Below are 55,350 nucleotides of genomic sequence, written 5' to 3' on the forward strand. Positions count from 1 at the left end.
ATTTGCGACTGATGCGCAGGCTGGCTTCGGCGCAAACCCGCCTGACCCGCTGATCGTCCTGTTCAGGCCGATCGGCGACTATCGGCCAGCGTCACGACGCCCGGCGCGGATTCCCGACGCCCCTGCATCATAGTGAGCAGCGCGTCCGCGGGCATGGGCCGCGCGAGTACGAAACCCTGCACATTGGTGAAGCCGGTTTCGCGGGCGTAGCGAAGCTGCTCCTCATTCTCGATCCCCTCGGCGACGGTTTCTACGTCCAGCGAACGGGCAAGATAGGCAACGGACTGGGCGATGGCGCGATCACGCGGATTTTCTCCGACGCCGCGCATGAAGCTCTGGTCGACCTTGATGGTGTCGAACTTGTAATGGCGCAGATAGCCGAGCGAGGAATAGCCGGTGCCAAAATCATCGAGCGCCAGTCGCAGGCCGATACGCTGCAATTCGCTCAGGATCATGTTGGTGCGGCCGCTGTCTTCCAGGAAGATCGATTCTGTCACTTCCAGCTCCAGCCGCCGAGCGGCAAGGCCAGACGCCAGAAGCGCGCCAATCACGGCGCGCGGAAGTCCATCGGTTTTCAGCAACACCGGCGATATGTTCACCGCGACGCGCACATGGTCGTCCCACGACATCGCGTCGCGGCAAGCCTGTTCGATCGCCCACGCCGTCATCGGTTCGATCAGCGAACAGCTCTCGGCGATCGGAATGAATTCGGCTGGAGAGATTTTCCCCAGCGTCGGATGCTCCCAGCGCATCAGCGCCTCGCAGATCGCGATCCTGCCCGTCGTCGTTTCAAAGATCGGCTGATAGTGCATGACCAGTTCGCCATTGGCCAATGCGCCGCGCAGCGCCATTTCCAGCTCATAGGTGCGGCTCTGCTTTTCCTTCATGCCCCAGTCGAACCGGCTGAAGCGATTGCGGCCGGCATGTTTGGACTGATAGAGCGCCATATCGGCATGTTGCAGCAGTTCGTCGCTGTCGCGTCCGTCCTGCGGCGCGACGGCGATGCCCATGGAGGCCGTGACCGCCAGATGATAGCTGCCGATGTCGAACCCATGGCCAAATTCCGCCATGATGTCGCGGGCGATCACCTCGGCCGCGTCGCGATCCACATCGGGGCAGATCAGGATGAACTCATCGCCGCCGAAACGCGCCACCTGCCCCCGGCCGTCCAGCGCGCGCGACAGGCGTTCGGCGACCATGCACAAGAGCTGGTCGCCGACGATATGGCCCAGCGAATCGTTGATTTCCTTGAACCTGTCCAGATCCATCCAGAACAGCGCCACGACATCCTGTTCGCTGGTTCTGCGCTCGAACAGATCGCGCAGCCGCATCTGCATCGCCATGCGGTTTTCGACCCCGGTCAGATTGTCGTACCGGGCCAGCCTCTCGAATTTTTTGGCAAGTTGCGACTTTTCAAATTTGCCCTCCAGCGCCTCGACCACGATCCGGTGGGTGGTCTTGGTGATTTCCGCCATGGCGAAGATCATCAGAAACAGCATCGTCGCCAGCACCGAATAGCCAACACCGCCTGACAGGAACAATCCCAGCGATGTGGGGAGCAGGGCAAAGCAGGTCTGGCCGATGGCGATCTGAACACGCCCGGCATTGCGCCCCGAAATGCCGCCGGAATAGGCCGCAACCAGGCAAACCGAGAGGATGTGCAGCGACGCATCGCGCGTGAGCATCAGCGTGGCAAGCGCCAGCAACCCCAGCAGCGCCGCATAGGCCCAGGCGCCCAGTTCATAGGCAAGGCCCCATATCGGCCGGGCCGGACCATCCTGATGCGCCAGTTGCCGCTGAAAATAGATCGCCGAAACCGCACGGCTCAACGCAACGATGCAGATGAGCACGGCAATCGTCGTTATTGCCGTGATTTGCGCATGATGCGCGACTACCAGACCGAGCGAACCGCCAGCCACCGCCCCGATCATCAGCGAGGCGGGAGAGGCATAAAGCGATTTGACGAGACTATCCTCCACTTCGGCGTTGAGCCGAGTGTGGGGCGCGGATCGCGCGCGCAGGAGAGCGCTCAAATGGCTTGTGAGGCGTGACACGTCGCACATATCCTGCGTCAACATGATTGCCATTTGGTAAACCGTGCCGAATGAACATGCTTCCCAAGCAATGGGCTTGAGCGGCGTCGCGAGCCTTCGCCGCTTAATCGGCGGCCGGGTCCAGCAGCGCACGGACCTGCGCCAGCGCCGCGACCAATACCGCCCGGTTGCCCGGCGACAAATGGGCGATGCGCGCAGCGGTGTCGGCCCGCGTGCGCTGATCCAGCCTGACGAGGAACGCTTCCCCCGCCGGCGTCAACCGGATCGGTCGCTGGCGCGCATCCCGCCCCCTGTCCCGCGCAATCCAGCCGGACTTCTCGAAACGGCTGAGGACGCGGCTGACATAGCCCGGATCGAGCGCGAGGTCGGCGCAAAGGTCGCTGGCCAACAGGCCCCCGGTCGGCGCCCGCCCGATTTCGTAAAGCAGCCGCGCGGCCGTGACGCCCAGCCCGCTGTCCATGTAGCTGGGCCGCAACAACCCCGCCCACTGGCTGTGGAAACGGTTGAAAGCGCGCAGGGCATCGACGGCATTGGTCATCGCGCCGGGACCAGAGCATTAATAGTTGATATAGTCAACCAACTGCGCCATGCGTTGCGGCCATGTCGCCGCACCCCCTGGATCGCCCGGTCTGGAACGCCCTGAACAGCCATTGGTCGCCCCTTGCGGAGGGGGACGGGACGGCGCTGCGCCTGAACCCGGATCATGGCCCCTTCGCTGCCGCCGCCGATAACGGCGCCGCGGCCCGCGCGGCGCTGGCCGCGCTGACGCCCGCGACAGACGAATTATGGACCGTCGAGCGGGAACAGGACCCGCCCCTGCCTGGCGTGCATGTCGTTCGGCAAGCGGCGCTGGCGCAGATGGTGGCGACCGACCTTCCCACGCCGACCGGATTGATCCAGCCCATCGAACTGACCGAGGAGGATGCCCCGGCCATGCGCGAACTGGCGCTGATGACGAAGCCCGGCCCTTTCCGCCCCTTCACCCACAGGCTGGGCCGGTTCATCGGCATCCGGCAGGACGGCAGGCTGGTCGCCATGGCGGGAGAAAGACTGCGCCTGCCCGGCTTTGCCGAGGTCAGCGGCGTTTGCACCCACCCTGACTATCGCGGCAGGGGCCATGCCAGCGCGCTGATGCTGATCGTCGCCCACGCCATGCGGCAGCGCGGCGAAACGCCCTTCCTCCACGCCTATGCCGCGCATGAGGGGACGATCGCGCTATACGAGAAGCTCGGCTTTCGCCGGCGGGCGACCATGCACATGATGGTTTTTGCGCGTTGAAGCACGAAAAAGGCCGCCCGGACCGAAATCCGGGCGGGGCCCAGTTTTTCCGGTTCGTCCGCCTCGCGGACCTAGCCCCGGTTTGATGTTATCGTCCGACATGCCGGGCGAAACACATATATATTCAATGGGTTGACGGACAGGAACCGGCCCTTCGGCCGGCCCGGCCCGCGCCCGGCATTGTCGGCCCTTATGGGTCGGGACGCGCACCTTCATTGCCGATGCCCCGCATCGCGCAGCCGATCCGTTCCGGCGATCAACCCGGCGGTGTCGGATAGATGGCGGCTATCATCGACAAAGGGGTGTAGGACAGCCGGCCGTGCGCAAAATGTGCCAAATAGGATCGTTTCGGTGAAACTGTGGCGGATTTGTCGCGGCCATTGGAAGCGGGCGTTGCTGGCGTTTTTCGACAGGGAGCAGCCAACCGATCCCGGCTTGCGCGGGGATCACGGTGCCGAAATCAGGATCGGGGTCCGACATGCGCGACAGGCGGGGCTTTCGGGTGGTCGCCATGTCACCCCACGAAAAAGGCCGGTGGATCGCTCCACCGGCCTCGTTCATTCAGACGATTGGCGTCGGACTTAGAAGTCCATGCCGCCCATGCCGCCCATGCCGCCGGGCATGCCGCCCATCGGCGCCTTGTCGTCGGCCGGCAGTTCGGCGACGGTGGCTTCCGTGGTGATCAGCAGGCCGGCCACCGAAGCGGCGTTCTGCAGCGCGGTGCGAACGACCTTGGTCGGGTCGATAACGCCGGCGGCGACCAGGTTTTCATAGGTGTCGGTCGCGGCGTTGAAACCGAACGAGGTGTCGTCCTGATCCAGCAGCTTGCCCGAAACCACGGCGCCGTCATGGCCCGCATTGCTGGCGATCTGGCGAACCAGAGCGGTCAGCGACTTGCGGACGATGTCCACGCCACGGGTCTGGTCGTCATTGGCGCCCTTCAGGCCGTCGAGAGCCTTCGACGCGTAGAGCAGCGCGGTGCCGCCGCCGGGGACGATGCCTTCTTCAACGGCCGCACGGGTGGCGTGCAGGGCGTCGTCGACGCGGTCCTTGCGTTCCTTGACTTCCACTTCGGTCGCGCCGCCGACCTTGATGACGGCCACGCCGCCAGCCAGCTTGGCCAGACGTTCCTGGAGCTTTTCGCGGTCATAGTCCGACGTCGTGACTTCGATCTGCGCGCGGATCTGTTCGGTGCGGGCCTTGATCGATTCGGCTTCACCGGCGCCATCGACGATGGTGGTGTTGTCCTTGTCGATGGTGACGCGCTTGGCGGTGCCGAGCATGCTGAGCGTGACGTTTTCGAGCTTGATGCCCAGGTCTTCGCTGATGACTTCGCCCTTGGTCAGGACGGCGATGTCTTCCAGCATCGCCTTGCGGCGATCGCCGAAGCCCGGCGCCTTGACCGCCGCGACCTTCAGGCCGCCGCGCAGCTTGTTGACGACCAGGGTCGCCAGCGCTTCGCCTTCGATGTCTTCCGCGATGATGAGCAGCGGACGACCCGACTGCACGACCGCTTCGAGGATCGGCAGGATCGACTGGAGGTTCGACAGCTTCTTTTCATGGATCAGGATGTATGGGTCGGCCAGTTCGACCTGCATCTTTTCCGGGTTGGTGATGAAATAGGGCGACAGGTAGCCGCGGTCGAACTGCATGCCTTCGACAACGTCCAGCTCGAAGTCGAGACCCTTGGCCTCTTCCACGGTGATGACGCCTTCCTTGCCGACCTTTTCCATGGCTTCGGCGATCTTTTCGCCGACTTCACGGTCGCCATTGGCGGAGATGATGCCGACCTGGGCGATTTCGGCGGTGCCTGCGACGGGCTTCGAACGCGCCTTGATGTCGTCGACAACCTTGTGGACGGCGAGGTCGATGCCGCGCTTCAGATCCATCGGGTTCATGCCGGCGGCGACCGACTTCATGCCTTCGCGAACGATCGCCTGGGCGAGGACGGTGGCGGTGGTGGTGCCGTCACCGGCGATGTCGTTGGTCTTCGAAGCGACTTCGCGGACCATCTGGGCGCCCATATTCTCGAACTTGTCCTTCAGTTCGATTTCCTTGGCGACGGAAACGCCGTCCTTGGTGATGCGGGGGGCGCCGAAGCTCTTGTCGATGACGACGTTGCGGCCCTTGGGGCCCAGGGTCACCTTGACCGCGTCGGCCAGGATGTCGACGCCGCGGGTGATGCGTTCACGCGCGTCGCGGGAGAATTTTACGTCTTTTGCAGCCATGTTTCTTTTCCTCTGTCCGTCATCCCAGCGAAGGCCGGGATATGGTGCGGCCTGACGCCGCGCTAAAAGGCCTGCGATCCCGGCCTAAGCCGGGATGACAGCAACATTTCAGGCAACAACGCCCAGAATGTCCGATTCCTTCATGATGAGCAGGTCTTCACCGTCGACCTTGACTTCGGTGCCCGACCACTTGCCGAACAGGACGCGGTCGCCAGCCTTGACGTCGAGCGGGGTCACCTTGCCGTCTTCGGCCTTGGAGCCGGTGCCGACCGAGACGATTTCGCCTTCCTGCGGCTTTTCCTTGGCGGTGTCGGGGATGATGATGCCACCGGCGGTCTTCGCCTCCGCTTCAATGCGGCGAACGAGAACGCGGTCGTGCAACGGACGAAATGCCATGTTGATTGCCTTTCCCTTCAGCAGTTGGGATCAGTCCGGCCGACGGAAGGGCATATGCCCGGCAAACCGCCCGCCTTGTCCTGCTCCCGATAAACTTTGTCGTTGTTAGCACTCTTTGGGATCGAGTGCCAGCAGCGCGAATATGGTCGGCGCTGTGGCCGCGTCAAGGGGTATGAATGGAATTTATCGCATCGGCATGACCGTTGCGGCCAGTCGCCCTTCGGCGCTGCCGGATTGTTGCCGCGTCGCTTTTTTTGATGGCCGGGCGCACGCCGCCCTTTTCCTGACCGCCGTCCATGCCGATGCTGGCATCACGGAAAAACAGAAGGAGTGGAAGGATGCGCTTTTCCAACATCATCGTCGCCGTTGACGTGCATGATGCGAACAATGGCCAGGCGGCGCTGGCCCGCGCGGCCGCCATCGCCGGGGACGATGGCCAATTGCACCTGATATATGTCCGCTATTATCTGCCCACCCGCTATTCGGCGCTGATCGTCGAGAATTTCGACCAGCAGGAACGCGACGAGGCCATGGCGACGATGAAAACATGGTGTGCGCGATTGGGCATCGACCCGAAGAGCGTCGATATCGAGACTCGCCGGGGCCGGGTGCGCGATGAAGTCCTGTCGGCGGCGCAGCGGCATGGGGCCGACCTGATCGTCATCGGATCGCACCAGCCCAGCCTGTCGTCCAAGCTGTTGGGCTCCAATGCGTCGGCCATCGTCCAGCAATCGCCGGTCAGCGTCCTGGTGGTTCGCGCGTCCGCCGGTTAGCGCAAGCGCAAAAGGGCGGCGGCGGCATTGCCGATGGGCATGCGGCTTCCTACCTGCGCTGCGCAAGCCAGGGAGCCCGTACCGATGACCGACAGTTACACGCCGCCCGCAAAATGGACCTGGGACGCCGCCAGTGGCGGCCGGTTCGCCCATATCAACCGGCCTATTTCCGGATCGACCCATGACAAGGATCTGCCGGTCGGCGAACATCCCCTGCAACTCTATTCGCTCGCCACGCCCAATGGGCAGAAGGTGACGATCATGCTGGAGGAATTGCTGGCGGCGGGCCATGGCGGCGCGGAATATGACGCCTGGCTGATCCGCATTCACGAAGGCGACCAGTTTTCCAGCGGGTTTGTGGCGGTAAACCCCAACAGCAAGATCCCCGCGATGATGGACCACAGCGTATCGCCGCCGCAGCGCGTGTTCGAATCCGGCGCGATCCTGCTTTATCTGGCGGAAAAATTCGGCGCTTTCCTGCCGGCCGATCCGGCCGCGCGCGCCGCCGCCCTGTCCTGGCTGTTCTGGCAGATGGGCAGCGCGCCGCTGCTGGGCGGGGGCTTTGGCCATTTCTACGCCTATGCGCCGGAAAAATATGAATATCCGATCAACCGCTACGCCATGGAGGTGAAGCGGCAACTGGATGTGCTCGACCGGCATCTGGCCGAGAATGACTATATGGCGGGGGCGGAATACAGCATTGCCGACATGGCGATCTGGCCCTGGTATGGCGGGCTGGTGCTGGGCCGCCTTTATGAAGCGGCGGAATTTCTGGATGTCGAGCGCTATGCCCATGTCCTGCGCTGGGCGCGACAGATCGACGCACGCCCGGCGGTGCGGCGCGGGCGCATGGTCAACATGACCAGCGGGCCGCTTGAACTGCAACTGCATGAACGGCACGACGCCAGCGATTTCGAGACCCGGACGCAGGACAAGCTGCAAAACGCCGACTGAACCCCCTTGATCGCCCGCCCCGCTTGCGCCACAACCAACGCAATCGGGGCAAGGCGACCCCCCGATCAGGCGTTCCCCGCCCAAGCGTCGCGGCTTGAATGACGGGGCGGCGCGGCTGTCCTGTGTCGGGGACGTGCATGATAAAACCTTCCTTTGCAGAACTGGTTCGCGTGTTCGGGCGGATCGGCCTTGTCAGTTTCGGCGGGCCGGCGGGGCAGATCGCGCTGATGCACCGGGAACTGGTGGATGAGCGCAAATGGGTGGAGGACGACGCCTTCCTCCATGCGCTCAACATCTGCCACCTCTTGCCGGGGCCGGAAGCGCAGCAACTGGCGACCTGGATCGGCTGGCGGCTGCACGGTGTGAAGGGCGGGCTCGCCGCCGGGCTGCTGTTCGTGCTGCCGGGCGCGGCGATCATGCTGGGGCTTTCGGTCCTATATGCGTTCGCAGCGGACCTGCATGTCGTCGCCGCGCTGTTTCTGGGCATCAAGGCGGCAGTGCTGGCCATCGTCGTGCAGGCGTTGCTGCGCATCGGCGGGCGGGCGCTGACCACCGGGTTCAAGCGCGGGCTGGCGGTGGCGGCATTTCTGGCGCTGTTCCTGTTCAACCTGCCCTTCCCGCTGGTGGTGCTGGGCGCGGGCCTGATCGGCTTTGTGGTGGCGCGCGCCCGGCCCGAATGGCTGAAGGCGCATGGAGGCTCCGCGCCCGCGCCGGTCGGACCGATGCCATGGGGCGCGACATTGCGCAGCGTCGCGATCTGGCTGGCCATCTGGGCCGCGCCGATGGCGGTGATCCTCGCCACGCTGGGGCCGGACCATGTGTTGTGGAAGATCGGCGCCTTCTTCTCGCAACTCGCCGTGGTGACGTTCGGCGGCGCCTATGCGGTGCTTGCCTATATGGCGCAGCAGGCGGTGCAGCAGATGCACTGGCTGTCGCCCGGCGAAATGACCGATGGCCTGGGCCTTGCGGAAACCACGCCGGGGCCGCTGATCCTGGTGACCCAGTTCGTCGGCTTTCTGGGCGCATTTCGCGCGCCCGCGCCCTTCACGCCGCTGGTCGCCGGGATATTGGGCGCGGCGGTGACTTTGTGGGTCACCTTCACCCCCTGTTTCCTGTGGATTTTCAGCGTCGCGCCATGGATGGAGCGGCTGGAGCGCGCGCCCCGGCTGCGCGGCGCGCTGGCGGCGCTGACCGCCGCCATCGTCGGCGTCATCGCCAACCTGACGCTGTGGTTCGCGCTGCATGTGCTGTTCGCGCGGGTGAGCGAGCAAAGGATGGGGCCGGTGCGATGGAGCATCCCCGACTGGAGCAGCATCGACTGGCGCATCGCCCTGATCGCGGCGATGGCGGCGGTGCTGATCTTTGCCCTGAAACGCGGGGTGCTGACCACGCTGACGCTCTGCGCGCTGGCGGGCCTCGCGCTTAGCAGCGTCTGACGCGCGGGATCAGCCGGCCGCCTTCACGATTTCCGCCCAGGCCGCCTCGTCGATCACTTCGATGCCGAGCGCGGCGGCCTGCTTCAATTTGCTGCCCGCGCCCGGCCCGGCGACGACCAGGTCGGTCTTTGCGCTGACCGATCCGGCCGCCTTGGCGCCCAGCCGTTCGGCCTGCGCCTTCGCCTCGTCGCGGCTCATGGTTTCGAGCTTGCCGGTGAACACGACGGTCTTGCCGGTGACGGCGCTGGCGGTGGTTTCTACGACATAGGGGGGCGGCGAGACCTGCGACAACAGGTCGTCCCACACCGCCTGATTATGGGGTTCGTGGAAAAAGTCGGCCAGCGCATGGCCGACCGCCGCGCCGACATTCTCCACGCCGATAATTTCGGCGATGGCCTTGTCGCGCTTCGCCTGTGTTTCCGCCGGATCGGCGGCGGCGCGCAGGGCGATGATCCCCTCCGCCAGCGTGCGGATGGCGGGCAAGCTGGCGTAGCGTTTAAGCAGGTCGCGCGCCGTCACCGCGCCGACATGGCGGATGCCGAGGCCAAAGAGCAGGCGGGCGGCGTCGGGCTGGCGCTTCGCCTCGATGGCGGCGAGGAGATTGTCGACCGACTTTTCCTTCCACCCTTCCCGGCCGATAAGTTCGTCCCGATGGGCCTTCAGCCGGAAAATGTCGGCCGGTTCGGCGATCCAGCCAAGGTCGAGAAACTCCTGGATGCTCTTTTCGCCCAGCCCCTCAATATCGAGCGCGGCGCGGCTGACGAAATGGCGCAGCCGCTCGAAACGCTGGGCGGGACAGATGAGGCCGCCGGTGCAGCGTATGTCGACTTCCCCCTCCTCGCGCACCGCTTCGGAGCCGCAGACCGGGCAATGGGCGGGGAAGAGGAAAGGTTCGCGCGCTTCGTCGCGGGTCAGATTGTCGACCACCTGCGGGATGACGTCGCCCGCGCGCTGCACGACGATGCGGTCGCCGGGGCGCACGCCGAGGCGGGCAATCTCGTCGGCATTGTGCAGCGTGACGTTGGACACGACCACGCCGCCGACGGTGACCGGGGTCAGGCGGCCGACCGGGGTCAGCTTGCCGGTGCGGCCGACCTGTATGTCGATGGCCTCCAGCGTGGTCTGTGCGCGTTCGGCGGGGAATTTATGGGCGATGGCCCAGCGCGGCGCCTTCGCCACGAAACCCAAGCGCTGCTGCCAGTCCAGCCGGTCGACCTTGTAGACGACGCCGTCAATATCGAAGGGGAGTTCGGCGCGCTTCGCCTCTATCATGCGATAATGGGCGAGCAGGCCATCGAGCGTTTCGACCCGCACCAGCATGTCGGACAGGGGCAGACCCCATGACGCGATGGCCCGCATCACGCCCAGTTGCGTGTCGGCGGGCAGGGCCGATGCCTCGCCCCAGCCATGGGCCAGGAAGCGCAGCGGGCGGCTGGCGGTGACGGCGGCGTCCTTCTGGCGCAGGGAGCCAGCGGCGGCGTTGCGGGGGTTGGCGAACTGCCGCGCCTTTTCCGGGTCTTCGGCTTCGGCCAGCAGGCGGGCGTTGAGGGCGGTGAAATCCGCCTTCGCCATATAGACCTCGCCCCGGATCTCGAAAATGTCGGGGATGGCCTCGCCGGTCAACTGGTCGGGGATGTCGGCGATGGTGCGGACATTGGCGGTCACATCCTCCCCCGTGGCGCCATCGCCGCGCGTGGCTGCGAGGACGAGCGCGCCCCTCTCATAGCGCAGCGAACAGGACAGGCCGTCAATCTTCGGCTCGGCGGTCATGGCGACGGGCGCATCCTCCGGCAGCGCGAGGAAGCGGCGGACGCGGGCCAGAAACTCGGCAATGTCCTCATCGGCAAAGCCGTTGTCGAGGCTCATCATGCGGACGGCATGGGGCACTTTTTTCAGGCCCGACGTCGGCGCGGCCCCGACCAGAGCATTGGGCGAATCGGCGCGGACCAGATGCGGGAAAGCCGCCTCCAGCGCGTTGTTCTCCCGCATCAGCGCGTCATAGGCGGCGTCGGTAATCTCCGGCGCGTCCTGATCGTGATAAAGCCGGTTATGCCGCGCAATCTCCTTCGCCAGCCGCATCAGGCGGTTGGCGGCGTCGGCTTCGGTAAGGGTGGTGGGGTCGGTCATCGGGATGCTTAAGAATCTTTTAGAGGACGTATATCGTCACTTGAGGACAGCGAGTGGCTGATCATCAGGCAAGCTCTATATCCAAACCCCTTCCGGGTCAGTGCCTTCTTTAAAGCAGTGAGGTCTTTGCGCACATCTACTTCCGCATACACCACTTGGACAGGATCAAGCGGCTTGGTCCACCTGATCTCCTCAGATTCCTGAAGGACAAAAACCGCCAGGCTACTCGCTTCATCCATCTTAATTTTCCATGGCCTAAGCCATGGCCGATAGCCCCATCCGATGCCAAAGAAATCCATATCCAACTGACGGCTGCTAAGATTTGTCAGGTAGAGAGTCACAGCCCCCTCAGGCAAGCTCCATTCATCCGATTGCCGAATACCGATCACTTCTTTCGCAGATCGATGGTCGCGAAACTGTAAAATGGCGACTATTGAGGATACAATAGCGGCATACCCTGCGATAAAATCGCCTATTTGAATCATATGTTTGCAACCGGCACCGTTTCGACATGCATCGGCATGGCCGCGATGATCGGGCGGGCCTTGGCGATGGCGGCGCGGACGGCGGGGATTTTGAGCGATGCCTGATGGCTTTCGCGGCTGTCCCAAATTTCAGTGATCCAGATGGCGTCCGCATTCCCGGCGTCGAGCGCGATCTGATAGGAGAGGCAGCCGGGCATCGCGCCCGTCGCTTCGCGCAGATAGCCGACCAGTTCGTCGCGCTTGCCCGGTTGGGCCACCATCTGGCCGATCAGGCCATAGCGCGGCGCTCCATCGGCCGCTATGGCCGAGGCGGGCAGCGTGGAAAGCGCCGCGCCCATGGCTGCGAAGGTCAATATCTCCCGTCGATCATGGCTCATCGCCCTGCCCTCTTCCTCACTTCTTGCGATGCTTGCCGCGCGCGCCGCCGATGTGGCGGATGTTCGCAGGGCGGCCCCGGCGGGCGGTTGTCGGGCGGGTGCGGTCGCGGCGCGGCTGTCCGGGGCGGCCGCCGCCGGACGGGCCATCGGGCAGTTCGAAACGCAGCGCGCCGTTGATCGGATCGGCCTCCGCCAGCCGCAACGGCATCCGCTGCCCGACCGTATAGCGATCGCCGCTGTCGACGCCGACCAGCGCGCGGGCGGCCTCGTCATAATAGAAATGTTCCGCGCCCAGCGTGGAAACGGGCACCAGCCCGTCGCCGCCCAGCCCCTCCACCGTGGCGAAGAAGCCGAAATTCTGGACCCCGGTGATCCGCGCCTCCACCAGTTCGCCGACATGGGCGGCGAGGAAAGCCGCGACATAGCGGTCTATGGTCTCCCGCTCCGCCTCCATCGCGCGGCGCTCATGCTGGCTGATCATTTCGCCGACGCGGCCCATATTCTCGAAATCATCCTGGCTGAGCCCGGTGCGATCGGGCAGCGACGTTCCCTTGGGCGCGGGCATTTCGAGGCCATAGGCGCGCACCAGCGAACGATGCACCAGCAGGTCGGCATAGCGGCGGATGGGCGAGGTGAAATGGCCGTAACTGCCCAGCGCCAGCCCGAAATGGCCCATATTCTGGGGGCTGTAATAGGCCTGGGTCTGGGTGCGGAGAATCTGTTCCATGATGAGCGGCTTTTCCTCCGCCTCACCGATCTTTGCGATCAGGCGGTTGAAGGTCGCGGGTTTGATGACCTGCCCCAGCGCGAAATCCATGTCGAACGTGGCGAGATAATCCTTCAGCGCCACCAGCTTGTCGCGACTGGGCGGTTCGTGCACGCGGTACATGACCGGCGCCTTCTTCGCCTCCAAAGCCTTGGCCGCCGCGACATTGGCGGCGATCATATAATCCTCGATCAGCATATGGGCGTCGAGCCGTTCGCGCACCGCCACGCTGACGATCTTGCCCCATTCGTCGAGCACCACCCGCCTTTCGGGCAGGTCCAGCGCCAGCGGCTCGCGCTGCTCGCGCGCCTTGCGGAGCAACGCCCAGCAGGCCCAGAGGGGCCTTAGCGCCGGTTCCAGCAGCTCATGCGGCTTTGTGCCGTCAATCGCGGCCTGCGCGTCCTCATAGGCGAGGACGGCGGCGACGCGGATGACGGCGCGGGTGAAGCGCCAGGCGGTCACCTTGCCCTGCGCATTGACGGTCAGGTGACAGGCCATGGCCGCCCGGTCCTGCCCCGCGCGCAGCGAGCACATGTCGGACGAAAGCTGATGCGGCAGCATCGGCACGACCAGATCGGGGAAATAGACGCTGTTGCCGCGCTTGCGCGCTTCCTTGTCCAGCGCGCCGCCGGGCCGGACATAATAGCTGACGTCGGCGATGGCGACGATGGCCCTGAACCCGCCGGGATTGGCGGGGTCTTCGTCGGGAGCGGCCCACACCGCATCGTCATGGTCGCGCGCGTCGACCGGGTCGATGGCGACGATGGGCAAATGGCGCAGATCCTCCCGCGCATCCTCATGCAGCGGCAGGGCGGAGGCGGCCACCGCTTCCTCCTCCACCCGGTCGGGGAAGACATGGGGGATGCCGTGCTTGTGGATGGCGATCAGGCTGAAGCTGCGCGGGGCGAAGGGATCGCCCAATATGTCGGTGACGCGGGCGGAAATGCGCGGCGGGCGGCCGACCGGCTCGGCCAGCACCAGGTCGCCGCGCTTGGCCTCGCCTGCGTCGCTGATCGGCGTGTCGCGGCGGATGCGCTTGTCGACCGGGCGCAGCCACAGCTTGCCGCCTTCCGCTTCCTCCACCACGCCCAGCAGTTCCTCGCTCGCCTTGGCCAGCTTCTTCATCGGGTGGGCGACCCAGCCCTTGCCCGCTTCCTCCGTGCGCGCGAGGATGCGGTCGCCGATGGTGAGCGCGGACTGCCGGGTTTTGGGTTTCCCCCGCTCGATCACGCGCAGGCGCGGCGCGGGCTGCCCTTCGGCTTCCCACCGTTCGGGCGTGGCGATCAGCGTGGTGTCGTCGACGTCGACAATGCGCAGCACCGTCACCTTGGGCACGCCGCCCATCTTGTGGAAGGCGCGGGCCGGGCCGATGTCAATCAGCCCCTCGTCCGCCATGTCCTTCAGCAGCGCCTTGAGCGCGATCTTTTCCTGCCCTTTCAGACCAAAGGCCTTGGCGATCTCGCGCTTGCCCGCCGGCTGATCGGAACCGGCGATGAAGTCCATCACCTGGTCGCGGGTGGGAAATCCGGCGGGGCGGACCTTGGCGGGCTTGTGCTTCTGGGTGGATGCCATGGACCAGCTATAGGAGGGAGCGAGGGCCGCCGCCAGCATTGTTGGTCATGGCGGGGTTGCGGCATGGGGGCGCAACGAGAGCGGCACGCCGACTGACATGCTGGTCATTTCCAGCCCGAACAGCCATGGCGACCAGCCTGCGACACCCCGTTCGCGAACCAACTACCCCGCCTCAAGCTTGAACTCGCGGGTGAACTTCCTTCGTTGCATCATGGATCTCCGATAGGTGGCAACATCCTATCTCGGCGCGCGGCTTCCGCGCCCAGCAATAATGGCGCGACCACAGCTTCGCTTTGCAGAAGGTCGGACCGATCGTGTAGAGGCTACCAACCACAATTATGAGTTACAATGAATTACCGCCATTCCTTCCATGCTGGCAACAGCGCCGACGTCGTGAAGCACAGCCTCCTGATCGCCCTGGTCCGGGCCTTGCAGCAAAAGGAGGGCGCGTTGACTCTGATCGATACCCATGCCGGCTGCGGGCTGTACGACCTTGGCAGCGACGAAGCACAACGCACCGGCGAGGCCGCCTGGGGTGTGCTGCGGGCCTTTGCCAGCACCCATCCCTTGCTGGACGACTACCGCGCCGCCGTGAAGGCGGTGAATGCCAGCGGCGGACCGCGCCTCTACCCCGGTTCGCCGAAGATTCTGGCGCAGCTTTTGCGCCCACAGGATTTCCTGATCCTCAATGAAAAGCACCCGAAGGACGTTTACGCCCTGCGCGGCGTGATGCGGGGCGCCAGCGCGGCCGTGCATCAACGCGACGCCTACGAGCTTTGGCTGGCTCTGCTGCCGCCGCGCACCGGGCGCGGCGTCGTGATAGTCGACCCGCCCTACGAACAGCCGGACGAACGGGCCCGCATTACCGGCACGCTCGCCGCCGCTCACCGCAAATGGGCGCATGGTGTGACGGTGGTCTGGTTTCCGCTGAAAGACCGCGCGACGCATTGGCGGTGGAAGGAGCAGCTGCGCAGGCTCGGCATCCCGAAACTGCTCCGGGTGGAGCATTGGCTCTACGACAGCGAGCAACCCGGCATCTATAATGGCGCCGGCCTCTTCATCGTCAATCCGCCCTACGCCTTTACGCAGGCATTGCCGCCTTTATTGGAGGCATTGCGCCAGGCCTTGGCGCCCGAAGGACATAAGGGCGAGATCATATCAGATTGGTTGGGCGCTTGAGACGAACCCTTGTCCCCGAAACGGAATTGCTTCGCTGCGCTCTTTGGCAACTGGGGCGTCGAGAGCATCCTGCGACAGCATGGATGAAGTAGCGCGGCCGACATGCTAGGAGAGTGACATGGTTCAAGCATCCGACCGCAGCGGCACTGTCGAGATCGACGGTCTGAAATATGATTGGGAGCTCCTGAGCGAGCCTCAACTATCCTCTTCCGATGGCTGGAAGGGCATGACGATCTCCCTGCGCGAGAGAGACATGCCGCGCGCAGCCATACTGGAATTTCCACCGCCCAAGCGCCTGATGAGAGGACTGCCCAAAGGGCGTTTGCACATCAACAATGCCATTGCGTCGCGTGGGATACGGGCAGCATTATCGGCCGGATGGGAGCCTTCGTCGCGAGGCAAACCTACGGTTTTCATGGTTGATGCCAACGGCGACTAAGGGACGTCGATCGTGCCATCATCATCCAAGATCATAATGGAAGCGGTCGGAAGGCGCCGTTTGTCTTTACCTGCATCCGGGAAGCGGTCGTTCCGCACCTGAGAAACTGGATTTTCGTGCCGGACGTCTCCAAGGGGTCGACATATAGGTCGGTGACACCGCTTTTTTGAAGGCTCCTTTGATTACCTTGGCGCCACCGCGGACGAAGTCGATGTGGTCCGACCAGTGTTCCCGGCCAGAGGCCAAAGGCCAGCGTCTATTGCTTGCCCAGATAACGATGGTTCATCCGCCAGCAGCCCCCAAATGTGGGCCTGACCAATAGAAGCAGGCCATCGCTGTTGGTGAGCTTATACGCGCTGTCGCGAGCCTTGCTCGCCTTGATGGCAAGGGCAGGGAGGGCCATGATGGTATCTCCCATGAGGGGAGCGCTCGCCTACCATCGGACATACCATCGATTTGGTGGTATCGGGTGGTGCTCAGCTGCTCCACATAGGAGCATTATATCACAGAAAAATCGCAGAAAACAGCCATTCCTGGCATGTTTTGGCACCGTTTGGGAAGCGAAGGTGGTGACCCCTACGGGAATCGAACCCGTGTTTCAGCCGTGAGAGGGCCGCGTCCTGACCGCTAGACGAAGGGGCCTTTGCACCGCGCATCGCGCGGGCCATGGGCAGGAGCGCGCACCTACGCCCGGAAAGGCGGCCCGTCAAGCCTGACAAAAAACCACCCCATGCGATTCGCATGGGGTGGCCAGGGTTCAGGGAGGAGACGCCTCCACAAGGGAGGCATCCATATGGCTCACCCGAAAGGGGGACAGGTGCGCCATATATGCTCAAGATAGGGCGAGAGACATTCCGTTGCAAGAGGGAACGGAAAATCTCTCCCCCAGACTTGATCGATGATGGACCAATCGGCCGCAGATCAGGCTTCGGCCGGCGCAGGCTCAGTCGACACGATGGGGGCAATGGGGCCCTTGCCGAGTTGAACCTGACGCTCGAAAATCTCGCGAATCAGCTGGAGCGAAAACAGGTGGGCGAACAGCAGCGGCAGCATGCCGTTCTGGTTGATCTTGCGCAGCTGGTCGCCACGAAGGTCGCGCAGCTTTTCTTCGTTGACCATGCGAAAACCGCGATAGGTGAAGGGCTGTTCCAGACCGGGAGCCTGAATGGCGACTTCCCCGTCCATCAACAGATCCAGTTCCTTCAGATCCTTCATGAACTGGCCGGTGCGGGCCGCCGCCTGTTCAAAATCCTCACAGAATTTCAGGATGTTGGCGGTCACTTCAGTCGGCTTGCCATCATCGAACAGCTTGTTGCCCTCATCGAACACGCCGACGCTGGGCGTCGTCGGGTCGAAGCACAGCGACAATTCCTCGCCATCGGGGCGAAGCTTGGCCAGCATCCAGGGATAACGGCGGACATAGGCGGGGATATAAGTCGGCCCGGTCAGCCCGCCATTTTCATCCAGAAACACGTTGACGCCCTCATTAAGGCCCATCAGCGCCAGCGGCACCGGATCATTGCCAGCCGAAAAGATGATCGGCAGCATCCGCTGGGCCGCAGCAAATTCGTCGATCGTCAGCGGCACGGCGTGCTGCGTCGCCAGGTGCGGCGCGGCTTCGACTGAACGCACGCTGTAATCGGCGTGATCGATGGTGCTGAGCGGCAACAGGTCATTGTAGAAGATGGGAAGCGATTGAGCGGGCGCGCTGGCCATGATGTGTTTCCGTTCTGTCATGTTGGGGCGATGCGCCAGGGCCCACCACCGTTCCATTACTGCCCCAGCGACCTAATGACGTTGACCGGTGGAGGCAATGGTTTTGCGCCCTGCGATGGTCATCCTTCGCCCGGCAGCGGGATCAGCTTTTCGGGGTTCATCAGCCCCAGGGGATCGAAGGCCGCCTTGATCGCGCGCAACGCCGACAGCCGCGCCGGCCCGGCCAGCCGCCCCAACTCCGCCCGCTTCATTTGACCGATGCCATGTTCAGCCGAAATCGAGCCGCCAGCCGCGACCACCGCGTCATGCACGAAGGCGCTGATTTCCTTGCCCTGCGCGGCAATCCACGCCGGGCCATCGCCGGTCCCGGCCGGGGCGCGGACATGAAAATGGACGTTGCCATCACCCAGATGGCCAAAGGATGAGGCGGTCGTGCCGGGGAAACGGGCCATAGCCGCCGCCGCTTCCTCCACCATGAAGGCGGGCATCCGCGCGACCGGCACGCTGATGTCGAACTGCAGGGCGGGGCCCTGCGCCTTTTCCGCGGGCGAAAGCGATTCGCGCAGCCGCCAGAAGGCGTCCGCCTGCGACTCGTTGACGGCGATCGCGGCATCAATGGCGATCCCCGCCTCCATAGCCTTGCCCAATGCCGCTTCCAGCCGTTCGCCCGGCGTCGGATCGCCGGATGTCGCGTGATCGACTTCGATCAGCACATGCCATGGCGTGCGCGTTTCAATGGGACAGCGCGCATCGGGCAGATAGTCGAGCACATGGCCCAGGCCATCGTCGGCCACGACTTCAAAACCTTCGACGCTGTCGCCCAGCTCGCCTTCGATCAGGCGCAGCAGATCGAGCGCGGCGGCGGGGCTTTCCACCCCCACCCATCCTACGGCCCGCGCGGCGATGGCGGGCACGAGGCGCAGCGAGGCCGCCGTCACGATCCCCAAAGTCCCTTCCGCCCCGATCAGCAATTGCTTGATGTCATAACCGCGATTGTCCTTCTTGAGCGGATCGAGCCCAGAGAAGATGCTGCCATCGGGCAGAACCGCCTCGATGCCGTCGACCAGCGCCCGCATCGTGCCATGGCGCAGAACCTGCGTGCCGCCCGCATTGGTCGAAATCAGGCCGCCAATGGTGGCTGATCCCTTGGCGCCCAGGCTGAGGGGAAAGCGCCGCCCTACCCCATCGGCCGCGTCGTGCAGGGTCGAGAGGATGACGCCGGCCTCACAGACGGCGATATTGTCGGCGGCGGAAATCGAACGGATATGGTTCAACCGGCGCAGCGACAGGATCAGAGCCCTGCCATCGGCGGGCGGCGTCGCGCCGCCGACCATCGACGTATTGCCGCCCTGTGGCGTGAGCGGAATGCGCAGTTCAGTGGCCAGCCCCACCACCGCCGAAACCTCCGCCGTGTCGGCCGGGGACAGGATCGCCGCCGCCTTGCCATGGAAACGCCCGCGCCAGTCGCTGGTCCAGGGCGCAATGGCGTCGGGATCGTCGGTGAAGCCCTTCGGACCGAGCAGGTCAGCAAAGCGGGCAAGCGTTTCGGGCGCAATGGAGAGGTTTTCTTTGGTCATACGGCCATTCTATGCCCCGCAATTCATGCAATGTTCAACCGTCAGCGCCTAACCCGACCGCCGTTAAAGGGGTTCGCTTTGTTTCATTCCGTCCTGTTGCTGCTGCTCGCGCCGGATGCCGATCCGACCCAGTGGGCGCAATTGACCATCGAACAGCGCGTCATCATTCGCGTGCCGATGGCCCGCGCGCGGGGACTCGAGCGCAAGGTGGAAAAACCGACGGAGTGGAAGGAAAGGAAAGGGCCCAAATGCATCGCCATCCGGTCCATCCGTGGCGCATCGATCACATCCCCACGCGGCGTTGACCTGATATTGGCGGATGGCCATCGCTATCGGGCGCATCTGGAGCGCGGATGCCGATCGGTCGGCTTCTACGCGGGCTTCTATGTCGAACCGTCCCGCGACGGCTCTTTATGTTCGCGACGGGATGAATTGCAGTCGCGCAACGGCATGGCCTGCGTGGTCGACAGTTTCAAGCGTCTGGTGGAGGATGATTGACCCCGACCGCTAACGCAATTTCTTGGGATTTCCTTGACAAATCGGGTGGTTTTCCCCAAGGGCGCAGGGTTACCGCCCGTCCTTCGGCGTGGCGGCGTTATTCCTTGTCCCGGACATTTGCATGACTTTTGCCGATCTCGGCCTTTCCGATGAATTATTGAGGGCCGTCACCGAATCCGGTTACGACACGCCCACGCCCATTCAGGCGCAGGCCATCCCTTCCGTGCTGATGATGCGCGACATCATCGGCATCGCCCAGACCGGCACGGGCAAGACAGCCAGCTTCGTGCTGCCGATGATCGACATATTGGCCCATGGCCGCGCCCGCGCGCTGATGCCGCGCAGCCTGATCCTGGAGCCGACGCGCGAACTGGCCGCGCAGGTGGCCGAGAACTTCGAGAAATACGGCAAATATCACAAGCTATCCATGGCGTTGCTGATCGGCGGCGTGCAGATGGGCGATCAGATCAAGGCGCTGGAAAAGGGCGTTGACGTGCTTATCGCCACGCCCGGTCGCCTGATGGACCTGTTCGGCCGGGGCAAGATCATGCTTAACGGTTGCAACCTGCTGGTGATCGACGAAGCCGACCGGATGCTCGACATGGGCTTCATCCCCGACATCGAGGAAATCTGTTCCAAGCTGCCCGCCCAGCGGCAAACGCTGCTGTTTTCGGCGACCATGCCGCCGGTCATCAAGAAACTGGCCGACAAATTCCTGTCCAACCCCAAATCGATTGAGGTGGCGCGGCCCGCCACCGCCTCCACCAACATCACCCAGAGGCTGGTGAAGGTCGATTCGCGCAAGAAGCGCGAAACGCTGTGCGCCATGCTGGAAGCGGAAGCGGTGAGCAGTTCGGTCATCTTCTGCAACCGCAAGACGACTGTGCGGGAACTCAACAAGAGCCTCCAGCGCATGGGTTTCCGTTCAGGCGAAATCCATGGCGACATCGATCAGGCGTCGCGCATCGCCGAACTGGAGCGGTTCCGCGACGGCACCGTCAACATATTGGTTGCTTCCGACGTGGCGGCGCGCGGGCTGGACATCAAGGGCGTATCCCACGTGTTCAACTATGACGCGCCCTGGCACCCGGACGATTATGTCCATCGCATCGGCCGCACCGGCCGCGCCGGGGCGTCCGGCGTCGCCTATACCTTCGTCACCGAAGCCGACGCCGAGGCGATCGACAATATCCAGAAGCTGATCGGCACGAAGATCGACTATGTCGAGGGCGCAAAGCCCCGTCCGGCCGAAAAGGCGCCGGAGGACAAGGCGCCTGTCGACCGGAAGCGCTCGAACAAGGACGGCGAGGAAAGCCGGAGCAAGAGGGAACCTCGCCGCGAAAAGCCGGACCGGAGCGCGGAAAAGCCCCGCGAGGAACGCGCAGAACGCCCGGCGCGCGCCGCCGATCAGGCCCCCGCCCGCCCCCGCCGCGATGGCCGCCATGACGATGGCCCGGATGAAGGCTGGAACGGTCCGGTCCCCGAATTCCTGAACTTCGGTTTCAGCAACTGACCCTGCACGGGCGTTGTTTCGCCCGCGTCAGTCAGCTTCGCAATTCCACCCATGTCGGCGCATGATCGCTGGCCTTTTCGCGTCCACGGAAGGCGCAATCGACCTGTGCGTCGATCAGGCGGTCGGCCGCCGCCGGGCTGAGCAGCAGATGGTCGATGCGGAAACCGGCGTCGCGCGGCCAGGCGCCGGCCTGATAATCCCAATAGGTCCACACCCCACCGGCCGGATGGCGGCTGAGGATCGCGTCGGTCCACCCGTCGTTGAGCAGACGGCGATAGGCGGCCCGGCTTTCGGGCTGCATCAGCGCATCATCGGCCATGGCCTTGACCGAAAAGACATCGGCGTCGCGCGGGATGACATTATAATCGCCAGCCAGGATGGCGGGTGCTTCCTCCGCCCAGATTTGCGCCGCGCGGGCGCGCAGCCGCTCCATCCAGCGCAGCTTATAGTCGAATTTGGGGCCAGGCTGCGGATTGCCGTTGGGCAGATAAATGGAGGCGACCCGCACCCCCTTCACATCCGCCTCCAGATATCGGCTCTGCTCGTCCTCAGGCTCTCCATCAAGGCCCCGCCGCACTTCGACGGGCGTTTCGCCGCGCGCCAGGATGGCGACGCCGTTGAAACCCTTCTGCCCGAGCCAGATGGCGCCATAACCGGCCTGCTCAATATCCTTCGCCGGGAAAGTCTCGTCGGAAGTTTTGAGTTCCTGCAGACAGGCGATGTCGGGCCGCGTTTCTTCCAGCCATTCGATCAGGCGCGGCAGGCGCGCCTTGATGCCGTTGATGTTGAAAGTGGCGATGCGCATGGAACGGGTCTCCTCGCCAGCCTCCCTAATGGCAAGATCGGCCCTTGGCCACTATGCCGGTCAGACCGAGAAGCTGGACCCGCAACCGCAACCAGCGGTGGCGTTGGGGTTCGTCACCTTGAACGCCGCGCCGCCCAGATCGGACACGAAATCGACCGCCGACCCGCGAACCAGATCGAGGCTTACATCGTCGACGACCAGCGTCACGCCGTCGGTTTCGACCGACACATCGTCAGCCTCCACGGCATCGGCCAGGCCAAAACGATATTGGAAGCCCGAACAGCCGCCCCCTTCAACCGCCAGACGCAAGATGGCGGGCTTGCCCTGCTTGGCGGCGATGGTCGCAACACGGGCAGCGGCGGACGGGGTCAGTTGAATGTCGCTCATGCCGCCAAGATAGGGACAAGCAAAAGGCCCGGCAAGCTATGTGCTGCCGGGCCTTTGCTTTTAACCGAAACAGGGATCAGTCGGCCGCCTTTTCCTGCGCGCGGGTCGGGCCGCCCATGGCGACCGGCGGCTTGGCGTTCATCGCCACCAGATAATCGGGACCGGCGACGAAGGGCAGCGGGTTGACGGCGGCGCCTTCCACCCGGACTTCGTAATGAAGATGGCTGCCGGTCGAACGGCCGGTCGAGCCCATAAGACCGATGATCTGGCCGCGTTTCACGAAGCTGTTGGCCGCCACCAGCAGCTTCGACATGTGCCCATAACGGGTTTCCATGCCATTGCCGTGCGAAATCTGGACGAGGTTGCCATAACCGCTAGCCCAGCCGGAGCGGCTGACGATGCCATCGGCGGTGGCGCGGATCGGCGTACCGATCGGGCCGGGAATGTCGATGCCCTTGTGCATCCGCGCGCCGCCGTTGAACGGGTCGGAACGCACGCCGAAATTGGATGTGAGGCTCAGCTTTTCGACCGGGCGGCCCGAGGGGATATAGGCGGCCGACTTGGTCGAACCGTCCAGACGCTCCATCGAGGAGAAGAGGCTGGCGAAAGCGGCGTCGCCCTGACCCAGCGGGCTGGCTTCGCTGACGTCGCCATAGGGATCGTCATCATCCGTCGCATGGGCCGGCGCGGCGGCGGCCATCAGACCGGCTGCACCCGCAAGGGCGGCGATCCGAGCCTTTTTTGCGATGATGTGGAACCAGAGTGACGTGCGACCGTTATTGGTAGGAAGGTTATTCATGCAGACCCCGACTAACCCGCCCGGATCTTTTTCGATCCGTGGCGTATTCCCCGTTCAACAAAGCAGCTTGGCTGCCCCCGACGAGTTGGAGACTGCCCATCCCCGCTCAGCTTGCAAGCGGCGAGTAGAAATCGCGCGTTAAACCGGCCTCGTGACGCGCCGAGTCGTTGAATGGAGGCTTAATGCCTCCCCGAAAATGGCGCTGAACCAACAATTGATAATGGGCCGCCGCATCCAGCGACAAATGGTTCGTCGCGCTGCGGAACCATTTCGTCCCGGCCGAAACATGGCGAATCTCGTCGCGCATAATGCGCCGCAGCATCTTCGCCGACACCATGTCGCCCGCCGCTTCGAACCGCGCGATGGTGGCGGGCGTGATGTCGAGCGCCCGCGCCTCCAGCACCATCGGCACGATGGCGAGCCGCGCCAGCGGATCATGCGCCGTCTCCTGCGCTGCCTGCCACAGCCCGTCATGCGCAGGCAGAGCGCCATAATGGCTGCCCAGCGATCGCAACCGCCGGTCGAGCAGGGCAAAGTGCATCGCCTCATCCGCGCCGACCCGCAGCCAGTCGGTCAGGAAGGCGCGCGGAAAGCCCGCCCCGAACCGCCCGGCCATGTCGAAGGCAAGGTCAATGGCGACAAATTCGATATGGGCGAGCGCATGAAGCATGGCGATCCGCGCGCGCAGCGATCCGCCCTTGCCCCGCCGCGGCATTTGCGTCGGCGGCAGCAATTCGGGCCGATCGGGCCGAGCCGGGCGCTCGGGCATGGCCACGTCACACGCCTCGCCGATCCGCCCCAGCCGCCATCCCCGCGCGACGGACCGCGCCAGCATCACCTTGGCATGGGGGTCGGCGGTCAGCAGGACATCACGGCACGCCCGACCGATTGTCGTCAAAGCGCCTTTACCGCGTCCAGCACCTCGGCGGCATGGCCCTTCACTTTCACCTTGGGCCAGACGCGCAAGACAGCGCCATCGGCCCCGATCAGGAAGGTCGCGCGCGCAATGCCCATATAGGTGCGGCCATACATGGATTTTTCCACCCATGTGCCGAACGCTTCGCAAAAACCATCATCCTCGTCCGACGCCAGCGTGACGCGCAGGCCGTATTTTTCCGCGAATTTGGCGAGCTTTGCGGGCTTGTCCTTCGACACGCCGACCACCGGCACGCCGGCCGCCGCGAAATCATCCGCCAGCGCGGTGAAATCCTTCGCCTCACTGGTGCAGCCGGGGGTGTCCGCCTTGGGATAGAAATAGACCACCAGCGGCTTGCCCAGATAGCGGTCCAGCGTGAAGGACGCGCCGTCGCTATCCTTCACCGGGACGCCGGGAACCTTGTCGCCTTCGCTCAACATCATGTCGTCTCCCCATGGGCGGCGGCCACCGCCTGCCATGCCTGGCCGATGCTTTGCCGTGCCCGGCCATAGCTTTCAAGCAAAGCTGTCCAATGGGGCAGGCCACAGGCGCGGGCCACCAGTTCGCGCGACGCTTCGGGCGGCTCGGTCGATTTGGGCGACACCAGCCGCGACACGATCAGATAGCGGGTGACGAGATCATGCGCCGGGATGAGGTCCGCCGGCAAATGCCCGGCCGCGACCAGTTGCTCCAGCGCCGCCTTGAGGTCGGGCGTGAACGCCATGCCGTGGCGGAACTGGCTGACATGGATCAGGAATTCCAGGTCGACGAGGCCGCCCGGCGCCAGCTTGACATCCCATTCCCCCGCAGGCGGCTTGTGCTTGGCGATTTCGCCGCGCATAGACACCGCCTGCGCCGCCAGCGCATCGACATCACGCGGCGCGTGCAGCGTTTCATCGACTATCGCCTGCAACGCTGCGCGCGCATCAGGCGAACCGAAAATCGGTCGGGCGCGGGTCAGCGCCAAATGCTCCCATGTCCACGCCCCTTCGCGCTGGTATCGGGCGAAACTGTCGAAGCTGACGGCCAGCAAGCCCTGCGCCCCCGACGGCCGCAACCGCGTGTCGACCTCGTAAAGCGGCCCCGACGCCGTATGCACCGACAGCGCATTGGTGATGCGCTGCGCCAGCCGGTTGAAATAGCGGGTTGCGCCCAAAGGCGAAGCGCCATCGGATTCAGCCGCGAAATCGCCGGTGAACAGGAACACGACATCCAGGTCCGACGCATGGGTCAATACTCCGCCGCCCAGCCGCCCCAACGCCAATATCGCCAGTTCGCCGCCGGGCACCCGGCCATGGGTGGCCTCAAATTCGGAAATTGTCGCGCGCGCCAGCGTCTCCACCGCCGCCTCCGCCACCCGGCAATAGCCCCTGCCCGCTTCCAGCGGATCGCCGCCGCGCACGATCTGCGCACCCAGGGCAAAGCGCCGGTCGCCGACCTTTTGCCGCACGCGATCCAGCAGGGTCTGGTAATCGTCGCCCTGCTCCAGCATGGAAAACTGGTCGGCCAGTTCCGCGACCGGCGGCGGCGGGTCGAACGCCGATGCGTCGATCAATCCGTCGATCAGCTCAGCCCGACGCCCCAGCGCCTCGGCCAGGGTCGGCGCATGGCTCAATATCTCGCCCAGCAACGACACCAGCGCAGGCCGGGCGGCGAGCAGCTTGAAGAAATTGATGGCGCTCGGCAGGCGACCGATCATGTCGTCCAGCCGGTTGATCGCGCGGTCCGGGTCGGGGGAACGCGCCAGTTCGCGCATGAGGCCGGGCAGCAAATCTTCCAGCGCCTCGCGCGCCGGGGCGTTGCGCAGCGCCCGCATCTTGCCCGCTCGCCACCCGGCGATGCGCGCGAGCGGCGCAGCCGGATCATCAAAGCCCATGGCCAGCAACTGGTCGCGCAGCTTGTCCTCGTCATGCGACAGCGCATCGCGGTCCTGTTCGGGCGTCAGCCGGTCATAATTGCGCCCCACCCATTCGACATGCGGCCGCAACAGGTCGAGCAGCGCGTCGCCATCGGCCAGGCCATGCAGGCCCGCCACATTGTCAAGCGCGGGCTGCTGCGCGGGCAAGCTGTGGGTCTGCAAATCCTCGACCATCTGGAGCCGATGCTCAATGGTGCGGAACAGGACATAGGCGGCGTCCAGCCTATCGGCCACTTCCCCCTGGATCAGCCCCGCAGCCGCCAGCGCGCCCAGCGCCTCGCGCGTGGCGCCCGATCGCAGCGCCGGATCGCGGCCGCCATGGATCAACTGATGCACCTGCGCGAAAAATTCGACCTCGCGAATGCCGCCCCGGCCGCGCTTCAGGTCATAACTGGGGCCGAACGCCTGCCCCTGGGCATAATGGTCGCGGATGCGGCGCGATATGTCGGTGATCGCGTCGATCGCCCCGAAGTCCAGATTGCGCCGCCACACAAAGGGGCGGATGGCGCGCAGGAAATAATCGCCCAGTTCGCGGTCCCCCGCCGCCGCGCGGGCGCGGATGAAGGCGGCCTGTTCCCACCCCAGCGCGCTCGATTCATAATAGCCGATGGCCGCCTCCACCGGCAGGGCGATGGGCGTCGCTTCGGGCGACGGGCGCAGGCGCAGGTCGACGCGGAACACATAGCCGTCGCCATCGGGCGCGGTCAGCAACTCGCTCATCCGCCGCCCGATGCGGACGGCCGCCTCGGCCGGTTCCTCCCGGCTGTTGTGCGGCAGCACGCGCGGGTCATAGAGCAATATGGGGTCGATGTCGGACGAGTAATTCAGCTCGCGACTGCCATGTTTGCCCAGCGCAAGCACGGCGAAGCCGCGATGCTCGGCATCGGGATATCGTTCGGCCATGGCGGCGGCCAGCGCCTCGTCCAGCGCCTGATCGGCAAAATCCGACAGGGTGCGCGTGACCCGATCGAGATCCCATGCCCCCGCCAAATCGGCAAAGCCGGTAACCAGAGCCAGCGCAAACCGGCGGCGGCGCAGCGACTGGGCGACGCTGTCCGCCGCTTCTCCCGCACGGTGCGCAGCCTTCAGCGCGGCCTCCAAATCGCCCGCGCGCAACAGCCCGGCAATGGCGCCAAAACGGTCCATCTGACGCGAAAGAAAGGGGGAATGGCGGCGGATGCGCGCCTCTGCGCCCACGGGGTCGATCATCTGTTCTCCGGTCCTCTGCCTGACCGCCCTATTGCGCGCCCATGCGACGAACGCCAGAAACTTTTGCGCGCGACGGCCGTTCATAGAGGCATGAGCACGCTGCGCAAATCCGATGCCACGACGCGGGATAACCGGGCCTCCACGACGGCTTCGACCCTGATGTCCATCGAGGCGCCGCCCCGTCATCAGGGGGTAGGCAATGCCTTGCGCGCGACATTTCGCCCGGCGCGCGACGACATGCCCGAAGACATGATGGCGTTGCTGAAACAGCTTGACCGGCATTGACGGCCGCCGACCGCCGCGAGGATGGGGCGACAGCTTTTTGTTCAGCTTTTCAGGCTATCCCACTGGCCACGAATATTGATCGGGACTCGCTCGCACCACCATGTACAAGCGCTTTGCCATTGCCGTTTTGATCGCCGCGCCTCTGGCGGTCATGGGGCTCGACGATTTTCATCCCCGTAAAAAGGGAGAGGAAGCCAGGGACGGGCAGCCAACCCCGACCGAAGTTGCGGTTCCAGCCCCCTCGCCGCCGCCCGCAAATAATTACAATGGTCCGCTCGTGCCGCTTGCTGCACTGCCGCCGAGCAAGGTTGACCCCGCGCCAGCCACCGCATCGGGCGCCGGCATCGCCCCGCCGTCGCCCGTCGTGGCGGACCTGATCGAACCGGCGCCGACGGGCGGGCAGACAATCTACGAAGACTGACGTTCGATCCACTGCGGCGCCAGCCGTTCAGACGGCGGCCTTTTCCCGTCGATCAGCGCGAACAGACTTTCGGTCAGCATTTCGGCGATCCTTGCGCAATCCTGTCGCACCGTGGTCAATGGGGGCCAGGCGGCCTGCGCCAGCGCTATGTCGTCAAAGCCGACGATGGAAAGGTCGCGTGGAATCGCCATCCCCGCCTCCCGCGCGGCGCGCATAACGCTCAGGGCGATAACATCGGTCGCGCAGAATATGCCGTCAGGATGATCGTGGCTCGCAAAATAATCACGCGCGGCGCGATAGGCGCCGTCCGGCGTCGCGGGCGCGGGCACATGCTGGTGCATCGCCCATAGATGATCGGGCAGCGCGCGCGCAAAGCCGGAATAGCGTCCCGCAAATTCCGGCACAGTCACGCTGCCGAAAAAGGCAAGATGGCGGCGTCCCTTGGCGATCAGGTGGCGGGCGGCCATTCCGCCGCCAGCGATATTGTCGACCCCGATGGCGATATGTCGCCCCTCCGCATCTGGTTCGCCCCAGACGACCAGCGGCGCGGCGCGGCCATCCTGGTTGCGGAACAGGGCGACATGGTCCGACTGGCCGATGACAATGATGCCGTCGACCCGCCCTGATTTCGCCCATTGCGCCAGCCAGTCGCCGCCAGTGGCCGACGCGCCCGACAGCAGCAGTCCGCACCCGCGCCGGGCAAAGGCGTCGACCAGCAAGTCCAGCATGGTCGATACCAGCGGATCGGACAGCGACCGTCCGCGATCATGGTCGGGCAGCAGAACCGCGATGGTTCCGGTGCGCCCCATGCGCAGATTGCGGGCGGACTGGTTGAGGTGAAATCCTTGTTCCGCCGCGACCGCCCGCACCTTGTCCCGCGTTGCGCGGGTCAGCGTCCCCTTGCCCGACAGGGCGCGCGACACGGTCGAAACCGATACGCCGGCCAGCCGGGCAATGTCGATGATGCTGCGGACGGGCGGACCGCCCTTTGCGCTCATAACCGCCGGTCAGCGGGTCGGAACCGGCTCCGGCCCCGAATAATCATAAAAGCCGCGGCCGGTCTTGCGACCATACCAGCCCGCCTCGACATATTTCACCAGCAACGGCGCCGGGCGATATTTCGGATCGCCGGTGGTGCTGAGGAAGATGTTGAGGATTTCGAGCGCCGTATCAAGGCCCACGAAATCGAGCAGGGTCAGCGGCCCCATCGGATGGTTGAGCCCCAGCTTGCAGCCATTGTCGATGTCGACGATGCTGCCCACGCCTTCACCCAGCACGAACACCGCCTCGTTCAGCATGGGCAGCAGGATGCGGTTCACCACGAAGCCGGGGGCGTCAAACGCCTGCACCACCGTCTTGCCGATGCGGTCGGCATAGGCGGAGATGGCGGCGACAGTCTCGTCAGTCGTGGCAAGACCGCGAATGACCTCGACCAGTTTCATCACGGGCACCGGGTTGAAAAAATGCACGCCGATGAAACGACCGGCATCCGGCGACGATTGGGCCAGGCGCGTGATCGGGATGGAGGATGTATTGGTGGCCAGGATCGCGTCGGACGCCAGCAACGCGCCGACATTGGCGAAAATGGCGCGCTTGACTTCCTCGCGCTCGGTCGCCGCCTCGATCACCAGTTGCGCGCCGGCCAGCGGCGCGATTTCGCCCGCCGGCGTGATGCGCGCCAGGACAGCATCGGCCTCGGCCTGTTCCATCTTGCCTTTTTCGACGGCGCGCGACAGCAGCTTGGCGATGCCCGCCTTGCCCTGTTCCGCGCGCGGCAGGTCGATGTCCGACAGGATCACATCATAACCCGCCTGCGCCGACACCTGCGCAATGCCAATGCCCATCTGGCCAGCGCCGATCACGCCGACGGTCTTGATCTCCACCATGTTCACTGCCTCCATGTTCTTGCCACCGTCCCTAACGCCCGCTGATCTTCGCGCAAGGGCGAAAGATGCTTGGATTTTCGCCGATCTGCGGCCAACTGGCACTTATAGGGGGACGGATGATGGAGGCCCGCCGATATTCCGGCTTTGCGCTCGCCGCGCACCATGGTTAAAGACCGTGCCATGCCCGTTATCGACATGCCCGCGCCGGCGACTGGCCGCTTCATCGCCGCCGTGCATTATTTCCCGCTGCGCGTCTATTTCGAAGATACGGATCTCTCCGGCCTTGTCTATCACGCCAATTATCTGCGCTTCATGGAACGGGCGCGGTCCGACATGCTGCGCGTCGCGGGCATTGATCAGCGCGGGAACCATGATGGCGGGATTGGCGTCTATGCCGTCGCGGATGTGACTATCGCCTATCGCCGCCCGGCGCGGCTGGACGACGATCTTCTGGTCCGCAGCCATGTGACCGCCGTGGGCGCCGCGACGTGCGCCATTCATCAGACGGTCATGCGCGGGGACGAGATATTGACCGATGCCGATGTCACCGCCGCCTGGCTGACGCCGCAGGGGCGGCCACAGCGGCAACCCAAAGCCTGGATCGACCTGTTCACACGCCTTGCCCAAGGGGAAAGCCTCCACCCATGAACTTCGCCATTCCCGCGATCGGCGCCGCTGACGCCGCATCCCTCTCGCCACTGGCCCTGTTCCTTCAGGCCGACATCGTCGTGAAGATCGTGATGCTGGGCCTGCTACTGGCCAGCATCTGGACCTGGGCGATCATCATCGGATTCAGCATCACGCTGCGCCGCGCCAGCAAGCAGAGCCGCGCCTTCGAAACCGACTTCTGGAAGGCGGAGGACATCGACCGTTTCTATGAAGCGCGCGGCAAGGGCGAAGTGCCCGCCGCCAGGGTGATGGCGGCGGGCGTCACCGAATGGCGACGCTCCACCGCGCAGCGCAGCGTCGACCGCGAAGGAACGCGCGGCCGCCTGTCCACCGCCATGGCCAGCGCCATCTCGCTGGAGATCGACCGCCTGTCGGACCGGCTGAACATCCTTGCCACCATCGGGTCGGTCGCACCCTTTGTCGGCCTCTTCGGCACGGTATGGGGCATCATGCGCGCCTTCACCGCCATCGCCGATCAGCAGAACAGCAGCCTGGCCGTCGTTGCGCCCGGCATCGCCGAAGCGCTGTTCGCCACCGCCATCGGCCTGTTCGCGGCGATCCCGGCGGTCATCGCCTACAACCGTTTCAGCCATGGCATCAACCGGCTGGAATCGCGGCTGTCGCACTTTGCCGACGGCTTTTATGCGACACTGAGCCGCGAACTGGAGACGCAGCGGTGACGGTGCGCGCGACAATTGCGAAGGACGCCGGCTGATGGCCATGTCCGGTCCCCCATCCGGTCGGCGCGGGCGCAAGAATGCGCCGATGGCCGACATCAACGTCACGCCGCTGGTCGACGTCATGCTGGTGCTGCTCATCATCTTCATGGTGACGGCGCCGCTGCTGGTCACCGGCGTTCCGGTCAACCTGCCCGAAACGCGGGCCAAGGGGCTGGACCAGGACGCCAAGCCGACCATTGTGTCCATCGACCGCGACGGCGCGATCTTCGTTGACGAGGCGGAGATCAGCCAGAGCGACCTGCCCGACCGGCTGGCCGAGATCGTGTCCGCCAATGCGGGCAAGCCCGAAGCGCCGCAGATTTTCCTGCGCGCCGACACCGCGCTCGATTATGGCCGGGTGATGCGGGTGATGGGCGAACTCAACCGCGCGGGCCTGAACAAGGTGGCGCTGGTGAGCAGCGCCGCCGAGGATGGCGCCGTCAGCGACGGTTCAGAATAGCGTTCATAGGGTCTGACCATAGATGGAACGCTCGGAAAAAATCGGTCTGGGAATCGCCACGGCGGGGCATGTCCTGCTGTTCGGCGCGCTTTCGGCCGGTTTTCTGTCGACGCCCAACCCGCTGAAGCTCAAATCGCCACCGATGGATGTGAGCATCGTCGACGAAGTGGCGCTCAAATCCATGGCGCCACAGATTTCGACCGAGCCGCCGCCGCCCAGCGTCGCGCCCGAAAGAGGCCCGACCGAAGACGCAGCCCCGGCGCCGGAGCCGGAACCCGCGCCTCTGCCCGAACCTGCGCCAAAGCCCGCGCCAGCGCCGCCCCAGCCGAAAGCGGCGCCCGCCAAGGCCGCGCCCAAGCCCGAACCGGTTGTTAAGCCCAAGCCAACGCCGGCAAAGCCAGCGGTCAAGCCCAAGCCAGCGCCCGCAAAGCCTGCGGCGAAGGCAAAGCCCACACCGGCCAAAACCCAGGCCACACCTGCGACCACGCCGGCCAAATCCGCCGCCAAGCCGAACAAGGCGCAAGCGCCGGCCAAGGCATCGGGCAGCGGCAAGGCGGACAAGCCCAAGGGATCGCTGCTCGGCAATGATTTCCTCAAAGGCATCCAGACAGAGGCCGACGCCCCGCGCAAGGCCCCCGCGCCGCCCGCCGCCGCGTCGATGGGACCGCAGCAAAAGGCCGCGCTCGACCGGGTCATCAGCGAACAAATTTATCGCCACCTGCGCCTGCCGTCGGGCGCGGATGTCGAACTGCTGGTCGCCTTTCTGGATGTGAAGCTCGACAAATCGGGCAACGTCATCGGCACGCCCCAGGTCACCGACGTGCAGGGCATTACCGCGAGCAACCGGCCGCAGGTCGCAATCTACCGCGAACGCGCCGTCCAGGCTGTCATGCAGGCTTCTCCCTTCAGGGGATTGCCGCCGGAATATCATAATGAGTGGAAATGGCTCAGCCCCTTAAGAATCTATGCAAGGAAAGCGCGATGAAAGGCTTTGTAATTCGGGCGTTGCTGGTCGCCAGCGCGATGGTCGCCCTTCCGGCGCAGGCCCAGTTGTCGGTCGACGTCACCGGCGACATCGACAGCAATCTGACCATCGCGGTCCCCGCCCTGCCCGCGCAGCAGGATGTGGCGACGCCGGCGGGCACGGCCAGCGAACTGGGCCGCAAGATCGCCGAGGTGATCGCGTCGGACCTTAAAGGCTCCGGCCTGTTCGACCCGTCCGGCCCCGGCGGCCTGCCCGCCGTCGCCCTGCCCGAAGTCACCTTCCCCCAGTTCGAAAAATGGGCGTCGTTCCAGGCGCTGGTCCACGGCTTTGTCCGCACCACCGGCGGGGAAGCCGACATCACCGTGGGCTGCTACCTCTATGACGTGGCGCTCAAGCAGGAAATGACGCGCCAGGGCTATGTCGTGGCTCCCCGCGACTGGCGCCGCGCCGCGCATAAATGCGCCGACGCCATCTATGCCCGCCTGTCGGGCGAAAGCCCCTTCTTCGACAGCCGCATCGCCTATATCGCCGAAAGCGGGCCGAAGGGTAACCGCGTCAAGCGGCTCGCCATCATGGATTCGGACGGCGCCAACCACCGTTTCATCACCAATGGCCAATCGATCGCGCTGACCCCGCGCTTCTCGCCCGATTACAAGTCGATCGTCTATGTGAGCTATCTCAACAACCGGGTGCGCATCTTCGTCTATGACATCGGCACCGGCACCCAAAGGCTGGTGACCGAAAGCAACAACCCGACCTTCGCCCCGCGCTGGTCGCCCGATGGCCGCTATGTCCTGTTTTCCATGGCGGTCGCGGGCAACACCGACATTTATCGCGTCTCGTCGCAGGGCGGCGCGCCCCAGCGCCTGACCAATTCGCCCGCCATTGACGTCGGCGGCAGCTATTCGCCCGATGGCACGCAGATCGTCTTTGAAAGCGACCGTTCGGGCGGCCAGCAAATCTATGTGATGAATGCGGACGGCTCCAACCAGCGTCGCATCAGCCATGGCGGCGGCCGTTATGCGACGCCCGAATGGAGCCCGCGCGGCGACCTGATCGCCTTCACCAAAATTGCTGGCGAGTTCAAGATCGCGGTGATGACGCCGGGCGGCGAGAATGAGCGCATCCTGACCAATGGCTGGCAGGACGAGCAGCCCAGTTGGTCGCCCAATGGCCGCGTGCTGCAGTTTTTCCGCACTACGCCAGGCCGACAGGGCAACAGCCAAGTGTGGCAGGTCGACCTGACCGGGGTGAACGAACGGCGCATCCCGACGCCGCTCAGCGGCTCCGACCCAGCCTGGGGTCCGCTGCTGCCGTGATTTTGCGCGGTTCCAGGGAACCTTATCGTCTTGACAGCGTAACGAACTTACCCAAGCATGATCGCGTTTCGCGGGCGCACAAATTCTCGTTCAAGGAGATTTTCATGATCCGGACCCGTCCTTTCCTGATGGCCGCTGCCGTCCTCGCCCTTGCCGCCTGCTCGAAAAAGCCGCCGGAAGAACTGCCCCCCGCCCCCGGCCCGGCGCCGACCACCGGTTCGACCGGTTCCTACACGCCGACCGGCCCGGTGAAGGGCAGCCAGGAAGATTTCATCGCATCGGTCTCTTCCGACCGCATCTTCTTCGACACCGACAAATATGATGTCGATGCGCAGGATCAGGCGACGTTACAGAGCCAGGCCGCCTGGCTGCAACAGAACCCGACCGTGCGCGTGACCATCGAAGGCCATGCCGACGAACGCGGCACCCGCGATTATAATATCGCGCTGGGCGAACGCCGCGCCAATTCGGCGAAAAACTATCTCGCCTCCATCGGCATCGACCCCAGTCGCATCACCACGGTCAGCTATGGCAAGGAACGTCCGGCCGCGCTGGGCTCGGACGAAGCCGCCTGGGCGCAGAACCGCCGCGCGGTGACGGTGACCGTCCAATATTGATGACATCGGGTGGCGGGCCGCCGCGCCCTCCACCAAAAGGGGAAATGCCCCGCTGGTCACGCGACCGGCGGGGCTTTTCCGTTCCGTTCAACCCGGTGTTCAGGCCCTGCGCGTGCCCGAGAATGCCGCCGCGCCGAACGCGCCCAGTTGCAGCGTGCCGGTGATGGCGTCGCCGTTCACTTCCGCATCGCAATCCAGCGTCATCGGCATGGGCATGGTCATCGTCATCTTCCAGGTCAGCCTGGCGCCGTCGACCTGACCGTCCTTGACGTCGAGCGACCCCATCATCCCCGCAAAGGTGCCGTTGAAATGGTCGCCGCTGCTGATCACCGTCAGCACGCCATTCTGGTCACCCATGGGCGTCTTGGCGACGCAATCATAAACGCCATCGACTCCAGCCATTATCCTGTCTCCTTCCGCTTAGCCGAAAATCAGTCAGCCAGCGTGCCCGTTTCCACCGGCAAGCCGACCGCGTCAAGTTGCGGCCGCACCAGCTTGGCGTCGCCCACCACGACCCAGATCAGTTGATCGGCATTGATCGCCTCGCGCGCGGCCTTGTCCAGATCGGCGGCGGTCATCGCGCGATAGGTGGCGGGCAGCGTCGCATAATAATTGTCGGGGCGGCCCAGCATCGCGTTGCGCATCATCGCGCCCAGCAATTCCGACGATGTTTCGAAACTGCCGGGCAGCGACAATATCTGGCTGTTGATCGTCTGGTTGCGCTCGGCTTCTGTCACGCCCTTGGTCGACAGGAAATCCCTGATGTCCTGCCGCGCGGCGAGAATCGATTCGCCGGTCTTGTCGGTCTGCACCGGGGCATAGACGAGCAGCGGGATCGTATCCTGAACGCTGGGCAGGCCGGTGCCCGCGAAATAGGCCCAGCCCTTCGTCTCGCGAAGGTCCATGATGAGGCGCGACGTCGTGCTGCCGCCCATCACTTCATTGGCGGTCTGGAGCGTGACCGGATTGTCCGTCCCTTTCTTCGCCGTCAGCACGCCCGCCAGGATCATCGACTGCGGGCTTTGCGGCTTGTCGATCAGGACGATGCGCGGCGGCCGGGCCATGCGATCCATGCGGAACAGCTTGACGCCCTTTTGACCCTTGGGCGCCTTCCAGTCGCCGAACCGCTTTTCGAGCTGCGGCAACAGGTCGGCCAGCGTGGTGTCGCCGGTGGCGAAGATGGTCGCATTGTCGGGGCGCATCCACTTCTGATGGAAAGCCACCAGATCGCCGCGCGTCACCGCCTTCACGCCGGTTTCGGTGCCCGATCCGGTAAAGGGAATGCCATAGGGATGTGCGCCGCCATAAAGCAGCGGCGGCAGCATGCGCTGCGCGATCGCCATGGGCTGCGTCTTTTCGGACGCGATCCTGGTGAGCAACTGGCCGCGAATACGCTCCACTTCCTCCGGCGCAAAGGCGGGGTTGCGAACGATGTCAGACAACAGGTCGAGCGAACCGCCCAGATTGGGCTTCAGCGCGAACAGGCCGACATTGGTGCGGTCCATGCTGCTGCCCGCGCTGATCGACGCGCCCAGACGTTCCTGCTCCTGCGCGATCTGAACCGATGTACGGCTCTTCGTGCCTTCGTCGAGCAAGGCGGTGGCGAGCGCGGTTGTGCCCAGCTTCGCCTTGTCATCCGCGGCGTTGCCCGCGTCGAACGACACCGACACGCGCACCGTGGGCACCGCCGTGCGACGGGCGAACAGCACCGGGATGCCGTTCTTCAGCTTGGCATGTTCGACCGTGGGAAATTCAAGGTCTGCGACCGGCTCGATGGCGGGCTCGGCGATCTTCGTCGGCGCTGGCGGTGTGGCGGCCACGGGCGCAGGCGCGTCGGGATCGCGGAAATGGGCGGGGCGATGCGTGGCGTTGCCCGCCAGCGCATTGTCCGCCGCCGACCGTTCGCCCGGCTCCACCGTCAGGCGGAACACGGGGCGACCCAGCCATTTGCGCGCGGCGTCGCCCACGCTTTGCGGGGTCGCGGCGGCATAAGCGGTCAGGTTCGCCTTATATTTGGCGGCATCGTCCGAGTAGACCGCGCCTTCGGCCAGCGTCACCGCCTTGCCCGAAAAACCGCCGACCTTTTCCAGGCCCGAAATCGTGCCCGCCACCTGCTGCGTTGCGGCCCGTTGAACCTCGTCCGCGCTCGGCCCCTTGGCGAGATATTCGGCGAGCAGTTCGTCCAGCCGCTTGCCAACCATGGCCGGATCGACGCCCGGCTTCACATCGACGGTGATCTCGGCGATGCTGACCTTCTCGAAAGGCTGGATGCTGGCCTTCGCGCCCACCGCGACTTTCTCATCGCGCACCAATATGTTGGACAGGCGCGAGGAGGACAGGCCGCCAAAGATCGACATGGCGAGGTCCAGGTCGGGCAAATCGGCGCCATTGACGCCCGGCACCACCCAATTGCGATAGAGCCGGACGGCGGCGACATTGTCCTTCATCACCTTCTCGACATCCTTGTCGAGCGTGGGAATGCTGGCGTCGACATCCTGCGGCGCGGGCCCGGCCGGAATATTGCCGAACCAGCGTTCCACCTTCGCCTTTGCCGTCGCGACATCAATGTCGCCCGCCAGCACCAGCACGGCGTTGTTCGGGCCATAATGGGTTTTGAACCAGCTTTGCACGTCGGCCAGGCTGGCGGCGTTCAGGTCCGCCATCGAACCGATGGTCGAATGGCGATAGGGATGGCCATCGGGGAACAGCGCGGCGAGTTGCGCATATTCGACCAGGCCATAGGGCTCATTCTCGCCCATGCGCTTTTCATTCTGCACCACGCCGCGCTGGGTATCCAGCTTCACCTGCGTCACCGCGCCCAGCAAATGGCCCATACGGTCCGATTCCAGGAACAGCGCGCGGTCGAGCGCGCCGGTCGGCACGGTTTCGAAATAATTGGTGCGATCGAACCATGTCGTGCCGTTCCAGTCGGTCGCGCCAATATCCTCCAGTCGCCCGAAGAACGGGCCATCGGCATTTTCCGAGCCATAGAACATCAGATGTTCGAACAGATGGGCAAAGCCGGTCTTGCCCGCCGGTTCATGCCGCGATCCGACATGATACCAGATCGACACTGCGACCACGGGGGCCTTGCGGTCGGTATGGACGATCACGCGCAGCCCGTTGGGCAGCGTGAACTGCTCATAGGGAATGTCGACGGCGGAGACGAGTTGCGAAAGCGGCGCGGGCGGCGTTGGTGTGGCGGCGGCATGGGCCATGGGCGCCATGGCGGGCATCAGCGCCAGGGGCGACAGGCCGATCGACAGGGCGATGCGGGACGACAGCGAAAACAGGGACATGGAAAGGCGCCTCTCGACGGACTTGGGACTATGCGCCCCACCATAGCGAGGCGTTTTAGCGGTGCAATACGCTTTGCGCTGGACAGGGCGCAGCGCGGCGATAGGCTTGCTCTCCCCCAATCATCCTTTGAACCAAGAGGTTGCGTCCTTGCCATCCGCCCGCTTTGCCTCCGTCGCGCTGCTCGCCCTTGCCTTGAGCGGAATGGCCGCCGCCCAGCCCCCAAAAACGCCCGCCTTCTCGCCCGAAGAAATCCGTGCGGACGTCGGCTTCCTCGCCGACGACCTGCTGGAAGGACGCGACGCCGGCACGCGCGGTTACGACATCGCCGCCCACTATGTCGCGGCGCGCTTTGCCGCGCTTGGCCTGACCCAGGCGGTCAAGGGCGACTGGTTGCAGCCTGTGACGCTGGCCGTCGCCGATCTCGACAAGAACGCGCCCGCCGCCTTCATCATCGGCGGCAGGCGCTTTACCAATGAAGGCGACGTGATGATCGGCGCCATCGGCCGCGAAACGCGGCAGACGCTGGAAGCGCAGGCCGTCTTCGTCGGCTATGGGCTGCAATCGGCGCGCGAGAAGATCGATGATTATGCGGGCCTTGACCTGCGCGGGAAGATCGCCGTTGCCCTGTCCGGCGCGCCCGGCGGCATGCCGAGCGAGGTTGCGGCCCATCTGGCCGCTGAAAAGGCCGTCGCCGCGCAACAGGCGGGCGCCATCGGCCTCATCAGCATTCCCAGCCCCAGCCTGCTGGCGCGGCGGCCATGGGAGCGGTTGAAACAGGCGGCGGGCGGGCCCACCGTCAGCTGGATCGACAGCGACGGCAAACCCTATGTCCGCACGCCGGAAATCCGCATCGGCGGCTATGTCCATGGCCCGGCGGCAGAAGCCCTGCTGGCGGGGTCGGGCCGCACGCTCGCCCGCATCTATGCTCAGGCGTCGAAAAAGGGCGGCCGTCCGAGGGGTTTCGCGCTCAAGCCCCTGGTGAAGATCGAGCGGACAAGCATCGTCACCACCGCCCAAAGCAGCAACGTGATCGCCATTTTGCCGGGCTCCGACCCGGCGCTGGCCCATGAATATGTGCTGTTGATGGCCCATCTCGACCATCTGGGCGTCAAACCCGACGCCAGGGGGGATGACAAGATTCACAACGGCGCGATGGACAATGCCTCAGGCGTCGCGACGATGATGGCGGTGGCGAAAGCCTTCGCGGAAAATGGAGATCGGCCGCGTCGTTCGATCCTGTTCGCCGCCGTCACGGCGGAGGAGGACGGCCTGCTCGGCGCGCAATATCTGGCAAAGCATCCGGTGCTGCCCGCTGGCGGCAAGCTGGTCGGCGTCATCAACCTCGACATGCCGGTGCTGACCTATGATTTTCAGGATATGGTGGCGTTTGGCGCCGAACATTCGACGCTCGGCCCCATCGTCGCGCAGGCGGCGCAGGCGCAGGGCATCGCCCTGTCGCCTGACCCCCTGCCCGCCGAAGGGCTGTTCACCCGCTCCGACCATTATCGCTTCGTGCAGGAAGGCGTGCCGTCGATATTCCTGATGACCGGCTTTGCCGGGCCGGGCAAGGAAGCCTTCGAAGCCTTCCTCGCCACCCATTATCATCAGCCGTCCGATCAGGCCGACCTGCCCATCCATTGGGACGCCGCCGCCAAATTCGCCCGCGTCAACCATGCCATCGCCCGCGCCATCGCCAATGGCGACGAAGCGCCACGCTGGTTCAAGGGCGATTTCTTCGGAGACGCCTTCGCCCCTGAAGCACCCAAGGCCGTGCGGGAGAGGAAATAGGGCGTCATAGCGCCGCGCCGCGCATTGGCGGTACGGCATCCCTTTTCGGTGCGCAAAGGGCAAACCATGGGGCCGGGCGACAGCGCTGCACCGTCGCAAGCGCCGCTTCCAGCTTCATCGCTAAGTAATTGTATGAATTGGCGCGCCCGGAACGATTCGAACGTCCGACCCTCAGATTCGTAGTCTGATGCTCTATCCAGCTGAGCTACGGGCGCGCTGCCATTTCTGGCCGGGGCCGCCAGGCCCCGTTGGGAGCCCGGCAGATAGAGGGGGCCGCCATGCTTGGCAACCCCCTTTTTGCAAATTATTGACGGGCCGCCAGAGCCGCCTGCGCAGCGGCCAGACGCGCGATCGGCACGCGGTAGGGCGACGCCGAAACATAGTCGAGGCCGGTCTTTTCGCAGAAGGCGATGGAGGCCGGATCCCCGCCATGCTCGCCGCAAATGCCCAGTTTGATGCCGGGGCGCGTCGCCCGGCCGCGCTCGGCGGCCAGCTCGATCAGTTCGCCCACGCCCTCGACATCGATGCTGACGAACGGGTCGCGGGCGAATATGCCCTTGTCCACATATTGCGTCAGGAAACGGCCGGCGTCGTCGCGGCTGATGCCGATGGTGGTCTGCGTCAGGTCGTTGGTGCCAAAGGAGAAGAATTCGCCCACTTCGGCGATTTCCCCGGCCTTCAGCGCCGCGCGCGGCAGTTCGATCATCGTGCCGACCAGATAGTCGACAGACGCGCCCTGCTCGGCAAAAACCTCGGCCGCGACGCGATCGACGATCGCCTTCATCAGCTCCAGTTCCTTCTTGGTCGCGACGAGAGGGATCATCACTTCGGGGATCGGCGCGTCGCCCGACCGCTGCTTGACGATAAGGGCCGCCTCGAAAATGGCGCGCGCCTGCATTTCGTATATTTCAGGATAGGTCACGCCCAGGCGACAACCGCGATGGCCCAGCATTGGGTTGAACTCATGCAGCTCCGAAGCCCGACGCTTCAGCATATCGACGCTTACACTCGCGGCCTTCGCCACTTCCTCGAACTCCGCCTCGCCATGGGGCAGGAATTCGTGCAGCGGCGGATCGAGCAGGCGGATGGTCACGGGCAGGCCCGCCATCACCATGAAAATCTGCGCGAAATCGTCCCGCTGTTCGGGCAGCAGCTTGTCGAGCGCCAAGCGGCGGCCCTTCTCGCTGTCGGCCAGGATCATCTCACGCACGGCGGTGATGCGCGCCGCGTCGAAGAACATATGCTCGGTGCGACACAGACCGACGCCTTCCGCACCGAAATCGCGGGCGGTCTGGCAATCGAGCGGGGTTTCGGCATTGGCGCGCACCTTCAGGCGGCGAACCTTGTCGGCCCAGATCATCAGCGTGCCGAAATCGCCCGCCAGTTCGGGCTGAACGGTCGGCACTTCGCCCGCCATCACTTCGCCGGTCGCGCCGTCGATGGTGATGATGTCGCCTTCCCTGAACTCGCGCCCGCCGACGCGCAGCACCTTCGCGGCATTGTCGATGGACAGGCCGCCCGCGCCGGAAACACAGGGGCGGCCCATGCCGCGCGCCACCACGGCGGCGTGGCTGGTCATGCCGCCGCGCGCGGTCAAAATGCCCTTGGCCGCGTGCATCCCGTGAATATCCTCCGGGCTGGTTTCGACGCGAACCAGGATGACCGAATCGCCCAGTTCATTGCGGCGCTCGGCGGTGTCGGCATCGAACACGATGGCGCCGCTGGCCGCGCCCGGCGACGCGGGCAGCCCCTTGGTCAGCACGTCGCGCGGCGCCTTGGGGTCGAGCGTCGGGTGCAGCAACTGGTCCAATGCTGCGGGATCGACGCGGGCGACGGCTTCTTCTTCGGTAATCAGCCCTTCATGCGCCATGTCGACCGCGATTTTCAGCGCGGCCTTGGCCGTGCGCTTGCCCGAACGGGTCTGGAGCATCCACAGCTTGCCCTGCTGGACCGTGAATTCAATGTCCTGCATGTCGCGATAATGGGTTTCGAGTATCTGGAACACCCCGGCCAGTTCGGCATAGGTTTCCGGCATCGCCTCTTCCATCGACAGCGGCTTGGCCCCGGCCCGTTCGCGCGCCGCCTTGGTCAGATATTGCGGCGTGCGGATGCCCGCCACCACGTCCTCGCCCTGCGCGTTGATCAGATATTCGCCATAATAGGCGTTCTCGCCGGTCGCCGGGTCGCGGGTGAAGGCGACGCCCGTCGCGGAGGTTTCCCCCATATTGCCGAACACCATCGCCTGCACATTGACGGCGGTGCCCCATTCGCCGGGAATGTTGTTCAGGCGGCGATAGACCTTGGCGCGTTCCGACTGCCAGCTACCGAAGACGGCCGAAATGGCGCCCCACAATTGGTCATGCACGTCCTGCGGGAAGGGCTTGTTCCACAGCTTTTCCACCAGCGCCTTATATTCGGCGACCAGAGCCTTCCAGTCGTCGGCGGTCATTTCGGTGTCGAGGCTGTAGCCATTATCCTCCTTGGCGATTTCGAGAGCCTCCTCGAACGCGCCATGGTCCAGTTCCAGCACCACGTCCGAATACATCTGGATGAAGCGGCGATAGCTGTCCCAGGCGAAACGCTCGTCGCCCGACGTCGCGGCCAGACCGACGACGGTTTCGTCGTTGAGGCCGAGGTTCAGCACCGTGTCCATCATGCCCGGCATGGACGCGCGCGCGCCCGAACGCACCGACACCAGCAACGGATCGGCAGGGTTGCCGAATGTCTTGCCGGTAATGCCTTCGATATGGGCGATGCCGCTGGCGACTTCGGCGTTCAGGCTTTCGGGATATTTGCCGCCGTCGACATAATAGCGGGTGCACATTTCCGTGGTGATGGTGAAGCCCGGCGGCACCGGCAGGCCAATGGCGGCCATGCCGTCAAGATTCGCGCCCTTGCCGCCCAGCAGGTTGCGGTCGCCCTTCCCTCCGTCATCAACGCCGCCGCCGAAACGATAGACATAACGGGTGGCGGTATCGTTCATGCTGGCCTCTTCCATCGTCAACATTGTTCGCGGCTTTCCCTGCCCATGCTACGCGCGCCATTGTGCGCTGCAACAATGAATAGCAACAAATGGGCGACGAATGCACCCACTTATACGATATAATCTGTCTCACTCCGTGATGTGCGTCACGGTCTCGAAATAGTCGCGACGTTAGCCGGTAATTTTCGAAAAGTCAGCCACGGCGTGCACCGCGTCGCGCACCCGCGCCAGCAGCGCCAGACGCGCGGCCCGCTTGGCCGGATCGGCGTCGTTCACCGTCACCTGTTCGAAAAAGGCGTCGATGGGCGCGCGCAGGCTGGCGAGCGCCGCCATCGCATCCTCGAACCGTTCGTCCGTCACCGCAGCGGCGGCCAGAGGCTCGGCCGCATCGAGCGCCGCGAGCAGCGCCGCTTCGGCGGGTTCAGGGGTGTAGGAAAGCGTATTGTGCTCCTGCGAAGGCAGGAGCCCAGGGCCAGATTGCGCCTCGTCGCCCTGGGCTCCGGCTTTCGCCGGAGCACTCATTATGTGGGGCGCTTCCTTCTTCAATATGTTGGCCGCGCGCTTGTAACCGGCGAGCAGGTTCGCGCCATCATCGGTCGCGACAAAGGACTGGAGCGCATGAACGCGGGCGAGCAGCCGGACGAGATCGTCCTCGCCGCCGAGCGCAAACACCGCGTCGATCAGATCGTGCCGGACGCCCGCTTCCTTCTGCTGAACCTTGAGGCGGTCGGCGAAGAAGTCGAGGAGACGTTTAATAGTAGCTTCAAAATTACCATAATCGTCAAATCTAAAAATAGTCGGACGATCAGGACTTTTAACTCGGTAAATTACCTTATCACCATACCGAATAACGTCATAACCCTCCTCCGTATCGAAGTTGTAGTTTTCATCACCATGATCGTGCAGCTCAGGATATTCTGACGAATCTGTTGCCGCCAGCAATTGGAATTCAAGTATCCATCGTAAACGCTCGAACACACGTTTAAGTGAAATCTCTAATCCATTTTCATGGATCAAGCGAATGACACCTAAGGCGGAGCGCCTAAGCGCAAACGGGTCTTTTGAACCAGTTGGTTCCTGACCAATTGAATAAAAGTTGAAAAGGCTATCCAGCTTATCCGCCAAACTCACCGCCACCGTCACCGGCGCAGTGGGGACGTCGTCGCCCTGCCCGACCGGCTTGTAATGGTCGCGGATGGCGTCAGCGACTTGCGGGTCCAGACCTTCCTCGCGGGCGTAATAGCCGCCCATAAGCCCCTGAAGTTCAGGGAATTCGCCAACCATTTCGGTGACGAGGTCGGCCTTGCACAAATGCGCGGCCTGTTCGGCGAGGTCGGCCAGTTGCTCCTTCGTCATGCCAGCGAATGCTGGCATCTCAGGCGTTGGCGCGCTGCCGCCTGAGACCCCAGCCTTCGCTGGGGTGACGGTGGTGGCTGGCGTGACGGTTGCGGGGGTAACGATGCCCTCTTCCACCAGCCATCGTGCCAGCTTCGCCACCCGCTCGACCTTGTCGGCGACGGTGCCCAGCTTTTCGTGGAAGGTGATGCGCGACAGTTTCTTCGCGTGATCTTCCAGCTTCGTCTTCTTGTCCTGTTCCCAGAAGAAACGGGCGTCGGAGAGGCGCGCGGCCAGCACCTTGCGGTTGCCCGCGATGATCGCTTCGCCGCCATCCTTCGCCTCGATATTGGCGGTGCAGATGAACGCCGGGGCCAGTTTCCCTTCCCCGTCGCGCAGCACGAAATATTTCTGATTTATCCGAAGCGTTAGCTGAATAACCTCAGGCGGAACATCCAGAAACGCCGGGTCGAAATCGCCCAGCAGCGGCACCGGCCATTCGGTCAGCCCCGCATTTTCCGCGACCAGCCCCTTGTCCTCGATCACGCTGTAGCCATGGGCGGCCGCCGCCGCTGCAGCCCTTTCCGCGATCACCGCCTGCCGCTCTTCATGGCTGGCGATGACATGGGCGGCGCGCAGCTTTGCGGCATAATCATCGGCGCCATCGATGCTGATCGCGCCGGTCGAATGGAACCGATGGCCCACCGTCTCGCGCCCCGAAACGATGCCGTCGATCTCCATCGGCACCACGTCCCCGCCCAGCAGCGCGACAATGCCCTGCAACGGCCGAACCCAGCGCAGGCTTTCGGTCGTCTGGCTCGCCGCGCCCCAGCGCATGGATTTGGGCCAGGGAAAAGCGCGAACAATGGCGGGCACCGCCTGCGTCAGCACATCGGCGGTCGGCTGGCCGGGCCGGTTGACCACGGCAAACCACACGCCGTCGCGATCCTCCAGTTGGTCCTGGGTCAGCCCGGTCTTGCGCAGGAAGCCCTCCAGCGCCTGCGCCGGGGCCGAAGTGCGCGGGCCTTTATACTCCTCGCTCACCGCCGCCGTTTCCATCGGCAGGCCGCGCGCGATCAGCGCCAGCCGCCGGGGCGTGACGAAGCTCTCGATGGCGGCGGGCTTCAGCCCGGCCTTCGCCAGTTCCTCGGTGAACAGCCGCGCCAGATCGTCCGACGCCTTCAACTGCATCCGCGCGGGGATTTCCTCGCCACGCAATTCGAGCAGGAAATCGCGCATCATTGGGCCCACCCGTTGGTCTTCATCCACGCTTCGCAGCTACCCTTCGCCATGTCGCGCACCTGCCCCATATAACTGGCGCGTTCCTGCACGGAGATCACACCGCGCGCCTGCAACAGGTTGAACGTGTGGCTGGCCTTGATCGCCTGTTCAAAGGCGGCGAGCGGAACGTCATTGTCGATGCACTGCTGCCATTCGGCCTGGCAATCCTTGAACCAGCGGAACAGCTTGTCGGTGTCGGCGACCTCGAAATTCCATTTCGACATCTGCTTTTCATTTTCCAGGAACACGTCGCCATAGCTGACGCCCGCGTCGTTGAAGCGCAGGTCGTACACATTGTCGACGCCCTGAATATACATGGCGAGCCGCTCCAGCCCATAGGTCAACTCACCCGCCACCGGCTTGCAGTCGAAACCGCCCATCTGCTGGAAATAGGTGAACTGGCTCACCTCCATCCCGTCGCACCATACTTCCCAGCCCAGTCCCCATGCGCCCAGCGTCGGGCTTTCCCAGTCATCCTCGACAAAGCGGATGTCGTGGACCAGCGGGTCGATGCCGATTTCGATCAGGCTGCCCAGATACAGGTCCTGCAAATCGGCCGGGCTGGGCTTCATAATGACCTGATACTGGTAATAATGCTGGAGCCGGTTGGGGTTTTCGCCATAGCGGCCGTCGGTCGGGCGACGACTGGGCTGGACATAGGCGGCGTTCCACTTGTCCGGCCCCAGCGCGCGCAGCGTCGTCGCCGGATGGAAGGTGCCCGCGCCCACCTCCATGTCATAGGGCTGAAGGATGACGCAGCCCCGCTCGCTCCAGTAGCGATGCAGGGTCAGGATCATGTCCTGAAAGGAAAGCGCGTTGCTGGTCGCCACAAATGGTCCTTGCGAAAATCACGGTTTTGTCGGGCCGCGACTAGGCGGTGCGGGGGGCCATGGTCAAGCATAAGTGCGGCGATGAAGAGGGTTAAGGGTCTTGCCCCCCGCTCCCCTGATCCGCATGGTGCCTCCTATGTCCATTCGGAAAAACGCGCGGGCGCTTGCCGCCGCCCTTCTGCTGCTGGCGGGCGCCGCGCTCTCGACGCCGGCCATTGCGCGCGCGCCGGAACCGGCCCGCCCCGCCCTTTGGCTGGTGCAGGATGCCGACACGCGCATCTATCTGTTCGGCACCATCCATGTGCTGAAACCCGGCATCGACTGGTTCAACGGCCCGGTTCGCCGGGCGTTCGACGGCGCGGACGAACTGGTGACGGAGATCGTCGTCCCCGACGATCCGCAGGAAATGGCGGCGATCATGGGGCAGAAGGCGCTGGCGACCGACAATATCCGCCTGTCCGACCGGCTGGAGCCGCAGGCGCGCGCGCGCTATCAGGCGGCGATGGCGGCCAACGACCTGCCGGTGCAGGTCTATGACCTGTTCAAACCCTGGATGGTGGCCGTCACCCTGTCGCTCAAGCCGCTGGAAAAACTGGGTTACGGCAAGGACAGCGGCGCCGAGGCGGTGCTGACCAGGGCGGCAAAGGAAGCTGGCAAGCCCCATGGCGCGCTGGAGACGGTGGCGGAACAGATCGGCTTTTTCGACGACCTGCCGATGGAACAGCAGGTCGCTTTCCTCAACGCCACCGTGGACGACCTGCCACGGGCGGAGGCCGATTTCGGCCGGATGATCGATAGCTGGGCAAAGGGGCGGCCCGATGTGCTGGCGAAGGAAATGAACGAATCGCTGGAAACCACGCCCGAACTGGCCGACCGGCTGCTGACGCAGCGCAATGCGCGCTGGGCGCAATGGATCAAGGCGCGGCTGGACCGGCCCGGCGCCGTGTTCGTCGCCGTGGGCGCGGGGCATCTGGCCGGCAAGGGCAGCGTTCAGGATCAGATCAAGGCGCTCAAACTGCGCGCGAAAAGGGTGACGAAATGACGATGCGGCTTGGCCAATGGCTGCTTTCCCTGCTGGCGCTGTCGCTGCTGGCGGCTTGCGGCAGCCAGCCCGAAGCGCCCCCGGCGACCAAGGACGGCCCCGCCATGTGGCGGGTGCAGCGCGGCGACCTTGACGCCACGCTGTTCGGCACCATCCATGTCCTGCCCGACGGCATAGAGTGGCAGACGCCCGCCATCCGCGACGCCATCGCCCAATCCGACCGGCTGGTGCTGGAGGCCGCCGATTTACAGGATGAGGTCAAGACTCTGACCCTGTTCGAACAAATGGGCCGCAGCCCCAACCTGCCCCCGCTGGAGGCGCGCGTGCCCGAAGCGGACAAGGCTGACCTTGCCGCTATCGTCGCCAGCGGCGGCACGACCACCGGGCTGTTGTCGGGCTATGAAAGCTGGGCGGCGGCGATGCTGCTCTCCTCCGCCTCGCAACAGGCGCTGAAGATCAGTCAGGATAATGGCGTCGAACCCGCGCTGATCGCTACCTTCAAACAGGCGGGCAAGCCGATTGGCGGGCTGGAGACAGTGGAGCGGCAATTTTCCGCCTTCGACACGCTGCCCGAAAGCGCCCAGCGCCGGATGCTCTCGCAAACCGTGCATGAGGCAAAGGATATGCGCGGCCTCTATGACCGCATCCTCAAGGCCTGGCTGAAAGGCGATATGGACGCGATCGCCAGGGAAGATCAGGTCGGCGAACAGCCCGACCCGTTGGTTGAGGAAGCCGTGCTGGTCGCGCGCAACCGCGATTGGGTGAAGGCCATCGAACCGATGAAGGGCCGCCCGTTCATCGCGGTTGGGGCGGGGCATCTGACAGGACGCGACAACCTGATCGGCCTGTTGCGGGCCAAGGGCTACACGGTGACGCGGGTGCAATAGGGCCACCCGCGCCAAGGCTTGCATTCCAGCCCTTTTCTGCTAAAGGCCGCGCTCCCCGTGATGGTCATCCCTGGAGGCGTTGCGGGAAAGAACAACCATTTCAACTTTGGAGACAAGCAATGAGCGAGCAGCTTACGCTGTCGGCCGAGGTTCGCGATCGGGCAGGCAAGGGAGCCTCCCGCGCTCTCCGCCGCGAGGGCCGCGTACCCGCCGTCATTTACGGTAATAATGAAGAACCCCAGTCGATCCACGTCGAAGAAAAGCTGCTGAACAAGCTGCTGGGCACTGGCCACTTCTTCAATTCGGTGATCATGGTCGAAGTCGACGGCGCGACCGTCCGCACCCTGCCCAAGGATGTCGCCTTCCACCCGGTGACCGATCGCCCGCTGCACGCCGATTTCCTGCGCGTTTCCGAACATGCGACCGTGCACGTCAACGTGCCCGTCCGCTTCGAGAACGAAGCCGCCTCGCCGGGCCTCAAGAAGGGCGGCGTGCTCAACATCGTTCGCCATGACGTCGAACTGATCGTCGACGCCGCCGAAATCCCCGACGATGTCGTGGTCGACCTCAAGGGCTTCGAAATTGGCGATTCGATCCACATCAGCGCCGTGACCCTGCCCAAGGGCGCGAAGACCGCGATCGACGACCGCGACTTCACGCTGGCGACCATCGTTGCGCCCAAGGGCCTCAAGAGCGCCGAAGGCGACAGCGAAGCGTCGGCCGAAGGCTGATAGCCCGACCGGCCCGCCGCCATTGCGGCTGGTAATTTTCATCCCGTCCGCCTACCCGGCGGGCGGGATTTTTCTTTTGGGGAGTGACGCGCGATGCAATTGTGGGTGGGCCTTGGCAATCCCGGTCCGCAATATGCGCTGCACCGGCACAATGTCGGCTTCATGGCGCTGGATGTCATCGCCGACATGTATCGTTTCTCGCCCGCGAAGAAGCAGTTTCAGGGCTGGACGCAGGAAGGGCGGATCGGGACGGAGAAGGTCATCCTGCTCAAACCCGCAACCTTCATGAACGAAAGCGGCCGCTCGGTCGGCGCGGCCATGCGCTTCTACAAATTGACGCCTCAGGACGTGACCGTCTTTCACGACGAACTCGATCTTGCCCCCATGAAGGTGAAGGTGAAGCGCGGCGGCGGCACGGCCGGGCACAATGGCCTGCGCTCCACCGACGCGCATATCGGCCCCGATTTCCGCCGCGTGCGCATCGGCATCGGCCATCCGGGCCACAAGGACCGGGTGCATGGCTATGTGCTCGGCAATTATCACAAGAGCGAGCAGGACGCGCTGACCGACATGCTGGGCGCCATCGGCGCGGAGGCGCCCTGGCTGGCTGCGGGCGACGACGCGCGCTTCATGAACGACGTGGCGCTGCGCACGACGGGCTGATTGCGCCGCGGCCTGCGCCCGTTAACCCCATCCCTTCACGCTCACGCAATATCCGGCCCGCACATTGAAGCAGTCCCGGGGGGAAACTGGGAGAATGCAATGCCCGACAAGCAATGGAACGGCCGGACGGAGCGCCGCCGCGACCCCCGATATGTCGCCGACATCAACGGACGGCTGCTATGGGACGGAATGAATCAGCCCGTCAACATCGTCGACATTTCGCGCTATGGCGCCCTGCTCGACAGCCGCTATCCGCCGCCGGTCGGCACCCGCGTGACGTTGATCGCCGATGGGCTGGAAAGGACTGGCACGGTCATCTGGCTGGGCGTCGATCAGTGCGGCATCCTGCTCAGCCGGGCGGTCGAGCCCTTGCGCGTCATCCGCGAAAGGCCGGTGCGGACCAAAAGCATCACGGTCAGGGCCATGCTCTGATCCGCGTGGATCAACCGGCCAATGTCGCCGCCCGTGCAAACACGGCGTCGAACATGTCGTCGGTCAGCCGCCCGGTATTCCGGTTATAACGCGAGCAATGATAGCTGTCGATCAACACCCGGCCATCGGGCATCCGATGTTCGGCCAGATGGGCAAAGCGCGCCTTGGGCAGCTTGCCGCCCAGCAGCTTGACAGTCGACCGGTGGGCGATTTCACCCAGCGCCACGAAAATATGCGCCTGCGGCAGCGCCTCTATGGCGCGGTCCAGAAAGGGACGACAATTGCGCGCCTCTTCCGGCGTGGGCTTGTTCTGCGGCGGCAGGCAATGGACCGCATTGAGGATCGCCACGCCGCGCAGCGTGACTCCATCGTCGCCATGCCCCTGATAATCGCCCTCGACCCACCCCTGCCTCGCCAGCGCGGCGAACAGCGCCACGCCTGAATCATCGCCGGTGAACGGGCGACCCGTGCGGTTGGCGCCCATGCGCCCAGGCGCCAGACCGACGATCACGATCCGCGCCTGCGGGTCGCCAAAGCCGGGCACCGGCGCATTCCACCAGTCGGGATGCTCGGCGCGGCATTGCGCCCGCAATTCCACCATGCGCGGACAGAGCAGGCAATCGCGCGGCGGCGCGCCCGATGCGAAGGGGCTTTGCAGGATCATCCCGCCCCGATAGGCCGCACGGCATGACCTTCGCAAGCCATGCCCATCTCTATGCCCTGTCCATGGGATCGAATCGGCCGATCAGCGCCCGCCTGTCGCCGCGCGCGATCCTCCCGGCGGCGGTGGAGGCGCTTGCCAGACAGGGCGGGACTGTGATCGCGGTTGCGCCAACCATCATCACACCGCCGCTCGGCCCGTCGGCACGGCGTTACGCCAACAGCGCGCTGATCCTGGCCAGCCCGCTGCCCCCATCCGCCCTGCTGGCGCTGATCCACGCCATTGAGGCGCGCTTTGGCCGCCGCCGCCATCGCCGTTGGGGCGCCCGAACGCTGGACATCGACATCCTGCTGTGGTCGGGCGGCCGGAAAAGGGGGCGGCATCTGTCCATCCCCCACCCCGCCTTCGCCACGCGCGCCTTCGTGCTGGCGCCGCTCTGCCGGATCGCACCGGACTGGCGCGATCCGATCAGCGGCCTGTCCGTCCGCCAACTCCACCATCGCCTGCAAAAGCCGCACCGCAAAACTTGACCCCGCGCCCCACCGCCTCTAGGGGGAGCCGCACCCGGCAAGTGGGTCCATAGCTCAGTCGGTAGAGCAACTGACTTTTAATCAGTAGGTCGCTGGTTCGAACCCAGCTGGACTCACCACTTCCTCCATCGTTGCGCGCCATCGCCAACCGGCCTATCTTCCGGTTCAGGGAGAAAGATGATGATGCGTGCTTCGATGATGATGGCGTTGTTGGCGGCCTCCATGGCCGCGCCGGGCGATGCACAGGCCCAGAGCCAGCGGGATCTGCGCCGGGCGGTGGATGCGGCGATTGCGTCCGACATCGCGGCTGATCGTCAGGCGGAGCGCGAGGCCAAGCAATATCCCTATGCCGACGACCGGCAGGGCGGCATTGCCTCCACCGCCGCCGCCCGCGACGCCTGTGGCGCCCGTGCGGCGGGCCAGCTCAGCGCTTCGGCGAAGGTCATCGGCCAATCCTATGCCCGCCCCATGTCCACCGGCTGGGAGGTCGAAGGCGTGGTTGGCGATACGCAGGGCGACGTCAACTTCGTCTGCTCGGTGCGCAATGGTTCGGTCACCGGGGTCTTGCTGAACCCCTGATCGCTCGCCCGCCCCTCCGATCAGATGCCGCCGGCGATCGTGGGCCAGCCGGCCTTTTCCAGCGCCGCCTTCAAATCGGCCATGCAGGCGTCCAGTCCCGCCTGCGAGGTTGATCGGACGACGAAATTGGCGCCCACCCGGCCTTCGCGGAAAAAAGGATAGCTGCCGATCTGGCACCCGTCATGGCTCCGCTCGGCTTCGCTCAAAAGGTCGGCGATCTCGCTCTCCGCCACCCAGCAACCGATCTGCGCGGACAAGAGCGGCGCGCCGCCCTCCAGCGTGCCGGTCAGCGCCTCCAGCATCCCGGCGGTGATGTGCGGCACACCCGCCATGATGAAGATATTGCCAAGGCGAATGCCCGGCGCGCCCGACATGCGGTTTTCGATGAGGTCCGCGCCCGCGGGCACCCGCGCCATGCGCAGCCGCGCCTCCGTCAGTCCGCCGCGCGTTTCATAATAGCCCGCCAGCATCGCTCGCGCCGCCGGATGGACCTCCACCCCCACGCCCAGCGCCATGGCGATGGCGTCGACGGTGATGTCGTCATGCGTCGGACCGATGCCGCCGGTGGTGAACAGATAATCGTTGCGCGCGCGCAGGGCGTTGACCGCTTCACCAATGGCGTCGCTGTCGTCCGCGACGACGCGCACTTCCCTCAGGCGAATGCCCTGCACGTTCAGCCAGCTCGCGATCTGGGCGATGTTCCGGTCCTGCGTCCGGCCCGACAATATTTCGTCGCCGATGACAATCAGCGCGGCGGTCCAGATGCGTTCCCGAGCTCCCATGCCATCGCCCATAGCGGCTGGCGCTGATCCTGCAAAGGGGCCGCGCGGCCCCCTCGCAATATCCGCCCGCCCCTCCTATAGTCATCGCCATGACCGAATATATGACGATGACGGCCGACGCGCCGATTTCACGATCCACCGCGATCAAACTGTATGACGAAGCCGGTTTTGCCGGGATGCGCCGGGCCGGGCGCCTCGCCGCCGAGATACTCGACGCGCTGGTCCCCCATGTCGTGCCGGGCGTATCGACGCAGGAACTGGACGACATCGTCCGTTCCATGACGCTGGCGGGCGGCGGCGTGCCCGCGACGCTGGGCTATCGCGGCTACACGCACAGTTGCTGCATCAGCCTGAACAACGTCATCTGCCACGGCATTCCGGGCGACTATCGCCTGAAGGAAGGCGACATCCTCAACATCGACGTGACGCCGCAGGTCGACGGATGGCATGGCGACAGCAGCCGCATGTATATTGTCGGCGAAACCTCCATCAAGGCGCGCCGCCTGATCGACGTGACCTATGAATGCCTGATGCTGGGCATCGAACAGGCAAGGCCGGGCAATCATCTGGGCGACATCGGCCACGCCATTCAGGTTCATGCCGAAAAACATCGTTACGGCGTGGTGCGCGACTTTTGCGGCCATGGCCTGGGCAAGGTGTTCCACGACAGCCCCGAAGTGGTGCATGTCGGCCGCCCCCGCACGGGGCCGGAACTGCGCCCCGGCATGTTCTTCACCATCGAACCGATGATCAACATCGGCAAGCCCGGCATCCGCTTGATGGAGGACGGATGGACGGCGGTGACCCGCGACCGCACCCTGTCCGCCCAGTTCGAACATTCGATCGGAATCACCGAAACGGGCTGCGAGATCTTCACCAAAAGCCCCACTGGCCTGGACGCGCCGCCCTATGTCGGCTGACCGTGCGGAAGGTGCCCAAAATTGAGGCAGCGCGACAGGAAATTGCACGAAATGCGGGCAATATGGACAAAGAATGGCGCATGGCCGATGCAGGTTGTGGCGATTCGTTGATTGGCACGGTAATTGATTGTTAACGGGGCGTCGGCGGTTTTGGGGGCAAGGCCGAACGTCACCGGGAGAACCGGCGGAAGGGGCCACAAGGCCCTGAGCGCCAGGGTGCGACTGGGGTTGAAAGAAGAGCGATGAAAAAAGTCGAAGCGATCATCAAACCGTTCAAGCTGGATGAAGTGAAGGAAGCCCTTCACGAAGTCGGCGTATCGGGCATCACCGTCACCGAAGCCAAGGGTTTCGGCCGCCAGAAGGGGCATACCGAACTTTATCGCGGCGCCGAATATGTCGTCGATTTCCTGCCGAAGGTGAAGCTGGAGGTCGTGGTCGACGACATGATGGCCGACCGTGTGGTCGAAGCCATCTGCGCCGCCGCCCAGACCGGCCGCATCGGCGACGGCAAGATTTTCGTTTCCTCGGTGGAACAGGCGGTCCGCATCCGCACCGGCGAGCGCGACAGCGACGCGATCTGAGGAAATTTTCCATTTTGCGGTCGGCGGCGGTGGCTGGCGGACGCAGGGTAATAGTCAAGCAATCACCTTCCCCTTCGGGGGGGAAACATGAGAGAAGGGCAAGCGCACATGGCCAATACGCCAAAAGACATTCTCAAGATGATCGAGGAAAAGGAGATCGAGTGGGTCGACGTCCGCTTCACCGATCCCAAGGGCGCTTGGCACCACCTGACCATGTGCGCCAGCGTCATTGGCGAAAATGAGCTGACCGACGGCCTGATGTTCGACGGCTCCTCGATCGAGGGCTGGAAGGAAATCAACGAATCGGACATGATCCTCAAGCCCGATCTGGACGCGGTCTATATCGACCCGTTCAGCGCGACGCCGATGATGATCCTGGTGTGCGACATCGTCGAACCGGAAGACGGCTCGCTCTATTCGCGCGATCCGCGCTCGACCGCCAAGCGCGCCGAAGCCTTCCTGAAGTCGACGGGCCTGGGCGACACCGTCTATATCGGTCCGGAACCCGAATTCTTCATGTTCGACAGCGTCGAATTCGACAACACCTACTCGTCGAGCTTTTACAAGCTGGACGACGTCGAATTGCCGACCAACACCGGCACCAAATATGAAGGCGGCAACATGGGCCACCGCCCGCGCGCCAAGGGCGGTTACTTCCCCGTTGGCCCGGTCGACGTGACCACCGACATCCGCGCCGAAATGGTGACGACGCTGATGGAAATGGGCCTGCCCATGGACAAGCATCACCACGAAGTCGCCGGTTCGCAGCACGAACTGGGCCTGACCTTCGGCAAGCTGGTGGAAACCTGCGACCGCATCCAGATCTACAAATATGTCGTGAAGATGGTCGCCCAGGCCTATGGCAAGACCGCCACCTTCATGCCCAAGCCGATCAAGGCCGACAACGGGTCGGGCATGCATACCCACATCTCGATCTGGAACGAGGGCAAGAACACCTTCGCCGGCGACGGCTATGCCGGGCTGTCCGACACCTGCCTCTACTTCATCGGCGGCGTCATCAAGCACGCCAAGGCGATCAACGCCTTCACCAACCCGACCACCAACAGCTACAAGCGTCTGGTGCCCGGCTTCGAAGCCCCCGTGCTGCTCGCCTACTCGGCGCGCAACCGTTCGGCTTCCTGCCGCATCCCCTATGGCGCTGGCACCAAGGCGAAGCGCGTCGAATTCCGCTTCCCCGATCCGCTGGCCAACTCCTACCTCGCCACGGCCGCGCTGCTGATGGGGGGCATCGACGGGATCGA

General features: G+C 64.5%; 54 protein-coding genes and 3 tRNA genes (2 of these 57 cut by a window edge). 29 read left to right on the top strand and 28 right to left on the bottom strand.

What is annotated here, in order from left to right; all coding sequences use genetic code 11:
* Positions 1–53: the end of a crotonase/enoyl-CoA hydratase family protein gene (locus tag GGR44_RS15665; protein WP_183956424.1), read on the top strand. Its footprint begins 904 nt before the window's first position; only the last 53 of its 957 coding nucleotides appear in the window; the start codon falls outside the window, past its left edge; it ends in the stop codon at positions 51–53.
* 9 nt (positions 54–62) lie between these two features.
* Here GGR44_RS15665 and GGR44_RS15670 read toward each other — a convergent pair whose 3' ends face one another.
* Positions 63–2,063, bottom strand: a complete 2,001-nt coding sequence (locus tag GGR44_RS15670; RefSeq protein WP_183956513.1) for a putative bifunctional diguanylate cyclase/phosphodiesterase — start codon at positions 2,061–2,063, stop codon at positions 63–65.
* A gap of 94 nt (positions 2,064–2,157) precedes the next feature.
* Positions 2,158–2,592, bottom strand: coding sequence for a MarR family winged helix-turn-helix transcriptional regulator (locus tag GGR44_RS15675; protein WP_183956426.1), 435 nt, complete (start codon positions 2,590–2,592; stop codon positions 2,158–2,160).
* A 62-nt stretch (positions 2,593–2,654) separates the two neighbouring features.
* On the opposite strand from GGR44_RS15675, the gene GGR44_RS15680 reads away from it, so the two are divergent.
* Entirely contained in the window at positions 2,655–3,332 is a 678-nt protein-coding gene (locus GGR44_RS15680; protein ID WP_183956428.1) for a GNAT family N-acetyltransferase, read from the top strand.
* Between the two features lie 581 nt (positions 3,333–3,913).
* On the opposite strand, the gene groL is transcribed toward GGR44_RS15680, so the two are convergent.
* From groL to GGR44_RS15695, 3 genes are all read right to left on the bottom strand, one after another.
* On the bottom strand, positions 3,914–5,560 hold the full coding sequence (gene groL / locus GGR44_RS15685) for a chaperonin GroEL (protein ID WP_183956430.1): 1,647 nt from the start codon (positions 5,558–5,560) through the stop codon (positions 3,914–3,916).
* A gap of 108 nt (positions 5,561–5,668) precedes the next feature.
* The gene (groES, locus tag GGR44_RS15690; protein WP_007704439.1) at positions 5,669–5,956 is read right to left on the bottom strand and encodes a co-chaperone GroES; all 288 of its coding nucleotides are present in this window, start codon (positions 5,954–5,956) and stop codon (positions 5,669–5,671) included.
* 163 nt (positions 5,957–6,119) lie between these two features.
* Positions 6,120–6,314 carry a hypothetical protein gene (locus GGR44_RS15695; RefSeq protein WP_183956432.1) on the bottom strand — a complete coding sequence of 65 codons (195 nt, stop codon included), beginning with the start codon at positions 6,312–6,314 and terminating at the stop codon, positions 6,120–6,122.
* On the opposite strand from GGR44_RS15695, the gene GGR44_RS15700 reads away from it, so the two are divergent.
* From GGR44_RS15700 to chrA, 3 genes are all read left to right on the top strand, one after another.
* Positions 6,295–6,729 (top strand): universal stress protein, encoded by a 435-nt coding sequence (locus GGR44_RS15700; RefSeq protein ID WP_183956434.1) that lies wholly within the window; start codon positions 6,295–6,297, stop codon positions 6,727–6,729. The two genes, GGR44_RS15695 and GGR44_RS15700, sit on opposite strands and share 20 nt — an antisense overlap.
* Positions 6,730–6,813: 84 nt before the next feature.
* The gene (yghU, locus tag GGR44_RS15705; RefSeq protein ID WP_183956435.1) at positions 6,814–7,683 is read left to right on the top strand and encodes a glutathione-dependent disulfide-bond oxidoreductase; all 870 of its coding nucleotides are present in this window, start codon (positions 6,814–6,816) and stop codon (positions 7,681–7,683) included.
* A gap of 137 nt (positions 7,684–7,820) precedes the next feature.
* A complete protein-coding gene (gene chrA / locus GGR44_RS15710) occupies positions 7,821–9,119 on the top strand; it encodes a chromate efflux transporter (protein WP_183956436.1) in 1,299 nt (432 codons plus the stop codon).
* 9 nt (positions 9,120–9,128) lie between these two features.
* Here chrA and ligA read toward each other — a convergent pair whose 3' ends face one another.
* From ligA to rnr, 4 genes are read right to left on the bottom strand one after another with little or no spacing between them, the layout of a single operon-like run.
* The gene (gene ligA / locus GGR44_RS15715; RefSeq protein WP_183956437.1) at positions 9,129–11,246 is read right to left on the bottom strand and encodes an NAD-dependent DNA ligase LigA; all 2,118 of its coding nucleotides are present in this window, start codon (positions 11,244–11,246) and stop codon (positions 9,129–9,131) included.
* Positions 11,247–11,254: 8 nt separating this feature from the next.
* Positions 11,255–11,731 (bottom strand): hypothetical protein, encoded by a 477-nt coding sequence (locus GGR44_RS15720; RefSeq protein ID WP_183956438.1) that lies wholly within the window; start codon positions 11,729–11,731, stop codon positions 11,255–11,257.
* Positions 11,728–12,108, bottom strand: coding sequence for a putative quinol monooxygenase (locus GGR44_RS15725; RefSeq protein WP_183956439.1), 381 nt, complete (start codon positions 12,106–12,108; stop codon positions 11,728–11,730). Before GGR44_RS15725 ends, GGR44_RS15720 begins: the two co-directional genes overlap by 4 nt.
* 16 nt (positions 12,109–12,124) lie before the next feature.
* The gene (gene rnr / locus GGR44_RS15730) at positions 12,125–14,446 is read right to left on the bottom strand and encodes a ribonuclease R (RefSeq protein ID WP_183956440.1); all 2,322 of its coding nucleotides are present in this window, start codon (positions 14,444–14,446) and stop codon (positions 12,125–12,127) included.
* 348 nt (positions 14,447–14,794) lie between these two features.
* On the opposite strand from rnr, the gene GGR44_RS15735 reads away from it, so the two are divergent.
* Positions 14,795–15,625: a 23S rRNA (adenine(2030)-N(6))-methyltransferase RlmJ gene (locus GGR44_RS15735; protein ID WP_183956441.1), complete on the top strand. Its 831-nt coding sequence runs from the start codon at positions 14,795–14,797 to the stop codon at positions 15,623–15,625.
* Between the two features lie 118 nt (positions 15,626–15,743).
* Positions 15,744–16,064: a hypothetical protein gene (locus GGR44_RS15740; protein WP_183956442.1), complete on the top strand. Its 321-nt coding sequence runs from the start codon at positions 15,744–15,746 to the stop codon at positions 16,062–16,064.
* A gap of 567 nt (positions 16,065–16,631) precedes the next feature.
* Here GGR44_RS15740 and GGR44_RS15745 read toward each other — a convergent pair.
* The 3 genes from GGR44_RS15745 to GGR44_RS15755 all read right to left on the bottom strand — a co-directional run bounded on the left by GGR44_RS15745 (position 16,632) and on the right by GGR44_RS15755 (position 19,357).
* Positions 16,632–16,706, bottom strand: a tRNA-Glu gene (locus GGR44_RS15745).
* Between the two features lie 279 nt (positions 16,707–16,985).
* The gene (locus tag GGR44_RS15750) at positions 16,986–17,780 is read right to left on the bottom strand and encodes a SapC family protein (protein ID WP_183956514.1); all 795 of its coding nucleotides are present in this window, start codon (positions 17,778–17,780) and stop codon (positions 16,986–16,988) included.
* Positions 17,781–17,899: 119 nt separating this feature from the next.
* Positions 17,900–19,357 (bottom strand): FAD-binding oxidoreductase, encoded by a 1,458-nt coding sequence (locus GGR44_RS15755; RefSeq protein WP_183956443.1) that lies wholly within the window; start codon positions 19,355–19,357, stop codon positions 17,900–17,902.
* A gap of 78 nt (positions 19,358–19,435) precedes the next feature.
* Between GGR44_RS15755 and GGR44_RS15760 the strand changes: the two genes are divergently transcribed.
* Entirely contained in the window at positions 19,436–19,855 is a 420-nt protein-coding gene (locus GGR44_RS15760) for a hypothetical protein (protein ID WP_183956444.1), read from the top strand.
* A 121-nt stretch (positions 19,856–19,976) separates the two neighbouring features.
* Positions 19,977–21,368 (top strand): DEAD/DEAH box helicase, encoded by a 1,392-nt coding sequence (locus GGR44_RS15765; protein ID WP_183956445.1) that lies wholly within the window; start codon positions 19,977–19,979, stop codon positions 21,366–21,368.
* 31 nt (positions 21,369–21,399) lie between these two features.
* Here GGR44_RS15765 and xth read toward each other — a convergent pair whose 3' ends face one another.
* From xth to GGR44_RS15795, 6 genes are all read right to left on the bottom strand, one after another.
* Positions 21,400–22,173 (bottom strand): exodeoxyribonuclease III, encoded by a 774-nt coding sequence (gene xth / locus GGR44_RS15770; protein WP_183956446.1) that lies wholly within the window; start codon positions 22,171–22,173, stop codon positions 21,400–21,402.
* 60 nt (positions 22,174–22,233) lie between these two features.
* Positions 22,234–22,560 (bottom strand): iron-sulfur cluster insertion protein ErpA, encoded by a 327-nt coding sequence (gene erpA / locus GGR44_RS15775; RefSeq protein ID WP_183956447.1) that lies wholly within the window; start codon positions 22,558–22,560, stop codon positions 22,234–22,236.
* Between the two features lie 76 nt (positions 22,561–22,636).
* Complete coding sequence (locus GGR44_RS15780; protein WP_183956448.1) at positions 22,637–23,359, bottom strand: peptidoglycan DD-metalloendopeptidase family protein; 723 nt, start codon at positions 23,357–23,359, stop codon at positions 22,637–22,639.
* Between the two features lie 106 nt (positions 23,360–23,465).
* Positions 23,466–24,257 carry a ferritin-like domain-containing protein gene (locus GGR44_RS15785; protein ID WP_281374312.1) on the bottom strand — a complete coding sequence of 264 codons (792 nt, stop codon included), beginning with the start codon at positions 24,255–24,257 and terminating at the stop codon, positions 23,466–23,468.
* Positions 24,254–24,715, bottom strand: a complete 462-nt coding sequence (gene bcp, locus GGR44_RS15790; protein WP_183956515.1) for a thioredoxin-dependent thiol peroxidase — start codon at positions 24,713–24,715, stop codon at positions 24,254–24,256. Before bcp ends, GGR44_RS15785 begins: the two co-directional genes overlap by 4 nt.
* Positions 24,715–27,402: a bifunctional [glutamine synthetase] adenylyltransferase/[glutamine synthetase]-adenylyl-L-tyrosine phosphorylase gene (locus GGR44_RS15795; protein WP_183956449.1), complete on the bottom strand. Its 2,688-nt coding sequence runs from the start codon at positions 27,400–27,402 to the stop codon at positions 24,715–24,717. The genes bcp and GGR44_RS15795 overlap by 1 nt, the downstream gene beginning before the upstream one ends.
* 90 nt (positions 27,403–27,492) lie before the next feature.
* Here GGR44_RS15795 and GGR44_RS15800 point away from each other — a divergent pair, with 90 nt between their 5' ends.
* Together GGR44_RS15800 and GGR44_RS15805 are read left to right on the top strand one after the other, a co-directional pair.
* Positions 27,493–27,687, top strand: a complete 195-nt coding sequence (locus GGR44_RS15800; protein WP_183956450.1) for a hypothetical protein — start codon at positions 27,493–27,495, stop codon at positions 27,685–27,687.
* A gap of 100 nt (positions 27,688–27,787) precedes the next feature.
* A complete protein-coding gene (locus GGR44_RS15805; protein ID WP_183956451.1) occupies positions 27,788–28,108 on the top strand; it encodes a hypothetical protein in 321 nt (106 codons plus the stop codon).
* Here GGR44_RS15805 and GGR44_RS15810 read toward each other — a convergent pair.
* Positions 28,096–29,106: a LacI family DNA-binding transcriptional regulator gene (locus GGR44_RS15810; RefSeq protein ID WP_183956452.1), complete on the bottom strand. Its 1,011-nt coding sequence runs from the start codon at positions 29,104–29,106 to the stop codon at positions 28,096–28,098. The two genes, GGR44_RS15805 and GGR44_RS15810, sit on opposite strands and share 13 nt — an antisense overlap.
* Before the next feature lie 9 nt (positions 29,107–29,115).
* Complete coding sequence (locus tag GGR44_RS15815; protein WP_183956517.1) at positions 29,116–29,994, bottom strand: 3-hydroxyacyl-CoA dehydrogenase NAD-binding domain-containing protein; 879 nt, start codon at positions 29,992–29,994, stop codon at positions 29,116–29,118.
* A gap of 180 nt (positions 29,995–30,174) precedes the next feature.
* Here GGR44_RS15815 and GGR44_RS15820 point away from each other — a divergent pair, with 180 nt between their 5' ends.
* The 6 genes from GGR44_RS15820 to pal all read left to right on the top strand — a co-directional run bounded on the left by GGR44_RS15820 (position 30,175) and on the right by pal (position 34,763).
* Positions 30,175–30,642 carry a YbgC/FadM family acyl-CoA thioesterase gene (locus GGR44_RS15820; protein ID WP_183956518.1) on the top strand — a complete coding sequence of 156 codons (468 nt, stop codon included), beginning with the start codon at positions 30,175–30,177 and terminating at the stop codon, positions 30,640–30,642.
* Entirely contained in the window at positions 30,639–31,343 is a 705-nt protein-coding gene (tolQ, locus tag GGR44_RS15825) for a protein TolQ (protein WP_183956453.1), read from the top strand. Before GGR44_RS15820 ends, tolQ begins: the two co-directional genes overlap by 4 nt.
* A gap of 34 nt (positions 31,344–31,377) precedes the next feature.
* Positions 31,378–31,842 carry a protein TolR gene (tolR, locus tag GGR44_RS15830; RefSeq protein WP_183956454.1) on the top strand — a complete coding sequence of 155 codons (465 nt, stop codon included), beginning with the start codon at positions 31,378–31,380 and terminating at the stop codon, positions 31,840–31,842.
* Between the two features lie 22 nt (positions 31,843–31,864).
* Complete coding sequence (locus GGR44_RS15835; protein ID WP_183956455.1) at positions 31,865–32,827, top strand: cell envelope biogenesis protein TolA; 963 nt, start codon at positions 31,865–31,867, stop codon at positions 32,825–32,827.
* A complete protein-coding gene (tolB, locus tag GGR44_RS15840; RefSeq protein WP_183956456.1) occupies positions 32,824–34,146 on the top strand; it encodes a Tol-Pal system beta propeller repeat protein TolB in 1,323 nt (440 codons plus the stop codon). The genes GGR44_RS15835 and tolB overlap by 4 nt, the downstream gene beginning before the upstream one ends.
* A 104-nt stretch (positions 34,147–34,250) precedes the next feature.
* Complete coding sequence (gene pal, locus GGR44_RS15845) at positions 34,251–34,763, top strand: peptidoglycan-associated lipoprotein Pal (protein ID WP_183956457.1); 513 nt, start codon at positions 34,251–34,253, stop codon at positions 34,761–34,763.
* A 99-nt stretch (positions 34,764–34,862) separates the two neighbouring features.
* Here the strand turns inward: pal and GGR44_RS15850 are convergent, their stop codons facing one another.
* Together GGR44_RS15850 and GGR44_RS15855 are read right to left on the bottom strand one after the other, a co-directional pair.
* The gene (locus tag GGR44_RS15850; protein WP_183956458.1) at positions 34,863–35,165 is read right to left on the bottom strand and encodes a hypothetical protein; all 303 of its coding nucleotides are present in this window, start codon (positions 35,163–35,165) and stop codon (positions 34,863–34,865) included.
* Positions 35,166–35,194: 29 nt separating this feature from the next.
* Positions 35,195–38,062, bottom strand: a complete 2,868-nt coding sequence (locus GGR44_RS15855) for a M16 family metallopeptidase (RefSeq protein ID WP_183956459.1) — start codon at positions 38,060–38,062, stop codon at positions 35,195–35,197.
* 202 nt (positions 38,063–38,264) lie between these two features.
* Here GGR44_RS15855 and GGR44_RS15860 point away from each other — a divergent pair, with 202 nt between their 5' ends.
* Positions 38,265–39,851 carry a M28 family metallopeptidase gene (locus tag GGR44_RS15860; protein WP_183956519.1) on the top strand — a complete coding sequence of 529 codons (1,587 nt, stop codon included), beginning with the start codon at positions 38,265–38,267 and terminating at the stop codon, positions 39,849–39,851.
* Positions 39,852–39,989: 138 nt separating this feature from the next.
* Here the strand turns inward: GGR44_RS15860 and GGR44_RS15865 are convergent.
* The 4 genes from GGR44_RS15865 to GGR44_RS15880 all read right to left on the bottom strand — a co-directional run bounded on the left by GGR44_RS15865 (position 39,990) and on the right by GGR44_RS15880 (position 46,280).
* Positions 39,990–40,066: transfer RNA gene (locus GGR44_RS15865), tRNA-Arg, on the bottom strand.
* Between the two features lie 89 nt (positions 40,067–40,155).
* Positions 40,156–42,858 carry a pyruvate, phosphate dikinase gene (gene ppdK / locus GGR44_RS15870; RefSeq protein WP_183956460.1) on the bottom strand — a complete coding sequence of 901 codons (2,703 nt, stop codon included), beginning with the start codon at positions 42,856–42,858 and terminating at the stop codon, positions 40,156–40,158.
* Positions 42,859–43,005: 147 nt separating this feature from the next.
* A complete protein-coding gene (gene glyS / locus GGR44_RS15875; RefSeq protein ID WP_183956520.1) occupies positions 43,006–45,408 on the bottom strand; it encodes a glycine--tRNA ligase subunit beta in 2,403 nt (800 codons plus the stop codon).
* Entirely contained in the window at positions 45,408–46,280 is an 873-nt protein-coding gene (locus tag GGR44_RS15880; protein ID WP_183956461.1) for a glycine--tRNA ligase subunit alpha, read from the bottom strand. Before GGR44_RS15880 ends, glyS begins: the two co-directional genes overlap by 1 nt.
* A 136-nt stretch (positions 46,281–46,416) precedes the next feature.
* On the opposite strand from GGR44_RS15880, the gene GGR44_RS15885 reads away from it, so the two are divergent.
* The 5 genes from GGR44_RS15885 (at position 46,417) to GGR44_RS15905 (ending at position 50,035) form a co-directional block, all read left to right on the top strand.
* Positions 46,417–47,322 (top strand): TraB/GumN family protein, encoded by a 906-nt coding sequence (locus GGR44_RS15885; RefSeq protein ID WP_183956462.1) that lies wholly within the window; start codon positions 46,417–46,419, stop codon positions 47,320–47,322.
* A complete protein-coding gene (locus tag GGR44_RS15890; RefSeq protein WP_183956463.1) occupies positions 47,319–48,209 on the top strand; it encodes a TraB/GumN family protein in 891 nt (296 codons plus the stop codon). The genes GGR44_RS15885 and GGR44_RS15890 overlap by 4 nt, the downstream gene beginning before the upstream one ends.
* 119 nt (positions 48,210–48,328) lie before the next feature.
* Entirely contained in the window at positions 48,329–48,940 is a 612-nt protein-coding gene (locus GGR44_RS15895) for a 50S ribosomal protein L25/general stress protein Ctc (RefSeq protein WP_183956464.1), read from the top strand.
* A 93-nt stretch (positions 48,941–49,033) separates the two neighbouring features.
* On the top strand, positions 49,034–49,603 hold the full coding sequence (pth, locus tag GGR44_RS15900; RefSeq protein WP_183956465.1) for an aminoacyl-tRNA hydrolase: 570 nt from the start codon (positions 49,034–49,036) through the stop codon (positions 49,601–49,603).
* A 99-nt stretch (positions 49,604–49,702) separates the two neighbouring features.
* Entirely contained in the window at positions 49,703–50,035 is a 333-nt protein-coding gene (locus tag GGR44_RS15905) for a PilZ domain-containing protein (RefSeq protein WP_183956466.1), read from the top strand.
* A 10-nt stretch (positions 50,036–50,045) separates the two neighbouring features.
* On the opposite strand, the gene GGR44_RS15910 is transcribed toward GGR44_RS15905, so the two are convergent.
* On the bottom strand, positions 50,046–50,699 hold the full coding sequence (locus GGR44_RS15910) for a uracil-DNA glycosylase (protein ID WP_183956467.1): 654 nt from the start codon (positions 50,697–50,699) through the stop codon (positions 50,046–50,048).
* A 23-nt stretch (positions 50,700–50,722) separates the two neighbouring features.
* On the opposite strand from GGR44_RS15910, the gene folK reads away from it, so the two are divergent.
* The 3 genes from folK to GGR44_RS15925 all read left to right on the top strand — a co-directional run bounded on the left by folK (position 50,723) and on the right by GGR44_RS15925 (position 51,805).
* Positions 50,723–51,226 (top strand): 2-amino-4-hydroxy-6-hydroxymethyldihydropteridine diphosphokinase, encoded by a 504-nt coding sequence (folK, locus tag GGR44_RS15915; RefSeq protein ID WP_183956468.1) that lies wholly within the window; start codon positions 50,723–50,725, stop codon positions 51,224–51,226.
* A 43-nt stretch (positions 51,227–51,269) separates the two neighbouring features.
* Positions 51,270–51,345: transfer RNA gene (locus GGR44_RS15920), tRNA-Lys, on the top strand.
* A gap of 58 nt (positions 51,346–51,403) precedes the next feature.
* On the top strand, positions 51,404–51,805 hold the full coding sequence (locus GGR44_RS15925) for a hypothetical protein (RefSeq protein ID WP_246344719.1): 402 nt from the start codon (positions 51,404–51,406) through the stop codon (positions 51,803–51,805).
* 20 nt (positions 51,806–51,825) lie between these two features.
* On the opposite strand, the gene GGR44_RS15930 is transcribed toward GGR44_RS15925, so the two are convergent.
* Entirely contained in the window at positions 51,826–52,587 is a 762-nt protein-coding gene (locus GGR44_RS15930; RefSeq protein ID WP_183956469.1) for a competence/damage-inducible protein A, read from the bottom strand.
* 89 nt (positions 52,588–52,676) lie between these two features.
* Between GGR44_RS15930 and map the strand changes: the two genes are divergently transcribed.
* The 3 genes from map to glnA form a co-directional block, all read left to right on the top strand.
* The gene (gene map / locus GGR44_RS15935; protein ID WP_183956470.1) at positions 52,677–53,507 is read left to right on the top strand and encodes a type I methionyl aminopeptidase; all 831 of its coding nucleotides are present in this window, start codon (positions 52,677–52,679) and stop codon (positions 53,505–53,507) included.
* Between the two features lie 242 nt (positions 53,508–53,749).
* The gene (locus GGR44_RS15940) at positions 53,750–54,088 is read left to right on the top strand and encodes a P-II family nitrogen regulator (RefSeq protein ID WP_183956471.1); all 339 of its coding nucleotides are present in this window, start codon (positions 53,750–53,752) and stop codon (positions 54,086–54,088) included.
* 108 nt (positions 54,089–54,196) lie between these two features.
* A protein-coding gene (gene glnA / locus GGR44_RS15945; RefSeq protein WP_183956472.1) for a type I glutamate--ammonia ligase crosses the window boundary here: on the top strand, positions 54,197–55,350 show its 5' portion. 259 nt of this gene lie beyond the right edge of the window; the window shows 1,154 of its 1,413 coding nt (coding positions 1–1,154); the start codon lies at positions 54,197–54,199; its stop codon lies off the right edge, out of view.

This window comes from Sphingobium fontiphilum (assembly GCF_014196635.1).
GTDB lineage: Bacteria > Pseudomonadota > Alphaproteobacteria > Sphingomonadales > Sphingomonadaceae > Sphingobium > Sphingobium fontiphilum.

Excerpts from the sequence above, each read along its gene's own strand:
- GGR44_RS15815 (WP_183956517.1), bottom strand. The coding sequence starts at position 29,994 with ATGGTGGAGATCAAGACCGTCGGCGTGATCGGCGCTGGCCAGATGGGC.
- ppdK (WP_183956460.1), bottom strand. The coding sequence starts at position 42,858 with ATGTTGACGATGGAAGAGGCCAGCATGAACGATACCGCCACCCGTTAT.
- GGR44_RS15805 (WP_183956451.1), top strand. The coding sequence starts at position 27,788 with ATGTACAAGCGCTTTGCCATTGCCGTTTTGATCGCCGCGCCTCTGGCG.
- GGR44_RS15910 (WP_183956467.1), bottom strand. The coding sequence starts at position 50,699 with ATGATCCTGCAAAGCCCCTTCGCATCGGGCGCGCCGCCGCGCGATTGC.
- pal (WP_183956457.1), top strand. The coding sequence starts at position 34,251 with ATGATCCGGACCCGTCCTTTCCTGATGGCCGCTGCCGTCCTCGCCCTT.
- GGR44_RS15940 (WP_183956471.1), top strand. The coding sequence starts at position 53,750 with ATGAAAAAAGTCGAAGCGATCATCAAACCGTTCAAGCTGGATGAAGTG.
- GGR44_RS15675 (WP_183956426.1), bottom strand. The coding sequence starts at position 2,592 with ATGACCAATGCCGTCGATGCCCTGCGCGCTTTCAACCGTTTCCACAGC.
- GGR44_RS15680 (WP_183956428.1), top strand. The coding sequence starts at position 2,655 with ATGTCGCCGCACCCCCTGGATCGCCCGGTCTGGAACGCCCTGAACAGC.
- GGR44_RS15860 (WP_183956519.1), top strand. The coding sequence starts at position 38,265 with ATGGCCGCCGCCCAGCCCCCAAAAACGCCCGCCTTCTCGCCCGAAGAA.
- GGR44_RS15885 (WP_183956462.1), top strand. The coding sequence starts at position 46,417 with ATGTCCATTCGGAAAAACGCGCGGGCGCTTGCCGCCGCCCTTCTGCTG.
- tolB (WP_183956456.1), top strand. The coding sequence starts at position 32,824 with ATGAAAGGCTTTGTAATTCGGGCGTTGCTGGTCGCCAGCGCGATGGTC.
- GGR44_RS15720 (WP_183956438.1), bottom strand. The coding sequence starts at position 11,731 with ATGATTCAAATAGGCGATTTTATCGCAGGGTATGCCGCTATTGTATCC.
- GGR44_RS15725 (WP_183956439.1), bottom strand. The coding sequence starts at position 12,108 with ATGAGCCATGATCGACGGGAGATATTGACCTTCGCAGCCATGGGCGCG.
- GGR44_RS15890 (WP_183956463.1), top strand. The coding sequence starts at position 47,319 with ATGACGATGCGGCTTGGCCAATGGCTGCTTTCCCTGCTGGCGCTGTCG.
- GGR44_RS15670 (WP_183956513.1), bottom strand. The coding sequence starts at position 2,063 with ATGTGCGACGTGTCACGCCTCACAAGCCATTTGAGCGCTCTCCTGCGC.
- ligA (WP_183956437.1), bottom strand. The coding sequence starts at position 11,246 with ATGACCGACCCCACCACCCTTACCGAAGCCGACGCCGCCAACCGCCTG.
- glyS (WP_183956520.1), bottom strand. The coding sequence starts at position 45,408 with ATGCGCGATTTCCTGCTCGAATTGCGTGGCGAGGAAATCCCCGCGCGG.
- GGR44_RS15765 (WP_183956445.1), top strand. The coding sequence starts at position 19,977 with ATGACTTTTGCCGATCTCGGCCTTTCCGATGAATTATTGAGGGCCGTC.
- xth (WP_183956446.1), bottom strand. The coding sequence starts at position 22,173 with ATGCGCATCGCCACTTTCAACATCAACGGCATCAAGGCGCGCCTGCCG.
- GGR44_RS15810 (WP_183956452.1), bottom strand. The coding sequence starts at position 29,106 with ATGAGCGCAAAGGGCGGTCCGCCCGTCCGCAGCATCATCGACATTGCC.
- GGR44_RS15780 (WP_183956448.1), bottom strand. The coding sequence starts at position 23,359 with ATGAATAACCTTCCTACCAATAACGGTCGCACGTCACTCTGGTTCCAC.
- folK (WP_183956468.1), top strand. The coding sequence starts at position 50,723 with ATGACCTTCGCAAGCCATGCCCATCTCTATGCCCTGTCCATGGGATCG.
- GGR44_RS15855 (WP_183956459.1), bottom strand. The coding sequence starts at position 38,062 with ATGTCCCTGTTTTCGCTGTCGTCCCGCATCGCCCTGTCGATCGGCCTG.
- GGR44_RS15930 (WP_183956469.1), bottom strand. The coding sequence starts at position 52,587 with ATGGGAGCTCGGGAACGCATCTGGACCGCCGCGCTGATTGTCATCGGC.
- GGR44_RS15895 (WP_183956464.1), top strand. The coding sequence starts at position 48,329 with ATGAGCGAGCAGCTTACGCTGTCGGCCGAGGTTCGCGATCGGGCAGGC.
- GGR44_RS15740 (WP_183956442.1), top strand. The coding sequence starts at position 15,744 with ATGGTTCAAGCATCCGACCGCAGCGGCACTGTCGAGATCGACGGTCTG.
- erpA (WP_183956447.1), bottom strand. The coding sequence starts at position 22,560 with ATGAGCGACATTCAACTGACCCCGTCCGCCGCTGCCCGTGTTGCGACC.
- groES (WP_007704439.1), bottom strand. The coding sequence starts at position 5,956 with ATGGCATTTCGTCCGTTGCACGACCGCGTTCTCGTTCGCCGCATTGAA.
- GGR44_RS15835 (WP_183956455.1), top strand. The coding sequence starts at position 31,865 with ATGGAACGCTCGGAAAAAATCGGTCTGGGAATCGCCACGGCGGGGCAT.
- map (WP_183956470.1), top strand. The coding sequence starts at position 52,677 with ATGACCGAATATATGACGATGACGGCCGACGCGCCGATTTCACGATCC.
- tolQ (WP_183956453.1), top strand. The coding sequence starts at position 30,639 with ATGAACTTCGCCATTCCCGCGATCGGCGCCGCTGACGCCGCATCCCTC.
- GGR44_RS15850 (WP_183956458.1), bottom strand. The coding sequence starts at position 35,165 with ATGGCTGGAGTCGATGGCGTTTATGATTGCGTCGCCAAGACGCCCATG.
- rnr (WP_183956440.1), bottom strand. The coding sequence starts at position 14,446 with ATGGCATCCACCCAGAAGCACAAGCCCGCCAAGGTCCGCCCCGCCGGA.
- GGR44_RS15750 (WP_183956514.1), bottom strand. The coding sequence starts at position 17,780 with ATGGCCAGCGCGCCCGCTCAATCGCTTCCCATCTTCTACAATGACCTG.
- GGR44_RS15800 (WP_183956450.1), top strand. The coding sequence starts at position 27,493 with ATGAGCACGCTGCGCAAATCCGATGCCACGACGCGGGATAACCGGGCC.
- bcp (WP_183956515.1), bottom strand. The coding sequence starts at position 24,715 with ATGTTGAGCGAAGGCGACAAGGTTCCCGGCGTCCCGGTGAAGGATAGC.
- tolR (WP_183956454.1), top strand. The coding sequence starts at position 31,378 with ATGGCCATGTCCGGTCCCCCATCCGGTCGGCGCGGGCGCAAGAATGCG.
- GGR44_RS15700 (WP_183956434.1), top strand. The coding sequence starts at position 6,295 with ATGCGCTTTTCCAACATCATCGTCGCCGTTGACGTGCATGATGCGAAC.
- GGR44_RS15695 (WP_183956432.1), bottom strand. The coding sequence starts at position 6,314 with ATGATGTTGGAAAAGCGCATCCTTCCACTCCTTCTGTTTTTCCGTGAT.
- GGR44_RS15755 (WP_183956443.1), bottom strand. The coding sequence starts at position 19,357 with ATGACCAAAGAAAACCTCTCCATTGCGCCCGAAACGCTTGCCCGCTTT.
- pth (WP_183956465.1), top strand. The coding sequence starts at position 49,034 with ATGCAATTGTGGGTGGGCCTTGGCAATCCCGGTCCGCAATATGCGCTG.
- GGR44_RS15905 (WP_183956466.1), top strand. The coding sequence starts at position 49,703 with ATGCCCGACAAGCAATGGAACGGCCGGACGGAGCGCCGCCGCGACCCC.
- GGR44_RS15820 (WP_183956518.1), top strand. The coding sequence starts at position 30,175 with ATGCCCGTTATCGACATGCCCGCGCCGGCGACTGGCCGCTTCATCGCC.
- GGR44_RS15795 (WP_183956449.1), bottom strand. The coding sequence starts at position 27,402 with ATGATCGACCCCGTGGGCGCAGAGGCGCGCATCCGCCGCCATTCCCCC.
- yghU (WP_183956435.1), top strand. The coding sequence starts at position 6,814 with ATGACCGACAGTTACACGCCGCCCGCAAAATGGACCTGGGACGCCGCC.
- GGR44_RS15925 (WP_246344719.1), top strand. The coding sequence starts at position 51,404 with ATGATGATGCGTGCTTCGATGATGATGGCGTTGTTGGCGGCCTCCATG.
- groL (WP_183956430.1), bottom strand. The coding sequence starts at position 5,560 with ATGGCTGCAAAAGACGTAAAATTCTCCCGCGACGCGCGTGAACGCATC.
- chrA (WP_183956436.1), top strand. The coding sequence starts at position 7,821 with ATGATAAAACCTTCCTTTGCAGAACTGGTTCGCGTGTTCGGGCGGATC.
- GGR44_RS15735 (WP_183956441.1), top strand. The coding sequence starts at position 14,795 with ATGAATTACCGCCATTCCTTCCATGCTGGCAACAGCGCCGACGTCGTG.